Raw genomic sequence first — 54,985 nt, 5'->3', positions numbered from 1 at the left:
CCTGGATTTCCAGAACACGTCCGTCGGGGGCCAGAATTTTGAGTTCATAGCACCAGGCGTCCTTGCCAAGACGCTCCACGTCATCGAACTCAACCTCGATCACTTCTCCCGGCACGGTTTGCGCGACCAACGCCAGAATGTCAGCGATGGGCCGGACCTCACCGCGATTCAGCGCCTGACGCGCCCGCTCATGATCCGGTTCGACATCGTGACTCGCTGCCGATGCCAGCGTCGCCGAACCCAGCCACAGGGTCGCCAGCGCGAACGTCACGCTAATCGTCGTCGATGAAATGTGCATGGCGCATCATGCGGCCTGTTTGCTGACCGATCCCTGAGCGAAGCTGACAGCGTTTAGTCAGGTCTGACCGCGTAACGTGGCGCCTACCTCGCGATCCAGCGCCGTCATCCGACGCCGCACCAATCCGCTTAGGGGAGCCCAATGATGCCGTCATCCGTTGCGTGCTCTTTCCAGCCTCGCCCATCACGAAAATCGGGTCGGGGCCATGCTCACTGGATTCAAACGGAGAAAAGATTGATGAAAACAAGCCTTGTCATCGCACTGGTCGCCGCTGGCGCACTCAGCCTCCCCGCCACACTGCTCGCCGCCGATGCGGCGGCAGGCAAAGCGGGCTGGTCTAAAGAATATCCCCAGTCGGACGGCTCCCCGGCACGCAGTTGTGTCACCTGCCATGGCAAGGATCTGACTCAGCCGGGTCGTCAGGCCAACACCGGCAAGGTGATCGAGCCGCTCGCGCCATCGGTCAATCCCAAGCGGCTGACCGATCAGGCCAAAATCGAAAAATGGCTGCTGCGCAACTGCAAATGGACCCTCGGGCGCGAATGCACGGCCACCGAAAAGGCCGATTTCGTCGCCTATATCAAGACGCAGTAAGCGGGAGAGCGGATCCATGACCCATCGCAAAGGCATCCTCATCCTGCTGGGTCTGGTCACACTTGGCGCGGTTGGCGTCGCCGTCAGCGATGACGGCAACGGGAACGTGAAGCGCGGTGGCTGGTTGACCTCCCGTGCTGATGTCGCCCCGGTCGCCAATGCTACTTACGGCGGGGAATGCGGTTCCTGTCACCTGGCCTATCAGCCTGGACTGCTGCCGGCACAGGCCTGGGCACAGGTCATGGATCCCGCCGCGCTGGGCGATCATTACGGCGACGATGCCTCGCTGGCGGAAACGCTGCGTACCGGGATCCTCGCCTATCTGACGGCCCATGCCGCTGATCAGGCCAGCGAGGTCCGTTCCCGCGCCTTTGCCGTTGGCTTTGATGCCAAGGCGGGAACCGGGCTGCCGCGCATCACCGAGACGCGCTATTTCAAACGCAAGCATGACCGGGTGCCGACATCGCTGGTGGCCGGCAACCCCGATGTCGGCAGTTTCAGCCAATGCCCGGCCTGCCATCGCGGTGCCGCCAAAGGGATCTACAACGACAGTCAGATCGATATCCCCGGCCACGGCCCTTGGGGGGATTGAGTTCGGCGGTGCTGATGCATCGCCTGCTGCCCATCATGAAAACTCACACAACGGGAAACCATACCAATGAACCATCACCAAAAAATGCTCTCCATCCTGGCCGTTGGCCTCTTCACTCTGGGGGCCGCTGGCATGGCCTTTGGCGATGATGATGACGATGATGACCGGCGCGGCAATCGCAGCGAGCGGTCACAGCCCCATGCCGATTTCGCCCCGGTGACCAATGCGGCCTATGGCGAGGAATGCGGTTCCTGCCACATGGCCTATCAACCGGGTCTGCTGCCGGCCCGTGCCTGGGCGGCGGTCATGTCGCCCGAGGGACTCAGCAATCACTACGGCGACGACGCCTCATTAACGGATGCACTCCGCAACGAGATCAGCGCCTATCTGACCGCCAATGCGGCTGACCAGACGGGCGGAAAACGGGCGCGGAAATTTGCCGAGTCGCACACCGGGGCCAACGGTGGCCTCCCGCGCATCAGCGAGAACCCTTACTTCGTGAAAGAGCATGACGAGATCCCATTGCGTCTGATCAAGGACAATCCCGACGTGGGGAGTCTGAGCAAATGCAATGCCTGTCATCGCAAAGCGGCTGAGGGCGATTACAGCGAGCAGCAGATCAACATCCCCGGCCACGGCCCCTGGACGGATTGAGCCGCCGTGGATGACGACCAGCGTTTTGAGGCCGGCAAGCAGCGATTGGTTGCCGGCATCAACGCTGATTTGATCGCGTGAAACCGCATGCAGATTGGGACAAGCATCATGAGCACGACGACCTTTGCCATCCTGATCAGTGGCTTGATCCTGCTCCAGGTAGCCGGTTTCGCGGCCTTCGGATTCTATCGTCAACAGATCCGCTATCGTGCGCTGGAACGCCCGGAACCGGATTTCGTCCCACCATCGGCCTTGGCCGGCGTCACAGCGTCCCCCGCGCCCGCCATGACCACCAAGACAGCGGCTTGGCCCGGTGACCGGGAGTTCGTAGTCCAGCGCCGGGTGATCGAAGACGGCAACGCCAGCGTCTGCTCCTTCTATCTGGCACCGACCGATGGCGCACCGCTCCCACTCTATCAGCCGGGTCAATATCTCACCTTCAGGCTGGAGATCCCCGATCCGGCAGGCGGTGCGCCAACCAGCGTCGTGCGCTGTTACTCGCTCTCCGACCGCCCACGAGCGGACATGTACCGGGTATCGATCAAACGGGTGCCGGCACCGCCCGGCAAGCCGGAGGTTCCGCCGGGCATCGCCTCGAACTATTTCCACGATCACATCCAGGAAGGCGCGCGGCTATCGGTGCGCGCCCCGTCCGGGCATTTTCATCTGGACGCAGAAAGCGAGTTGCCGATCGTGCTGATTGCCGGCGGCATCGGTCTTACCCCGCTGCTCAGTATCCTCAACACGCTGGCCCATCGGGCCGATCCGCGCGAGGTCTGGCTCTTCTATGGCGTGCGCAACCGGGGCGAGCACATCATGAAGGCGCATCTGGAGAGTTTGCGCGACACGCATCCGGAACTGCATCTGCATGTCTGTTACGCCGAGCCATCCGCTGCGGATCGCCCCGGCATCGACTACCAGCATCAGGGCTGGATCGATATCCGGCTGCTCCAGAAAGCGCTTCATTTCGGACGTTACGATTTCTATGTCTGCGGCCCACCGGCGATGATGGAAACGCTGGTTCCTGCCCTCAGTGAGTCGGGTGTCGCGGATGAGAACATCCATTACGAGTCGTTCGGTCCCGCCTCGCTGACCAAGCGTCGGGGGCCTGTCTCAACGACGGTGAGCGACCCGGTCGCGGTGCGTTTCAGCCAGTCGGGCAAGACCATCCAGTGGGACGCGACCAGCGAATCCTTACTTGAGCTGGCAGAGGACCAGGGTATCCGGGTCGATTCAGGCTGCCGTGCTGGCAGTTGCGGCAGTTGTCAGACGCGCATCGAGTCCGGCGAGGTGACTTACCAACAGACGCCGGACGCGGACGTGAAGCCGGGCCATTGTCTGCTCTGTATCGCGACCCCGGCCACCGACCTGACTCTGGCCCTGTAGAGACTGCCATGAAACGCTCAATCGCTCGCAAAGAAGTGTTGCCTTTCCTGTTCCTGTTCGGGTCGCTGCTGGTCGCGACCGCGATTGCCGACGCCCTGCTGCATCTGCTGGATCTGGTGTGGGTCGGACGCTATCTGGGCATCCCCGGCACGATCCTGATTCTGCTTTCTTTCTTCTATTCGATGCGCAAGCGCAAGCTGATTCAATTTGGCAAGCCGAAAACGCTGCTGCGTCTGCATGAGGTGCTGACCTGGCTGGGGGTGCTGATGATCCTGGTCCACGCCGGAATCCATGTCTATACCATCCTGCCCTGGCTGGCCCTGGTGGCGATGCTGGTGACATTGGCCAGCGGGATGACGGGTCAGTATCTGCTGGATCGGTCGCGACGCGACTTGAGCGCGAAACGTGACCTCTACGCCGGGCAGGGCCTGAACACAACGTCGGTCGATCAGGAACTCTTCTGGGATGCGGTCACGGTGGATCTGATGAAGCAATGGCGGGCCGTGCATTTCCCGATCACGCTTGCCTTCGGGGTGCTCGGACTGACGCACATCCTCAGTATCTTCCTGTTCTGGCAGTGGTCATGAGCAAAAAACCCATCTTCTACATCGTCGCCGCGAATCTGGCGCTGCTGGTGCTGATCACCTTTCTGTATCCGCAATGGATGGTCGCGCCCGGTCCGCCGATTGAAGCCCATGCGGCCCTTGAAACCGATTGCTTCGCCTGTCACACGCCTTTCATCGGCAGCCGTCCGGCGAAGTGCGTTCAATGTCACCAGCCGGCGGAGATCGGTCTGGTCACCACCAAGGGGCTGGCGATTGCCAACGAGCGAAAACTGGTGCCCTTCCATCAGGATCTGATCGAACAGGACTGCGTCGCCTGCCACAGCGACCACAAGGGCGTGCAGGCCTTCCGCCCCATCGGCCAGTTCTCGCATGAGCTGTTGCAGGTCAAGACGCGCGACCAGTGCAACGGATGCCACCGCAACCCTGGAGACAGTCTGCACCGGGAGATGGTTGCCCAATGCAGTGAGTGTCACTCATCACAAAGCTGGCTGCCGGCCACCCTCGATCATGATCAGTTCTTCCGCTTCGATCAGGCTCACCAGACCACCTGCGCCACCTGTCACATGGACCAGGATTATAGCCGCTATACCTGCTATGGCTGTCATGAGCACTCGCGCTCGAAGATCCGCGAAGCGCATGTGGAGGAAGGGATCTTCAATTACGAGAACTGTGTCGAGTGTCACCGCAGCAGCGAGGCCGAGGAAGGCGAACAGGGGCGAGCGGGCGACAATACGGGACGAGAGCGTGAAGGGCTGGCGCCGAGCCGGATGCGTCAGGACCGTGGGGAGGAGCAGAGTCGCGACCGGCATGGCGAACACGGCGATGGCGATGACGATTAAACCGTGCCCGGTGCGGTATGTGATGTTTGGGGATTGGGTCGGCCTTGGCAGAATCGATGACTGTTGGCGCTGGCGCGGTTTAAGCTATTCAATAATATGAAATTAAAACCGCGTCCCCGCTAAGATCGTGGATGCGCCAAACGTCGAACTCACTCGAAACTCAGTCTCTCGCTCTGGACGCGGTTTCGCTGATCGTTCGCTGACAACGTCATCTAAGGTTCCGTCAGTGGCCGCCGGTTAAGCTGTACCCAAGTCGCGATTGAACGCGGCCAATTATCGCTTCCCAAGACAGCCACTGGAGCATCGACCCATGTTCACGCATTCACTTCTTTCCCGCACGCCCCGCAATCGTTTCCGTCACACGCCGCGGCGCCAGGCCGGTTTCGTCCGGTTCTCTGTGAGCGCCGCCAAACGGATCGCGGGTCGTCGGTCGGTGCGGACTGAAGCCAGCGCGCCGAGCGCGATAGAGCTGGGGCTCAATATCGAGGAAGCCATTCGCTACTTCGTCGAGGCGCAGCCCGGCCAGCTTTACCGAGGCGGGGCATGAGAACGGAGTTGATCCGCTCATGCCGATCAAGCGTTTGACCCTGTGGGATTGCGGGAATCAACACAGATCGATATGACGAACGCTTGAGTGAGGCCCGCGATGAGTACTTGCTTGACACGATTGGTGGCAATTTCATGCGGCTTGTCATTCCAAGCCGTCCGTTCTGTTGACCCTGTCGATACTCAGGGGATGGGCGACCTGGATCAGGCTATGGCGCGGCTCAAACAGATTCCGGGCTATCAGCCGCTGTTTGCCGCCGCCTTCCCCGACGAGACGACTCCCCTGTCAGCCGACAATGCGGCCAAAGCGATCGCCGCCTTCGAGCGCACCCTTATCACTCCCAACTCACCCTATGACCGCTATGTCAAGGGCGATGCAGCGGCCTTGACTGAACAGCAGGTTCGCGGCATGAACAGCTTCGCCGAGTTAGGCTGCACCGCTTGTCACGCCGGCCCCAATTTCAGTGGACCAACCTTACCGGTTGGAACCGGCTTTTTCATGAAATTCCCCACTTATCCGGGTAGCGCCTACGACACCCAGTACGGACTCCTGGAAGACCAGGGGCGCTACATGGTGACCAAGGACCAGAAGGACAAACATCTGTGGCGCGTCCCGACCCTGCGCAACATCGCGCTGACGGCCCCCTACTTCAATCACGGCGGCGTCCCGACCTTGGATCAGGCGGTGCGCGTCATGGCCAAGGCGCAATTGAACAAAGAGGTCAGTGATCCCCAGGTCGCGGACATCGTCGCCTTTCTCAACGGACTGACCGGCGAATTCCCGGAGATGAGCCTGCCACGTCTGCCGGGAACGCCCGAGATGAGCGTCATTCCGCCGATCGATCCGCATCTGAAGCAGAATCCGCACCGCTGAAACAACCCAGGAGGGAGAGGGTGTGCGTCATCTCCGTGCGCCACGGTCTGCGCCAGCGCCAAATCTGACCAATGGCTGATCGGGATGCACAGCGTTCGGTCAGGTGCTCGGCGTTAGGCTGTCTCCCTTGATGGTGACCTAACCGGCTCACTCCCTGCACGATCCACGCGACTGCGAGACTCGCCGATGACGACCAAGACGTCTGTTCAGCCCCCTCACCTCCCGTCTGCAACGACGAGTGACCGTCTCCGTGTCTGGGATCCGCTGGTACGTACCTTTCATTGGACGCTCGCCACTGCCTTTACGATCGCTTTCCTGGTCGAAGATGAGCTGCTCGGGGTGCATATCTGGGTGGGTTATCTGGCCCTGGCCCTGATTGCCATTCGCGTGGTCTGGGGCGTGATCGGCACCCGCTATGCCCGCTTCAGCGATTTCGTGCGCGGGCCACGTCAGGTTCTAGCCTATCTGAAGGAGGATCTAGCCTGCCGTGCCCCACGCTATGTCGGGCACAACCCGGCCGGAGGCGCCATGATTCTGGCGCTGCTGTTGTCGGTTGCGATGACGGGCTTGACCGGTTGGGCGCTCACTAACGGCGGGGAAGACTGGGAAGAGATCCATGAATTCTTCGCCTATCTCTCCCTCGGGTTGGTGATCGTGCATGTCGCCGGTGTGCTCTTTGTCTTTTTTCATTTCCGCCGTCTGGCCTAACCCACGCTTCGAGGGGCTTCGTCGAATCATGCAGGAGATCACGCATGTTTGATTTGGGTCTCGCGTTCTTTGCGGGCGTACTCTTTGCTGAAGGGATCCGCTATGGGGTTGAAGCGACAAACACCAATGAATTCTGTACTTCCTGTCATTCGATGCAGATTAGCTTGAAGGAATATGAGGAGTCGCTGCACTTCAAAAATGTCATTGGCATTCAGACGAACTGCGCTGACTGTCATATTCCCAAATCGCACATCTCAGCCATAACCGCGAAGGTCTTTGCTGTGCAGGAACTGATGGCGGAGATGTATGGAACCATCGATACTCCAGAAAAATTCGAGGCTCGCCGCTGGACACTCGCTAATCAGGTCTGGGCAAAAATGAAAGCGAGCGACTCACAAGAATGTCGTATTTGCCACAGTATTTTAAACATGGTTCTGTCGGAACAGTTTTCTTTAGCGGCACGTCGTCACGCGACCGCAAAGGAGGATGGGAAAACTTGTATTGATTGCCACAAAGGCGTTGTTCATCGTAAACCGAAGAAGTCAAATGCGAATTGAGTTTGGCCCTGGGTAGCTGTCAAGATGCCACAGCTGCACGAATCTGGCGCTCAGGACGTGGCCCGATGGTGGCTGCCGCGATAGCATTCGCTGCTTGCGTGTGTTGCCGAACAGACCGGGTGTCACTGCCGGGCTATGTTGCGAACTGTCGCCGATGATTCGGACGACCGGGATGTTCCTTCTGAATGTGATGCGCTGAACGGAGATGACCATGAATTACACCGAACGCGATACTTATGGCATGTACACAGGCATGGATAAAAGCCATCTCAGCGCCCATGTCGGGCCAGGTCCCGAGCTGATGGGCGCCGATACCCTCATTGGTAACGATGTCTACAGTCCCCAGGACGACAAACTGGGGGACATTAAGGAGATCATGTTGGATATGCAAAAAGGCAGCGTAGCCTATGCGGTACTGTCCTTCGGCGGCTTTCTTGGCATGGGAGAAAAGCTCTTTGCCGTGCCTTGGAGTGCCTTGACGCTCGATACCGAAAACAAACGCTTCGTGCTAAACGTGGAAAAGGATAGCCTCAAAAATGCCCCAGGATTCGACAAGGACCAGTGGCCCAACATGTCTGATCCGACCTGGATGAAAGATATCCATGCCTACTATGGGACGGCGCCGATCTCGCAGGCACCGCACTAAACCGCGCCCAGCGCGATATGCGGTGTTCTTGGATTGGATCGGTGTTTGCTGAATCCATGATTGTCGGAGCTGGCGCGGTTTAAGATATTAAAAAATATAAAATTTTAAACCGCGCCCCCACCAATGGCTGTGGATGCGCCAAACATCGAACTTACTCGAAACTCAGCATCTCGCTCTGGACGCGGTTTAGATGCGGTTTAGTTCAACGAGGAAAAACCATGATGACTTCACGAGAAACGCTATTACAGGAACTCAACAAGGACCTGGAATGGGAGTATGCGTCGGCCATCCAGTATGTACAGCACGCGGCAACCATCACGGGTTCCAGGTTCGACTCGATCCAGAAGGAACTGCTCATCCATGCCCAGGAGGAGATGGAGCACGCAGTGATGCTCAGCGACCAGATCACCTTTCTCGGCGGGGTTCCGTCACTTGAAGTGGAAAAACGCGAAACCTCATTCAGCAGCGTGGACATGCTTCAGCAGGATCTGACAGGCGAGGATCAGGCCATTACCCGTTACCGGGAGCGCATCGCCCAAGCCGAGGAACTCCGGGAATATGGTCTGCGGCGCGTGCTGGAGAATATCCTGATTCAGGAAGAAGAGCACAAACGTGACCTCGACACTGTGCTCTCCGACACATGAGGAATTCGGTTCTGAACAGGCCGATGCGCCTGATGGCGCTGTTTTTGTCCCCGATGCGGAGGCGCAGATGCTGGAAAACATCCAAGTTCACTGCCCTTACTGCGGCGAAGACTTCGATACCGTCCTGGACTGTTCTGCGGGCAGTCAGCACTACATTGAGGACTGCGCCGTCTGCTGCCACCCCATTGAATTTCAGGCTGAGGTGGACGGCGATGGCAACCTGATCACCTTGACGACACGCCGCGAGGACGACTGAAGATCAGCCGACCTGGGTGCTGATCTGGATCGGGTCGGGTCGTCTTTGAGACAACGTCAAGCAGCGTCCAGGGACGTGAAAAAACGGAATTGATTACGCCCTGCCATTTTCGCACGATACATCGCCTGATCGGCTTTTTTGATCACATCTTCAGGCGTGCTGGCATCCTGCGGAGACAGCGCGATCCCAATGCTGGCAGAAATCCGAACGCTGTGATCGAGAATATAAAACGGGCTTGCCAGCGCCGTCAAAATTTTGCCAGCAACCAGTTCGATCGACTGAATGTCGATCGAATCATCCAAAATAATACAGAACTCGTCACCGGCTAAGCGTGCCACAGGATCGTAATCCCGAACACACAAGCGCAGGCGATCCGCGACGATCTGTAATAACCGATCCCCCGTCTCGTGACCAAATCGATCATTCGCCTCTTTGAACGCATCGAGGTCGATAAACAACAGCGCGGTGCGTGAACCGTTCCGCGACGCATGCTTCATCTGCTGTTCCAGACGATCGAGAAACAAGCGTCGATTGGGCAAGTCGGTTAACGGATCATGATTGGCGGCATGCCAGATTCGATCCTCCCGCTGCTTGCGCTCGGTCATGTTGCGCGCCATCCCGAAAACGGCTTCGACGGCGCCTTCCTGGTTTATGACCGGCACCAGGAGGTAGTCGAAAAATTCAATCTGCCCAGACGGATTTTGATGATTGATCTCTCCGCGCAATTCTGTTTTGGCGCGGATGACGTGCTCAATCTGGCTCTGAATCTCGGCGCCATTTCGCGGGTCAATGTCGATAAATTTTTTTCCAACGATCTGGCTCGATGGCAGCGAGAATAATTCACTCATCGCTTTGTTGACATACGCAAACCGCGTATCGAGCGCGAAGGTAAAGCAGAGATCCGGCAAAGACGACAGGATCGAATCGAACACGCGCGCCCGCTGTTCTTTTCTAAACGTATAACTGGATACGGATTGACTGATGGATTGATCGATTGCTTCGTTAAACCGAATGATATCCTCGATCTCTACGTCCGATACCGCTGTATCGAGAAGCGATTTTTGCCACCGTCGTATCACACTGGCGCGGAGTGCTCGATATTCAGCGACCGTCTCATTCAGGCTGAAGCCTAACGCCAATCGCTCCTTGCCATGCGTAATGGATGCATGGCCTTTCGCGTCCATAAAATCAGAATTCCCCTTCGACTTTTGCTTTTCCGCCCATTCTGTCTGCGGCTCGGTGAGATCGACGGCAATCGCTTTGAGTATCTCTTTGACATGATCGCGTAACGCAATTTTATCCATCCTTTGGTTTGGCTCAAGCAAGGATGCGGCGAACGTCTCCCACTCTTGAAGAATGACTTCGAGATCGTCGAGGATAAAATCGGATAGACGCATCGCTATTTTTCTCGTGGTGTGTGGGAATCGCTAGCAATAGAGACAATTTTCAGCGCAATCTCTTCTGGTGAGAGAACGAAATCGATACACCCGCTTGCGATGGCGCTCTCTGGCATCCCTGGCTGCGTGGCGGTTTCGAGCGTCTGCGCGATGGTGATTCCTCCCACGTCCTTGATCCCGCAGAGTGCCGCCGCACCATCACCATCGTAGCCAGAGACGATGACGGCGATCAGCTTGCCATCCCAATACCGGGTGAGTGAACGCAGAAAGACCGTGATCACATCAGGCCATCCCCTCGGCTTTGAGATCGGCTTGAGACGAAACTCGTCATCGCAAATGTGCAAATCCCGCTGTGCCGGGATGATGAATACATGGTTTGGCTGAATCAGCAGGCGTTCCGTGATCAGCTCAACCGGCATCGTGGTGTGATTCGGGAGAATCTCGTGAAGGCGGGTGTCGACGGTTCTCAGGTGATTCACGATGACGATTGCCGCCCCTGTGTCGCTCGGCAGATGCCGGAGCAACCGGATATAGGCATCGAGACCGCCAGCCGACCCGCCCACGCAAACAATCGGAAAATCGGTTTCAAAACGCTTGGTTTTCATAGGCATCAAAGGGCCGCTCCCACCACTCGCAAGGCGTCCATGCCGCAGCTAAACCGCGCCTGGCGCGGTATGCGATGTTTTTTGGATTGGATCAGCATTGGCAAAATCAACGACTGCCGGAGCGGGCGCGGTTTAAACGATTAAAAAATATAAAATTTTAAACCGCGTCTCCACTGAGGCCGAGACAATCTCTAAGGCTAAACACAAAATGAAAATTACACGTTTCGCTCTGGACGCGGTTTAAGCGAGGAACGCCAGCAGATCCGCATTGACGTGGTCCTTGTGGGTGGAGCAGAGCCCATGCGGTGCGCCGGAATAGATCGTCAGCGTGGAGCCCTTGACGATCTGGGAGGCGAGCAGGGCCGAGGCGCCGATCGGCACGATCTGGTCATCGTCGCCGTGGATGAACAGGGTCGGCACATCAATCCGCTTGAGGTCGTCCGTGAAATCCGTCTCGGAGAACGCCTTGATACAGTCGAGGACGCCGTTGAGACCGGCCTGCATTCCCTGGAGCCAGAAGGCGTCACGCTGGCCTTGCGAGACGTCGGGCCGCTTAGTGCCGAAGAATGGCGTGGTGAGATCCTGGAAGAACTGCGAGCGGTCGGCGAGGACATTGGCGCGGATCTCGTCGAAGACCGCGAGCGGCAGGCCACCGGGATTGGCCGGGGTCTTCAGCATCAGTGGCGGCACCGCGCCTATCAGCACGACTTTGGCCAGACGCTGGGTACCGTGACGGCCGATATAACGGGCGACTTCGCCGCCACCGGCGGAGAAGCCGACCAACACCGCATCCTTCAGATCGAGCGTCTCGATCAGAACCGCGAGGTCGTCGGCATAGGTGTCCATGTCGTTGCCGTTCCAGGGCTGACTCGATCGGCCATGGCCGCGACGGTCATGGGCGATGCAGCGATAGCCGTTGGCGGCCAGGAACCGCATCTGATCCTCCCAGCTATCCGCATTGAGGGGCCAGCCGTGGCTGAAGACCACGGGCGGTCCAGCGCCCCAGTCCTTGTAATGGATCTGCGTCTTGTCGGCGGTCGTGAACGTGGGCATTTGGAAGCACTCCGTTTCTGGTGGATTGTCTGGTTACGCGCGTGGTTGCTGCCGGTGGTTCAGCGCAGTGCCGCCACCCGCCAGATCGCATTGCCCACATCGTCCGCGGCGAACCGCGCGGGCAGCGTGGTGCTGGCCGACGATGCCAGGCCGAGCGAGCCGGAGCCACCAGCGGCCAGCCCTTGGCGGGCGCGATGTTCACGGTGGGAATGAGTGCCGGCTGCGGCGGGCAGTTTGGCGATATCACCGCAGGCGGTCAGTGCCAGCGCCGCCACGCCAAGCCAGGGGGCGCGCCATTGCCAGCGCGCCATCCCGACCGACGCGGAGCACTGCCCCATTACAGGCGTCCGAGCAACAGCAGCACCAGCAGGATGAGTACCACCAGCCCTAGCCCGCCAGCGGGGTAGTAGCCCCAGCTCTTGCTGTGCGGCCAGGTTGGAATGACGCCGATCAGCATCAGGATCAGCACGACAAACAGAATGCTACCCAGGCTCATGGTCTTCTCCTCAAGGTTGCGAGTGGGCCGGTCTATTTCTCTGGAGCCGAGGGCGCGGGTGCCGCGCCTTCACCCGACTTGCCGGTTTCGCCCTTCGCGCCTTGATCGCCGGTGGCGCCCTGCGGGCCAGCCGGTCCAGGCACGGCGGTGGGAACATTAACGACGGTGGGTTTGTCGCAAGCGGTCAGGTTCAGCGCGGCTAGCGTGACAAGCAGCGCGGACATCAGTACTGAACGATTCATGGGCATTCTCCGGATTTGGATGATTGTGGCGCGGGTATCGAACCCTCCGCGAACGGACTAAGCGTCTTTGCGAGTCGCAGTCGGCTCTCAATCATCCTAGATTCCATGGCAGGCACAGGTCGGTTCGCTGGCGAACACAGCGGCAAGATTTCTGCGGACGAAGCAGGCGATCAGGAAGATCTGATTGCCAGGTTTTCATCGCGCCATCGCCCGCCGCTCTGTGAAGCGCATCCAACCTGTCATCTTGACTCCTCATTTCTGCGGTATTGAGCCAACACCGTTCAGGGGCGTGCAAAGGCCAAGAGGGTTGCTATGGCCATGTTGACTGACGTCTTCGTTACAACGGTCAGGATGCCTTTCGAAGCCACCGTCTCGTGAAGCAGCGTTTCACCGCTGAGGTCACGAAGCCGGAGCTTTATGATCAGAGAACCGGGGTTACGACATCCGGTTTACCAAATCTGACTGATCGCCGACAGACTCGCGATCTCCTGCTCGACCCGCTCGCTGATCTGTTCCTCCAACCCCTGTCTGGCCTGCTCCGATTGAGCGCTGACCTTATCCGCTACCTGACCCTTGAGGTCATCACGCAGGCGGGCGATCTTGGTGTCCGAGAGTGCGCGCGCGATCAGCCAGACCGGGGCGCCTTCCCACTGCTCGGCCCGGTGTTTGGCCTCGTCCATCCCGTAGCGCATCGCCAGGAAGGCGGCAATCAGGCCGACCAGAGCGCCGATCAGCAATCCGTGGGGGCCGGACATGACGAGCGCAGTGCCAGCGCCGCCGCTGATGGCTGCAACCAGGACGGTCACGATGGTCGTGGACAGCGCCAGGACGATGCCCGCGATTTCGCGATAGACATCCAGGTCCGCGAGCCTCAATCCCTCGGCCATGTCCACCGGCGTTCCGGCATGGGTGAGCCCCTGGTCGACGGTGAGCCGGTGTTGCCGGTACCAGTCCTGCATCAGCTCGGTGGTGTCGGCGGCAACGCCGATGAGCACCCTGGCGAGCTGGGTCGTCACGATCGCTTCGATTTGCGGCCGGAACGCACTGGCGTCCGCCGCGATCCAGGACTTGAGATCGGCGACCGATCCACCCTCCTGGCGAAAGCGGCGCAGAATGGGTTCGATGCGCCCGTCGAACAGACCGACCGCCACCAGCTCGGCGATGCGGTTCGCCGCTTCATCCATCCGCCGCTCGATCAGGGGGGCGATGCGGGTGCCGATGAACGTCGGCAGCTCGCGTCGCAGGTCGATCTGGGTTGCCGCGAGGCGTCGCTGGAGCGCCGGAACGATGGCGAGCCCCTGGGACACGGTCACGTAGGGTCGGTCGCTATGCACCAGACGTGGCGACCGTTCGATCTGTTCCAGTTCTTCCGTGACGATGTCGGCGACGAAGGGCCAGGCGCTGCTGCCCCCGGTCAGGATCACGCAGGCCAGATCCTGGTGGCGCACCTGTTCATGGGCCAGCCCCTGACGCAGGGTCTGGCGAAACCAGTCGAGCAGATCGAGCCCCTGTGTGAATGAATCCAGATGCGCGCCGGCCAGCGGGTTCATCGCGCGCAGATACTGCGCAAAGGTCTCCGATGGCCGGTAGCGGCGTGCCCGCGCCAGGAAGGCATCCCAGGTCGCCTCATGGATGCGTCCATAGTCGCCCACGCTCTTGCGATAGACCGTCGTGGGGTCGAGCGCCATGGCGAGTGAGAATTTCTCCTTCACCTCGCGGCAGCGCACCGCCAGCACGAAGAATTCGGCCTGCTCGCGGCGCATGGTCGCGACGGCCTCTGGATTCTGCTCGATGAACCACTGGTAGAAGAGGTCGTCGAACAGGCGTCCGCCCAAGTGCATGTCGCCCCAGGAGTGCCGGATCTCGCCCCGCACGACGAGCGCGAAGTCGCAGGTTCCGCCACCGAAATCGACCACCAGCGCGCCCCTGAGCGCTTCGATCGGCGTGATGTCCTTGCGCTGGAGATGGAAATAGAGCGCGCCTTTGGGCTCGTCCACCGTCTTGACCTCGCCGAAGCCCGCCTCCTCGGCAATCTCGCGCAGCGCATTCCGATAGGTCTCGGACGCCTCGCTCGGCACCCCGAAGATGACCTGACGCTGCAAGGGCGCGATGTCCTTGTTCTGGCGTCGGGCGAGCGCCAGCAGACCGACCAGAAAATCACGCGCATAGAGGCGCGCCTCGGCGCTGCTGACCAGATCCGGTTTGAACTGGGCGCGGATGCGGTAGTCGTCGTGCTCGGCGCTGGCCTCGCCGAACTCCTCCAGCGCCACATGGCCGATGAGCGGCTCCTTGTCGTCGCGGTAGAGGATGGCCGTGGCGATGCCGTCGCGACCGTCACCGAAATCCACGCCGACCGGATCTTCCCTGTCGCCTGGACACTTGGTGACGTAGGTGTTGGAGGTGCCGAAATCGATGGCCAGGACCGGCTTGGGCTCCGCTGGCATGGGAACGGTGCTATCGCTGTTTGCGGACACGGCCTTTCTCCAGTATGCGGCCATTCTGGATCACCGGCTCGTCCTCGACGATGACGGTGTCACCGTCCTCGATCAGACCGAACGGACGATACTGTTGCTCCAATTCCGGGCTCCAGCGCAGGCGTGAGTGCTCCGCGTGGTCGGACTGTCCGAAGTGTGGAGGCGTCGACAGGCCATCCAGACCCATCCGGCGTGCTTCCAATAAGAGGGCCTCGGCGGCGATCGGCAGACTTGTGGCATCGGAACGGTGAAGATCCTGGATCGCCCGCGCGAGACCGGCGTCCAGCACCGCCTCGCTGGAGTTCGTCACCGGCCTGGCGGACAGACAGCAGAGCAGGACCGAGGAGACATCGACCCACTGGCGGATCAGATCGCGGACCAAGTCGCGATAGGCGCGGGCATCGTATTGGGCGCCGCCACGGGTGAAGGCCAGCAGGGAGACCACGCCCGCGTAGACCAGGATGCGCCGCAGCAGCCCGACGCCGGCGAGCCGTCCCCAGAGTGCGCCGAGCCCGAGCGAGGCGGCGCCCAGCAGGTCCGCCGTCCAGGCCACGCCAAGCAGGGTCTTGAGCACGCCTCGCAGGGCCTTGCTCTCGGTGAGCCGGCCGACCGCGTACATGGCCAGCGCTGCGCCGCCGGGACCACCGATCAGCATCCCCAGGCCACGCACACCCAGGGCCAGGTTCAGCACGCCACCCAGCACGATCATGCCGAGCAGGCTACCGATGGCGGCGGCGATGGCCAGTCGCGGGGCGGACAGGCCGGGTCCGGAGACGGGGAGAGGGAGATTCCACTCGGGGTTGAGACTCAGCCAGCGGCTGCGCAACGCCTCGCGGGCACCGGCATCGGCCGGCGCGGAGGGCAAGGAAGACAGCACCGCGTCCGCCGTCAGCGCGACAAAGACCTCATCGCGGGCACTTGCGGTAGCCTGATCCACCCGCGCCCGATCAGGGGGCGCAGTCGATCCGAGGACGGCAAGGAAGCGCGCCGTGCCCTGCTCGACGATCCGCTCGCGCAGGGTCTGGCTTCCCGACATCCAGACGCGGATCGACTCTTCGAGAATGATGGACATGGTGGTTTCTCTTTGCCAGGGCTTGACCCGTAACCTGTTGACTCAAGTGGTCCAATCCAAACCCGGCGACGACGGCAGAGGGATGGACCATGAGCAGCCTCAAGACGTTGAGCTCGAAAGACTATCGCGCGAGGCGATACCTTGAATCGGTACGCCATCGCACATAGCCGGAAATCAGTTGCTGCATCCGGCGCAGACCCACCAGGGAAACGCTGCCGAGTCGCAGCCGAGTTGACAAACAACGTTTAGAGTCTAATATGCCATCTATATGGATGGTAAACGGATTCCTTTTGGATGGTAGGCGACCTGTATGAGCGTTCATGACATTCGTCCGAAAGTCAGTGAAACCGAGAAAATCACGATCAATCTGGGACTCGTCGACCTCGGACAGATCGACCTTCTGGTACAGGAAGGTTTTTACTCGAATCGAACCGATCTGATCCGCACCGCGATCCGCAATCAGTTGACCACGCATGCCGACGTGGTCCGCCAGACCATCTCCCGCAGGAGTCTGGTGCTTGGACTTCAGCACTATTCACGCGCCGATCTGGAGGCCGTGCAGAGGGCGGGTCAGACACTCCAGATCCAGGTGTTGGGCCTCGCCAGCATTGGCTCCGATGTGTCGCCGGAACTGGCGCTGGCGACGATCGAATCGCTGGTTGTCCTGGGCGCCCTGCATGCCAGTCCTGCGGTCAAGAGCGCCCTCGCCGGGCGCATCCGATAAGGTGAACCCATGATGATGAATGAAACCATGCTGGCTGGAATGCGCGCCGCCATGTCCCGGCTGCAAACAGAGGGGCCAGGCGCCGCGACCGAGACGATTCAGCAAAGGCTGCGGGGTCGGATGCCGGCAGGCACATGGCCCGGCAACGCCGCGACGGCGTACAGGGTGCGCGCCACCGATCCGCCACCGTTTGGCACAGCGGTCAATCCTGGTGGCGTGGTCAACGGGTTTGTGCCGGACTTGCTGGCGAGGCTGGGTATTGACGCGCCGCTGAATGGGCTGCGATTCGAGCGACCGGTTTTCGCGCCGCCGGTCGATGCGCAGGCGGATGGCGATGCGCCTGCGCCGGGACAATTTCTGGCTGGCTCCTTCACCAATCCTGCCGGTACCCGCGCCTACAAGCTCTATGTCCCAACCGCTTATCAGGGGCAGCCACTGCCACTGGTCGTCATGCTGCATGGCTGTATGCAAAATCCGGATGATTTCGCCGTCGGCACCCGGCTGAATGCGATTGCGGAGGAGCAATCCTGTCTAGTGCTCTATCCAGCCCAGTCCCAGTCGGCCAACGGCTCGAAATGCTGGAACTGGTTCAATACGGTTGATCAGCAACGTGGTCAAGGCGAGGCATCCCTGATCGCGGGCATGACCCAGGAGGTCGTCACGACCTATCACATCGATCCGTCGCGGGTTTATATCGCCGGCCTCTCGGCAGGCGGTGCGATGGCTCTCATCATGGGCACGACCTATCCCGAGTTGTACGCGGCGGTCGGCATCCACTCCGGTGTGCCCTATGCCGCAGCGAATGATCTGCCGTCGGCCTTGGCCGCCATGAAAGGCACCGCCACCCTGGACGCCAACGCACGCCAGCAAGCGGTCCCGATCATCGTGTTCCACGGTGACCGCGACACGACCGTGCATCCGCGCAATAGCGATCTCATCATGAGCCAGTCCGTGGCGTCGCCGGCAAGGGCGCAGACGAAGACCGGGCTGGCCGATGACGGTCACCACGCTTATACGCAAAGGGTGCACGAGGATTCCGACGGCAGGATCGTGGCCGAGCACTGGCTGGTGCATGGCGCGGGTCACGCCTGGAGCGGCGGTAGCCAGCGCGGCAGTTTTACCGATGGCAAGGGCCCTGATGCCTCGCAGGAAATGATGCGCTTTTTTGCGATGCACTCGAAGCCGGCGAGCAGGGTGTCATGACGGCAGGTTTTTTCACCAGCCGGGATCAGTCCGGCGCGGGGCCTACTCCAGCTTCTCGTCTTCCTGTTTGGCGAGCGCCATCGCTTCCGGCTCCAATTCTTCCGCACTGCAATTGAAGCGAATGAACACGCCCCAGGCCGCCAGCAGGACCGCCGCGACGAGGCCCACGGAGGCGGCATAGGGTAACTGCTCCGGCGCGTCATGGCCCACGCGGAACACGAGCACCAGCGTTTCGATCGAGAGCGATACCACCAGCACGACCATGAAGCGAGACAGGAACCGCCGCACGCGCGTCGGGGCGCTCATGTGCGCTTCGCGCTGAACCTCTTCCTCCAGGAGGGTTTGACCCAACTCCAGCGCGGCGACGGCGACGGTCAGAAAGGCGATGCTCTCCAACACGCCATTCAGGCGCCGGAGGAGCGACAGGGCGCGGTCCAGTTGCAGGCTGTGCCAGAGTTGCAGGGTCGCGAGCACGATGAGGACGACGGCACAGATCACGAACAGCAGGCTGATGATGAAGTGACCGAGCTGGAAGATCTTGTGCCAGAATTTCATCCTGTGATCGCTGACCTGATAAAGGGTACCGAACCGCCACACCGTGCGACGAATCAGCTCGCATGATGCACTGAGAGTGGCAGCTATTCCGTTCGGTCGCGCACACAGTCTACCGGTTCACCTCTGGACGCTGTCGCACGGACGCATCAGAAAAGGGTTTCGCCGCAGAGGTCGTGCCGAGGCTACCCTCGACGGCTGCTCAACCAACGCTCGACCTTGGGCACCAGCGAGAGGATCAGCAAGGCGAGCAGGGTGCAGAGGATGGCCGATGACTCGCGCCCCAGGCCGGCGGCGAGGCCGATGGCGGCGGTCAGCCAGATGCCGGCGGCCGTGGTCAAACCCCGCACATGCTCTTCATCGGCGCCCTTGATGATTGTTCCCGCCCCCAGAAAGCCGACCCCGGCGATCACGCCCTGGATCACGCGGCTCATCTCCACCTCCGCGATCCCGGCCTGTTGCGGAATGAGCACGAACAGGGCCGCGCCGATGGCGACCAGCATGTGGGTGCGCACCCCTGCCGACTTGCGCTGCTGTTCGCGCTCGTAGCCGAGCAGCCCCCCGAGCAGCGCCGCGATCAGTAGACGCACGGTGATCCGGGCCGCCTCGGCGGCGTTCGGAAGATCGGAGAAATCCGCCACCAGGGTATCGATCACCGCCTGCCACCAATCGCCCATGATCCATCCTCATCCGCTTCGCCAGGACGCGCATCAACCCTGCCGGCTGTCACCCATCTGCCGGCAGTACCGCTGGAGATCCTCCGGCACGTCGGCGGGACAGACGCCGCATTCGCGGTTTCCCGGCACCGCATAGTCGATGAAGGTCGGATAGGCCAGATCCAGCTCGTTCATGAGCGCGACGAAGGCCGCGAGCGAGCGGTCGCCGCCGAGGCGCGGGTTGCGCGCCTTCTCCTGCCCGATGCTCGACACCCGTCGTCCCTCGTAATCATGGGCCGGATACACCAGGGTTTCATCGGGCAGCGAGAACAGCGTTTCGCGCACGCTGCGATAGAGCGTGGGTGCATCGCCATTCTGGAAGTCGGTGCGCCCGCAGCCGTCGATCAGGAGCGCATCGCCGGTCAGGACGCGGTCGCCGACGCGATAGGCGTGATGGCCGTCGGTGTGTCCGGGGGTAAAGAGCGGGTCGATCTGGATGCCGCCGACCGCCAGCGGCACGCCTTCGCGCACCGGCTCGTCGGTACAAGGCAAGGCGTCGATGGCGGGATGCGCGATCCGGCTCCCGGACTCGCGTTTGAGGGTGATCGCCGCCGTGATGTGATCGGCGTGGATGTGGGTGTCGAGTGTGTAGACCAGCCTCAGCCCAAGCTCGGCGATGACCGCGAGATCGCGCTGCCAGGTCGGCAGCACCGGATCGATCAGGATCGCCTCACCGGTCTCCTCGCAGCCGAGCAGATAGGTGTAGGTGCTGGAAATCGGTTCGCACAGTTGTTTGAACAGCATGTCATGCTCCGGTCAGTGTCCCTGTCGTAGCCGCCTGCGATCTGAGTGTCCGCAAGACGCGCTGCTGAATATCTACAGCGTGATCGAAATGGCAGTTTTCATCTGTTCGGTATCGTACCGATCCCGCTCGGCCATATGCGTATTTTTCCCGTCGTTATTGTTCGATTCATTGATTTGGTGAAACGCACGAACCATGGCGAGCCCCCTGGACTTGACCTGCATCAAGGCGTCAAACGCCGTGCGCGCGTCCAATGAACCAACCATTGCAGTACGTATTTCGAAACGCACGCACCCGTTGCGCCGGCTCGGACTGATCCCTTGCAGCACAATCATCGCTCAATGCGGCGGCGATTCCCTCTCACGGTGGTGCGACGGCGAACCCGTCGCCCTGGAGTATCCTGGCCATGACCAAGCACCCGTCCCGCGAGTCGTCGGAGCAGCCGTCCGCGCAGGACGACCTCGCCGAGATCGCGCTCACCGACGATGACATCCTGGAGGCGATGCGCGAGATCCCCGGCTATCTCGACATCACCACGATGGATTTCCGCGCCGTCTACCGTCTGGCCCATCGTCACGCGATCGACCGGCTGTTCAGCGGGATCGCCGCTGTCGCCTGGCTCAATCAGTGGTTCTTCGTCGGGACCGATCTGACGCTCGCCATCGGCTCGCTCGGCGCCTCGGCGGTGCTGGTTTTTGGCGCGGTACGCAGCCCGCTCGCCCAACCGCGCAATCTCATCGGCGGGCATGTGCTCTCGGCGCTGGTGGGTGTAACCTGCTGGCAGTGGCTGGGCGACGAGCCCTGGCTGGCACAGTCGGTCGCAGTCGCCACCGCCATCGCCCTCATGCATCTGACCCGCACCCTGCACCCGCCCGGCGGGGCGACCGCGCTCATCGCCGTCATTGGCTCGGAGCAAGTGCATGCCATGGGCTATCTCTTCGTGCTGCTCCCGGCCACGCTGGGTCCGCTGGTGCTGCTGATCGTAGCGCTGCTGTTCAACAATCTCCCCGCCGCGCGGCGCTATCCCGAGTTCTGGCTGTGATCCCAGCGAACGCGCCCTGGCGGTGATCCGCATCCTCAACCGCATGGCACGTCAGTATCAGACCGCCGTCATCGTGGTGACGCATGACGAGAAGATCATCCCGACCTTCCAGCGCATCTATCACATCCGCGACGGACGCACACACAAGGAGGCTGGGGAGGGACGGGGGTTGGAGTGCGTGTAAAGCTCCGGACGATGGGGGTAGCGTTACAGATTTGTGCGTAGCCCCCGGCAGACTTTTTAAAAACCCCTCGTATCACCAACAGCGCAGTCCTCACCAACAGCGCCAGGAAGAGCAGTCCGAAAACACGAAAGGCATCGCGCGGATGAAGTCCCGCCAGCCGCCACGGCCTCCCATAATGTGCGATACCGTACCGATCCCGGCGGGCGCGGGTGACATGCTATGTCTATCATGACTTGGAGTCCGTTCCTATGCCGCTTGGTCTCATCGATCTCCCCTGGTGGGGGTATGTGCTGGTCATCCTTGGCTTGACCCACGTCACCATCGCCTCCGTCACCATCTTCCTGCACCGGCATCAGGCGCACCACGCCCTGGATCTGCACCCGCTCGCCAGCCATTTCTTCCGCGCCTGGCTGTGGCTCACCACGGGAACCATCACGCGCGAATGGGTCGCCATCCATCGTAAGCATCATGCCAAGTGCGAGACCCCGGATGATCCGCACAGCCCGCAGATCTACGGCCTCAACAAGGTTCTGTTCGACGGGGTCGATCTTTATCGCCGCGAGGCCGCGGTGACGGAGACGCTGGAGCACTACGGGCACGGCGTGCCCAACGATGCGCTCGAACGCCACCTCTATGCGCGGCACAGCCGGCTTGGCATCGCTCTCTTGCTGATCATCGATCTGGTCCTGTTCGGTTCCATCGGGCTTACCGTCTGGGCGGTTCAGATGATGTGGATCCCATTCTTCGCCGCCGGGGTCATCAATGGCCTCGGCCATTACTGGGGCTACCGCCGTTTCGCGCCCAATGACGCCTCCAGGAACATCGTGCCCTGGGGCATCCTGGTCGGCGGCGAGGAGCTACACAACAACCACCATGCCTACGCCACCTCGGCGAAGCTATCGAATGAATGGTGGGAGATCGACATCGGCTGGCTGTATATCCGCCTTCTGGAGTCGCTCGGGCTCGCCAAGGTCCGGCGGGTGGCGCCCAAGTTGCGCTTCGACCCGACCAAGCGGCACTGCGACGCTGGCACTTTGCAGGCCATCGTCACCCATCGCTATGCTGTACTGGCCAGGTTCGCCCGCAGCCTGACGCCAACGGCCCGGCAAGAGGTTCGCCAACGGCAGGTTGCCGCAACCCTCGGGCTACGCGAGAAGAGGACACTGCGAGCGATCCAAAACGGGCTGCAGCGGGGCGCTGAGAATCTGCCCGAGACAGAGCGCGTCATCCTGGAGCAGGCGCTCGCGGCCAGCCCGCTCCTGACCACCTTCTACGCGATGCGCCAGGAGCTGGTCGCCCTATGGAGCCGCTCCAACGCCACGCGCGAACAGTTGGTCGAGCAGTTGGAAAGCTGGCTCCAGCAAGCCGAGACGAGCGGCGTCATCGCCCTGCAGCAATTCTCCAAGAGACTCTGCGGCTACGGTTGATCCTCCTATCGGCCAGGGCGCACGCCCGGTAGTCGCGCACCAGATCTTCCCGCGCGGCGGGCCGCACCGCGCCGCTTGACCGGCATCAAGGCCGGCAGGCGGCGCGGTCGCTAGCCTGCGCTCAAGCTTCGCTTCAACCGCCAACCGGCCCAGATCCGCATGACCCTCACCGCCCGTCTCAACGCCATTCCCGTCCTCGCGCTCGGATTCCGTCCCTTCTTTCTTGCCGCCGGTCTGTCGGCGATCCTCTCCGTCGCTGTCTGGCTGGCGATCCTGAGCGGTCTCTGGCCCCAGCCGGGCCATCTCGCTGGCACCGTCTGGCATGCGCACGAGATGCTGTTCGGGTATCTCGGCGCCGTGATCGCCGGCTTCCTGCTCACCGCCGCGCGTAACTGGACCGGAATGCCGACCGCGACCGGCGCCCGGCTGGCCGCACTGGTCGGCCTCTGGCTGGCCGGTCGGCTCGCGCCCTGGCTCGGGCTGCCGTCGCTGCTGGTCGTCCTGCTCGATCTTGCCTTCTTTCCGGCGCTGGCGCTCGCACTCTGGCGCCCGCTCTGGCAGGATCCCAATCCGTTCAACCGGGTCTTTCTGCTGGTCTTCGCCGGTATGACAGCGGCCAGCGCGATGGTCCATCTGGATGCGCTCGGCCTGCTCGTCGGCGGCGCCACGCGCGGTCATCGTCTGATGCTGGATCTGGTGGTGCTGGTGATACTGATGGTCTCCGGGCGGGTCATGCCCTTCTTCATCAAGAGCGTCCTCCCCAACGCGCGGCCCCGGGCGTTTCCGCTCCTGGAGCCACTGCTCTTTGTCGCCGCCGCCGGGCTCCTGATCAGCGATTTCGTCCAGCCGTTCGGTCAACTCGCGGGTGGCCTGGCGCTGACCCTGGGTCTGCTGCAACTGGCGCGGCTGATCGGCTGGCACGACCGGCGGATCTGGACCACGCCCATGCTGTCCGTACTCTACGCCGGTCTGCTCTGGCTCGCGCTCGGTCTGATCCTGGACGGGCTGCCGGCCTTCACCGGCATGACGCCGCGCGCGGCCCTGCACGCCCTGACCGTGGGCGCGATCGGGGTGGTGACACTGGGCATGATGGCGCGGGTGGCGGTGGGTCATACGGGACGGACGATGCAGGCGGCGCCTTTGACGCTGCTTGCCTTCGTCCTCATCAATCTCGCGGCGGTGCTGCGCGGACTCGCGCCGCTGCTCGCCCCCGCCGGTTATCAGACCTGGCTGATGGCCGGCGGGCTGTGCTGGATCCTGGCCTTCGGGCTCTTTCTCTGGGTGCATGCCCCCATGCTATCGAGCGCGCGACCGGATGGCGGGCCGGGTTGAGCATGCCCCCGTGGCCCAGCTCGTCCCGTTGTCCATCAATCCGTATTTGAGGTCGCCTGCAACCTGAGTGTCTCTACGCCTCCAGGGGGCGCTCCAGAACGACGCGGAAGGCGTCGGCGCGGCGACTGAGAAAGGCTTGGGCCGAGCCCCAGAGATAGAGCCGGAAACGACGGTAGAGCGTCTCACCCCAGCGGGCGATGAAGCTGGGCTTGTCATACTTGTTCCGGGTCGCGCGGGCGTCGAGATAGAGGCGTCCGCCCGGTTTCAGTAGTCGCTGGATCTGCCGCAGCACTGCCGGATAATCGGGAAGATGTTCCATCACGACGATCTTCACGGCCGGCTCGTCATCGCCAAAGCGATAGGTCCGACCTCCCCACAGGCGAATTTCCAACGGGATCTTGACCTGATCGCCGAAGACACGCTTCTGAATCAGCCGAGAAAGTCGGTCGGGCGCTGAAGCCCCGACAACGGTCGCCAATTGGCTCATCGATAAGTACCTCCGCATGCGCGTGTTAGGACTCACCTGACACCTGTGGTCAAACGCAGACCTTGCCTCAGTCGCCAGGCGTGCTTCGTCAAAGCATCATTCATTGACAGCCTGATCGAAACAGTTATTGCCGTCCGGTCGCTATCGTACAAAGAAAGAATTCTGCCACCTCAATGGGCCGGACCCGACCGGAGGCGACGGCGAGTCACTCGGCGCTCCTTTCGACCGACTTGGTCCAAATCAGGGAAGGGGGCCGGGCGGGATATCCTCGAAGCTGTCACCGTTGGCGGCGATCGCGAACTGCCCGCCGTCCTTGGGGTCAGGGCTGAGATAGCCGACACCGAGTCAGCCCGTGGCCAGGAGTGCGGGAACCGTTGAATCGACAGAGCCCCGGTCCAGGAACTCTTTGCTCAAGGTGTAGGCGCGCACGACGATGGTGTCCCCGGCTTCACCCGGGAGGTGGAGCGCAGCACGGAGGTCGCAAGCCGAACCGACAGTATGTGGAACATGGCCATCTCCTCCGCAATTGACGACAACAGATACGCGAGCGTGCCACCGGTCACATGATCTGGACTCGGTGGCACAGAACAACCGGTCTCGTGTTAGCTGTCTTTCTGAATATTCCCATGAAGATCGCCAACGCCCGCCTGGACCTTGCCAGCTTTCTTCTGATTATTTCCTTTTCGCTCTAATTCCTGATTGCCGATAGCCTGACCGGCTGATTCATTCATGTTACCTTTTTCGCTCGTCTCCTCGAATCGGGAGTGCTCGCTGTTCTCTCGGTTCAAAAACGGCACCATTCTTTCCATCACGCCATCTCTGAGTGACCAGGCATGACGCAATGCCGCAAAAATATGCATGGACAGAAGCAAGACGAGCGCCATCGCGCCGAGGAAATGCATGCCCTTCAATGAGTATTGGAGGATTTCATTCTCACCGATCAGGGCGGGAAGCTGAGCGTTGAAGAAAGGAACCGGATGGCCATGCGAACTCACGAGAAAATAGCCGACGATGGGCATGGCGATGAGCAGCCCATAGAGACCATAGTGCGTGGCATGTGCCAGCGCCTTTTCACTGGGCGTCAGCGTATCGGGCAGCTTGGGGACGGCGTGCTTGCGACGCCAATATAGCCGATAGAGCATCAATACAAGAATCACGAATCCGATTCCGGCGTGAATCGGCAGCGTCTTTTCCCATTGCGGGTCGTCCGGAGTCATGCGCCAGAGATTGAATCCAATATTGAGCTGGATCACTACCGCCAGAACAACTACCCAATGCAGTGTCTGCTGAACAATGCCCCATTGGCTTTCAGTATTTTCAACCTGCATGTCATCATCTCCTCTTTGCGGATTTAGCATCAGCCCCGACAGGGCATCTTTCAAGTCAAAGATCGGGTACGAATGAATAAGGGCTCTGACCCCTTTTGGCCGTGACGGCATTAGGCCGTGACCGAACTAACGCATGAAGATTGCGATCAGGATGATGATCGGAATCGGTATGCCGAGAAAGAACAGAAGGATGGATCGCATGCTGACCTCCAGTTAAAACCATGCAACAGGCGCGGCGGTTGCGCGCCGCGGCTGGAAAGGTTGCACCAATGCTTACTCGTCACGCTGACGGCCGCCGTAGATCGCGAGCAGACTGGCGAGGAACGCGCCAGACAGCAGCGAGATGAACAGCCAGATGGTTGCGGTGGCAGCCGCCTTGCGGGCCTGCTCTGCCAAGACGCGTGCATTCGTCTCCAATTCCTTGGTCTGGTTCTGGAGTTGAGCAAAGGTATCCGCCACGCGAGTCTGTGCATCGTCCTGGGTCAGGCCCGTCTGCTCGGCCACCGTTGCTCCAACATAGCGGACATCCACCGCCGGCAAGCTGCCCTGGAGCAGGCCCTTGGTAAAGACGCGAGAAATTTCTGCGGTCACCGCAGCACTCGGTGTATAGCGCTGCCCGTCTGTGGTGTTGGTCCGGTAGAGTGCATCAATGTAATAGGCCAGCGGGTCGCTTGTGCCCCCGCCGTTCGCACGTACTCCCGTCAATTCGGCCCCTGGCGCGGCGTCGACAACCTCTGCGCCTGCCTTTATCCCGTTATTGACCACAGACCCGATCATGGTGGTCAGGACGGCGGCGGTGACCAGAGCCGATACGGCCCAGGCGAGAAAGCCGTGGGCGGTATCGCGGAACCAGACCTCATCTCTCGGCACGCCATACCAGCGGGTGCGAAAGCGCCCGGCAATATAGCCGCCCATGCCCGAGGCGGCGATCGTGCTGAAGACCAGCCAGGCGATGGTGGCGACACCAACGGTGCCAGCCGTCATATCCCCGTTCAGCCAGAGCGGGATGGAAGACAGGCCAAGGCCAGCCCCCAGGATCATCAGGATCATCCACAGCGAAGCGGCCGTCGCAGCGCCTGCGAAGACAGCGCCCCAGGCCACGGCACTGAGATTGGACTGATCCTGATCCGCACGCACATCGGCAATGAGCGGGGCGTCTGGGATTTCGTTAGTGGAAAGTGGATGGACATAAGACATGTGTTATTACCGGTAAGTGGTGGGAAGTTGCACCATGCGCCGATGGTGGTGATCGTTCTGTACGGTAGCCCACAGGCACCTGGCCTTTTTCATTGGGCGGGCCTGGCAAGGCCATGTGTTCGACGGGCTGATCGAAGAAGGCAGATCCTTGGCGCGCATCCTCTTCGAGGTTGGCGTCAGGCGCGTTGGTTGATGCCCGACTGGAGGCGGGGCTTCGAGAGTGCCGTTCTCGCGGGAGAACGCGACCTCAATGGAGCGGTCCAGGAGTTCCTGCGGGATTCAGTTCAAGGCAGAGCGGGTCGTGCGCCGGTGCGCCGAGGCACACCGGGTTCGATCGCTGTCATGACGGTCACGGCTCCGCCTGCTCGCTCAGGATGTAGACGCTGACCCCGGACGCGAGCAGCCACCAGAACACCATCCAGATCCAGGCGTTGGTCACGAGCGCTTCGACACCGTAGGTCGCGCCGGTCAAGATCAGGAAGAGGGTTGCCGTGATCAGACTTAAGATGAGAGGCATGATGAGTGTTTCCTTTTAAATCGCGCCCAGTACGGTATGCGATGTTTTTGGGTTGAACCGACCTTGGTCGCATCGACGACTGTCGACGCTGGTGCGATTTAAAGCATTAAAAAATAATGTCTAAACCGTGTCTCCACTGAGGTCGGTGATATCCCAAAGCTAAACACAAACTGAAAATTACACATATCGCTCTGGATGCGGTTTAGACGCGGTTTAGCGTCCGTCCGGGGAGTGCCCAGCCAACTCAGAACCCTGCCGTTTCTGCCTGGGTTCGTGCTCCAGGCAGAACGACCTGATGTTACTTGGCGCCCTTGACGACCAGCGCGCTGGTGACCGATTTCACGTGTTTGACGCCCTCCGCGACTTCTTTGGCCCGGTCGATGCTTTGCTGTGAATCCACCTCGCCACTGAGGTAGACCACCCCATCCGTGGTGGTCACATGGATCTGCAAGACTTTCAGCATTGGATCACCCAGGATCTCGGCCTTGACCTTGGTGGTGATCGCGGAGTCGTCCATATAGCTTCCGGTTTTTTCGGTCCGTTCGCCGGCCGATTCCTTGGCCTCGTCCATTGTCGTTCCCGTCTTTTCAACCGTCTGATCGATTGATTTCCCTGCATCCTCGGCGGTTGCCGCCTGTGCGAATCCAGCCATTGCCAACATCAAGGCTGGGAAGGCGACGATCGCAAGCCGTTTGTGAAATAGAGTCATCTTCAATCTCCTGTGGTGTTGCGTGTTTGACCATCAGAAAGTCCCGATCATGATGGGCAATCGATGGTCGATGATGGGCTTTACCCAGTCTTTGACGTTCCCCATGAAAGGCTTCCAGTGACCTCGCACTGGCGGCCTGTTCATCCCTTCAAGCCAGGGTCCGCACCCTTTTCTCGCGCTCCCACTGGCGGGTCTTGGCCGCCGCGAGAAAGGCGGCGACGTCATCGCCGGCGACCACGCCCGCATCGGGTCGAAGGCCAGCGGTCTGCAGGAGCGTCTGCCCGCCGCGATCGAGCGCCAATGCCTTGAGGTGCCCGAATGCGTCGCGCACGAAATCGATGGCCGCCGACTCACTCGACAGCCGTCGGGCGCCCTCCTCCGAGAGCAAGATCGCCACGGCGTCGAACAGTACCGAGGGCGTCCCCGCAAGCTGACCGTCGACCGCCAGCAGTACGCCATCGGCAAGCCTGGCGGCGCCGACCTTGGGCGCGACGATCTTGACGCTCGCGCCGGCCCCGAGCACGGCGGCTCTCAACGCCTCGACCGTGCCGCCGTCGGAGCCATCCGCCACCAGGATGCCGATCACTCGTCCGGCGAGGGTGTCCTTCATCTTGCCGATGATCCGTAACGCGGGCGAAGGCGGAAGATCCTGCACCGGCCGCGCCGCCGTCGGGGCACCTGGAAGTGAATCGAGCCCCAGTCCGTCGGCCACGCGCCGGGCCAGGTCCTCATCGATGTGGCGCAAGTGGCCGACCATCGCCTGCGGTATGTGCGCGTGCTCCACCTTCGACAGCTCGAAGACCAGCGCCGAGGCGATGTGGGCCTGCTCATGGTCGGTCTGGCTGCGGTAGAACTGGCGCGCCTGGCTGTAGTGGTCGGCGAAGCGTTCAGCACGGATCCGGCCCTTGTCGCCGCTCTCGGGTAGCGCCGCAGTGCGAAAGCCGACGTCGGGTGACTCGCGCGGCGAGTCCGGCGCCAGCGAACTGGGTTCGTAGGCGACCCGCCCTTGGGGCCGCGCCATCTGCATGTGGCCGTCGCGCTGCTGATTGGCGAAGGGGCATTGAGGCGCGTTGACCGGAATCTGGTGGAAGTTGGGCGAACCCAGGCGCGAGAGTTGGGTGTCCAGGTACGAGAACAGGCGGCCCTGCAGCAAGGGATCGTTCGAGAAATCGATGCCGGACACGATATGCGAGGGGCAGAACGCGACCTGCTCGGTGTCGGCGAAGAAGTTGTCTGGCCAGCGATCCAGCACCAGACGCCCGATCACCTGTAGCGGCACCAGTTCTTCCGGAATCAGTTTGGTCGCGTCCAGATGGTCGAAGGGAAAGCCATCGGCTTCTTCCTGGGTGAATAACTGCACGGCGAACTCCCATTCCGCCGGGCGACCGCTGGTCAGGGATTCGAACAGGTCGCGGCGGTGAAAGTCCGGATCGGCACCGGCGATCTTGACGGCCTCGTCCCAGAGCGTCGATTGCAGGCCGAGCGCGGGGCGCCAGTGGAACTTCACGAAGGTCGACTCGCCGGACGCGTTGATCAGGCGGAAGCTGTGGATACCGAAGCCCTCGATCATGCGCAGCGAACGCGGCAGCGTGCGGTCGGACATGATCCACATCACCATGTGCATGGCTTTGGGGGTCAGGGAGATGTAGTCCCAGAAGGTATCGTGGGCGGACGCCGCTTGCGGAAAGGCGCGGTCGGGTTCCATCTTGACGGCATGGATGAGGTCCGGAAACTTGATCGCATCCTGGATGAAGAACACCGGGATGTTGTTGCCGACCAGATCCCAATTGCCTTGCTGGGTGTAGAACTTGATGGCGAAGCCGCGCACGTCGCGCGGGGTATCCGACGAGCCGGAGCCGCCGGCCACGGTCGAGATGCGTGCGAATAGGGGTGTTTTCGTCCCGACTTCGGTCAGTACCTGGGCCGTCGTGTAGGGCGCGAGCGACTGGGTCAACTCGAAGTAGCCGTGTGCCCCAGTGCCGCGCGCATGCACGATGCGCTCGGGGATGCGCTCATGATCGAAGTGGGTGATCTTCTCGCGCAGGATGAAGTCTTCCAGCAACGCTGGGCCACGCGGGTTGGCCCGGAGCGAATTCTGGTTGTCGGAAACGGGCAAACCCTGGTTGGTCGTCAGTGGCGGGTGGTCGCCCTGCACCGGCTGATGCAGCTCACCGCCGGCGCCCACCGGGTGCGCGCCCTGGTGCGCTGGCTCCGCCGAATCGTTTGTTGACATTGGCTTACTCATGTTCGGACTCCTGGAGGTGTCACCGGGATCGCCGTCATTCAGCCGTCAGCGACGCTGCGCAGCGAATGCAGCGAAGGGCCCATAGCAGCCTCATCCAAGGCGAGCCAGCGCCTGGATGAGGCCGTGGCAAACCCGCGTTAGTGACGCGGTGCGTCCACAACGGTTTCCGTACCGTAATAGGCGTGAATGTCCTTCTCCCACGTCGGATCGCCCATGTCGGGCCACTGGTCCTTGTCAAATCCCGGGGCGTTTTCCAGACGTTCCTTTTCCACATTGAGCACGAAGCGCTTGTTCTCGGTATCGAGTGTCAAGGCGGTCCAGGGCACCGCGAAGAGTTTCTCTCCCATACTGAGAAAACCACCGAAGGACAGGACCGCATAAGCGACCGTACCGCTGCGCATGTCCAACATGATCTCTTTGATATCACCAAGCTTTTCGTCGCTTTGGTTATAGACATCATTGCCTACAAGGGTATCGACCCCCATCAGCTCGGGGCCAGGTCCAGCACTGGCTCCTGCATGGGATTCGCCCTTGTACATGCCATAGGTATCGCGTTCGGTGTAGTTCATGTTGGTCTCCAACAAAACATCATTTGAATGAGAAAAAGGCACATCGTTGAATTCATCAACACCCGCTGACAACCGCCAGCAGATGTGCCTCCTTAAGTCGCGGGAGAGCAACTTTTAATCATGACGCGTTACGCTCGGCGGGAGCGTTCCGCGACAAGCTCTTCTTTACGCGACGCCATCTGGGCGCCAATTTCCATCATGTCCAGCTTCGTGGCCGCCGCCCTGGGAAACATGGCATCCTGCTGTTCCTTGACATGATGTTTCACATACTCGGACAGCAGCCTGATCCTCGCGTCGAAGTGGTCGCCATCCCGCTTCAGTCCCTTCACGTCCGCGATCAAATCTTTGAGCGTGGCATGCTCGCTGATCGCCCTCGGCACCAGTCGCTTATCCTTGAGGATCTCATTCAAGGCTGGGTAGAAGATTTCCTCTTCGACCTGCGCATGAATCGTGAGATCCGCGCAGATCAGGACCACCAGGCTATTTTTCCTGGACTGGACGTATATTTTCTCGTATTCGTCAAAACGATCACTGACGATCTTGTGGTCACGGTGCAATAGAGCGATTGCTTCCTGAGCTTTGGGCGCGGTCGTGGACTTCGTCGATGTCGGATCATCGCCAGTAACTGCGTGGTTCTTGCCTGCATTCTTCTGGGTAGATCCTGTTTGCTCAGGCGACTGATTGCCGACGACCTTGCCTTTGACTTCTTCGATGCGGCCTTCGATTCGTTCTTTAGGCATGAGTGTTTTCAATGATTGTGGTGAGTCGTGACCTGAATATGGAACGATATATTCCATGTCATAGTGGCCTTGTCATCGTGGGTACTCTACAGCCCAGGATCAGCCCGCTCGGTGCGGCAGCACACTATGGTCTTTTTTCTTTCGTGTGTTTCTCGGAAATCGCCGTATCGGAAGCCACCGGCAAGAGGTTTTCCCCTTCCTTCAAGGGTCTTGATTCCCGTGCCTGCTCCTCGATGACGATCGATTCGCTGTACAGACCGGCTTCCGCTTTTGTCGATACGACTTCCATCTCAGCGTGCCGCGATTCGGCGGTGAACCGCTGCTTTGCTGGTGCGGGATCCTGCGCCTCCGTCGATGTCTGGTGGAGCAAGGTGACGGGGATGCCTTGCGGGAAGACCACCTCGCGGGCCTCGTCGGGCATGGAGACGCCGTGGCTCTGAAAGGCGCGCTTCACCAGTCGGATGACCGAAGACCGCACCTTCTGCCAGCTATGCTCGCGCCCGTTCAGCCAAAAGTAGACGCGCAGGCTAACGGTTGCATTGCCGAGGCCGTCCACCAGGACCGAGGGCTCCGGATCCTTCAGGACAGCCGGATGGTCCGCCAGCACCTTGCGTGCAATCTCCTGAGCCTCGGCGATCGCATCGTCGTAGCCGATGCCGACCATAAAGTCCGCGCGCCGGTTGGGACTCGTCGTGAAGTTGCTGACGATGGTCTTGTAAACGGTGGCGTTTGGGATCTGCGCAAGATTGCCATCGAGGGTCATCAGGATGGTGGTGCGCATGTTGAGCTGCTGCACATATCCGGTCACGCCGGAGATCTCGACCAGGTCGCCGGTCTCGAAAGGCTGCTGGATGCTCAGGAAGATGCTGGACAGGAAATTCTCGGTGATGTCGCGGAAGGCGATACCCAGGATCAGGCCGATCAGGCCGGTGCCTCCGACCAGCGTCAGGGCCAGTTGCGTCAGGCCCGAGACCCGCAGAATCAGATAGACGCCACAGAGGACAACGAACCCACCTGCCGCGCGCGCGATCACGTTTTGCAACAGTTTCGTCTGAATCCTTTGACGGAGCAGGGCGCGGACGACCCGTGTCGCCAACAGCGCAGTCCCCACCGACAGGGCCAGGATGAACAATCCGAAAAGCACGAAAGGCATGGCGCGGATGAAGTCGCGCCAGAGCGCTGAGATCCCGCTGGACGCCTGGCGAAAATCCCAGACCGAGGGTTCCGAGACATCAAGCCGGTTGGCAACGGCGACAACATCCTGAGTATTGCGTGCCAGATCGCCAGCCCATTTTTTCAGCTCATCGGACTCCACCTGACCATTGAGAAAGACGACGCCTTCCGCGACCCTGACCTGCGGGTCGGTGAACCAGTCGGTCACGGTTAACACGGTTTGGAGCCTCTGGCGAATCTCTTCGTCTTGCGCGACGGGTGTGACATCAACCTTGTCGGCGACCGGGGAAAGCTCCTCTCTGGTCGGGGCGATCGGTTCCTGCGGCGCGCCTCCCCGGTCCTCCGGTTCCTGCGCCATGACCGAGTCGATGACCGCGCAGCACATGTATCCGAGCAAGACCGCCCAAACACATGGTCTGACATTACGGCAGAGCCATGGTCGCATTTACACCCCCCTCTGATGGGCTGGAAGCCCGTACCTTCGGAAGCCCGACGGATTGCCGTGCGTGCGAGTGATGACGATCATCCGAGCCTGAATGGTGAGTCTATTCGAGGCCGGCCCAACCAACGCCCGACTCTGGGCACCAGCGAGAGGATCAGCAAAGTGAGCAGAGTGCAGAGGATGGCTGATGACTCGCGCCCCAGCCCGGCGGTCATGCCTGATCGTCTGCGCAACGATGCGCAAACCCGGCGCGGGCGCGACAGCCGAACCGCAACGCGGTGTAACATACAGTTTGCATCCTGCACCGAAAGCGGCCTTCCTTCCGTTCGGTCGCGCACACAAGCCACCACTTGACCGCCTGCTCCCTGACCAAGACTGACAGCGTTTGGTCAGGCTTGACCGTTTAGAGTGGCGGTCAACTCGCGATCCTACATCCGACGCCCTGCCAATCCGCTCAGGGAGCCTTCCGATCTTTTCCAGCCTCACCCATCACGAAAACCTGATCGGGGCAAAACCACGATTTCTTCACTTTTACCCAAGCCTTTTGGACCACAATACAGATAGCCTGTGTGCCGAAACGCCAAGACATCCGCGTTTTCGGCACGCCGGATCTGGAGTGAACCGATCTGTCATCACGCACGGAGACAACACGATGAACAACATGACCCGCACCATCAGTCTTGCGCTGGCCGCTGTCTGCTGCACCCTGCCCGCACTTGCGCAGCCGCCCATGAATCAACCAGCGCCCGGTCCGCTGTCCTTTGCCGCCTTCGATCTGGATGGCAACGGCATTGTGACCCCTCAGGAATTCGAGACCGTTCACGGACAGCGCATGGCGGCACGCGCCGCCACCGGCGCGCCGATGCGTGGCGCGGCCAATGCGCCCACCTTCAAGGACTTTGATTTGAATGGCGATGGCCAGTTGACGCCGGGCGAGTTCGCCACCGCGCGTCAGACCATCATGCAAAGCCGTCCAGGCATGGGAATGGGACCAGGAATGGGTCGCGGCATGGGCCGGAACATGCCGACCTTTGCCGAATTCGATCTGAACGGAGATGGGAGCCTGACCGAAAAGGAGTTCAACGAGGCGCGGGCCAACCGCATCAAGGAGCGCTCGCAACAGGGTTATCCGATGCGCAATCTTGCCAACGCCCCGACGTTCAGCGACATTGATCTCAATCGCGACGGCCTGGTCAGCCCGCAGGAATTCGCCACCTCACAGACCCGGCATCAGCAACAGATGATGCCGCCGGTACCACCAGCGCGCTAATCGCAAACGATTATTTTCTTTGTGTCCTTTGCGCCCTTGCGGTTCAAAATGCCGGATTTATGGCAGACAATTCATGAGGTTGGTTTGTGAACGAATCCGAACCGCAGCCCGCCGCGCGCCTGACCGCCGCCGAGACCGGCAACCTGCTGAAGCTGGCAACCTATGCCTCGGTCGCGACGGCACTGGTGCTGATCCTGGCCAAGCTCGTCGCCTGGCTGATGACCGGCTCGGTCAGCGTGCTGGCCTCGCTGGTGGACTCGGCGATGGATGCCGGCGCCTCGCTGATCAATCTCTTTGCGGTGCGCTGGTCGCTGATGCCGCCGGACGCCGAGCATCGTTTCGGCCACGGCAAGGCCGAGGCGCTGGCGGCGCTGGGTCAGGCGACCTTCATCGCCGGCTCGGCGCTCTTTCTCGGTCTCCAGGCGCTCGACCGCCTGATCCATCCGCAGCCGGTGGTCGAGATCGGCGTCGGGCTGTTTGTCATCGGCTTTGCGATGGCCGCGACTCTGGGGTTGCTGGCGATCCAGCATTATGTCATCCGCCGCACCAGCTCCACCGCGATCCGCGCCGACGCGCTTCACTATGGAACGGATCTGGCGACCAACGGCGCGACCCTGCTGGCCCTGACCCTGGCCAGCGCCGGCTGGTCCGGCTTCGACCCGCTGCTGGGGCTGGCCATCGGCGTCTATATCCTCTACAGCGCGGCGCAGATCGGACGCGAGGCCATCCAACTGCTGATGGATCATGAACTCCCCGAACCGCAGCGCCGTCACATCACCGAGCTGGCGCGCGCGGTGCCGATGGTGCGCGGGGTGCATGATCTGCGCACCCGTCAGTCGGGCCAGTCGCTGATCATTCAGCTGCATCTGGAACTCGATGATCAACTGCCGCTGCTCGCCGCCCACCGGATCGCCGATGAAACGGAGGCGCGCATCCGCGAGCACTATCCGAACTCAGACATCCTCATCCATCAGGATCCGGTTGACATGTATGAGCAGCGTCGCGGCAGGGATCAACAGTCGTCAGAATAATGATCTGACGGGAACTGTTCAGGATCAAGCCTGCCAACTGGAATCAAACCAGCCGATCCAGCCGCAGGCGCTGACGCTCGTCGAAGAGCCGACGTGAGCCGATCCAGACGGCGGCGACCGAGCCGAGTCCGGTGCCGGACGCAATCAGAAACATGATGAGCAGTTGATATTTGGCCGCCTCCAGCGGCGGGCTGCCGGCGAGGATCTGACCGGTCATCATGCCCGGCAGACTCACCAGACCGGCGGTGCCCATCGCATTGACGATGGGGATCAGCCCGGCGCGCAGCGCCTCGCGGCGGATGTCGGCAATCGCCTCTTCCCAGGTTCCGCCAGCCAGCAGTCGAGCCTCGATCCGGCCACGGGATTCCCAGGCCTGACGGGTGAGGCTGTCGAGCGCGATGGCCACGCCGCTCATGGTGTTGCCGAGCAGCATGCCGAGCAGCGGGATCAGGTACTGGGGCTGGTACCAGGGATCGACCCCGATGATGACGGTGAGCGCCAGCAGGGTTACGGTGAACGAGGACAGAAACATCGAAAAGGCGCCGATGCCGTACCCCCAGGGGCCGCGATAACGGCGCTTCTGCCGCTGCATCACCTCCAGACCCGCCGCCGACAGCATCACCAGCGCCATAAGCGCGATCAATGGCAGACTGGTCTGCGCAAACAGCACCTTGAGCACCAGCCCCACCAGCATGAGCTGCACCGTGCTGCGCGCCGCCGCGATCAGCACCCGTCGCTCGATCCCGAGACGCAGCCGCCAGGACATGGCAGCCAGCAGCAGTACCAGGATGGACGCAAGGGCCAGATCCCAGGGACCGAGATGAATCAGGGTCATGATTCAGGCTCCAGGTGTCCGTCCTGAATGACGAAGGCGCGTCCGCCGGGCCGCTGATCGAGCCCCCGACTGAGCCGGCTGCGCTGCTCGGGATCGTGACTGACCCAGAGGACGGCGGCCTGGGCGTGCTGACGATAGGTCTCGATCAGGATCTCGGCCCGGTCGCGACTGGCGGGATCGAGATTGGCAGTCGCCTCGTCGAGCAGCAGCGCCTCGGGCTCCTGCGCCAAGAGTCGCACCAGCGCCAGACGCTGACGCTCGCCGGTCGAGAGCCGGCTGATCGACCAGCTCAGGACATCGGGCGCGAAGCCGAGTCGGGCGAGCCAATCGAGGACGAGTGGTGTCGTGGCGGCAGCCGTCCGGGCGCGGGGCAGATGCTCGCCCACCGACTCGGCCCACCAGCAGGATTCAGCCGGCAGCAGACCGACCCGGCGTCGCCAGTCCGGCGGGGTCATGCGCGAGCGGGCCTCGCCGTTCAGCCAGACTTCGCCTGTATTGGGATCCAGATCAGCAATCGCCCGCAGCAGCAGACTTTTGCCCGCACCGGAGGCACCGGAGAGAAAGACCAGCTCGCCGGCCGCTAGGGTCAGATCCACCGGCGCCAGGAGCCGATGGCCGATGCCGTCGAGCCGCAGCCCGGCCATCAGCGGCGCCGGAACACCAGATCATGAACCCGATGCCCGAGCCGCTCGCCGCGCTGCTCGAATTTGGTCAGTGGCCGCGCCGCCGGACGTGGCGCGAACTGGCCCTGACCGGCGGTGTTCTCGAACCAGTCAGGGATCGATTCCAGGGTTTCCAGCATCTGCTCGGCATAGGGTTCCCAATCGGTCGCGGCGTGAAAGATTCCGCCTGACCGGATTGCACGCGCCAGCAGTGGCATCAGCGCCGGGCCGAGGATCCGCCGTTTGTGGTGACGCCGCTTGTGCCAGGGATCGGGAAAGAACAACTGCACCCCATCCAGGGCTGCCGGCTGGATGCCATCACGCAGTACCTCGACGGCATCGTGACGGATCAGACGCAGATTGGTGAGCCCGCGCCGCTCAATCTCCAGCAGCAGATGGCCCACGCCCGGACGATGCACCTCGATACCGAGCCAGTTGCGGGCTGGATCCTGTGCCGCCATTTCGGCCAGCGAGTCGCCGTTGCCGAAGCCGATTTCGAGTACGACCGGGTGATCATTGCCGAACAGGGTCGCCAGATCGAGCGGAACGCCCGGCGTCCAGTCGCAGCCGAACCGGGGCCAGAGTTCACGGAAGGCGCGCTCCTGAGCGAGGGTCAGCCGCCCCTCGCGCAGCACGAAGCTGCGGATGGTGCGACGGGGTGGCGAATCGGTGGAACCGGGCAGAGCAGAGACGTCAGATTCTTTTCTATGCATTGGATGTCAGAACATTGCGGGCATCAGTCGGCATCCTGCGCGCCCGGAGTCACTTTTTCCAGCATCTGCGCAACCGCGCGTTCGGTCAGCGGATTCTGACTGAGCAGACGTGCAGATCCTTTGCGCAGATGTTCGGCCAGACTTGAAGCGGCGAGGGTCATGGCGTTCTCTCCCTGGCGATTGGTGAAGAGATAAACGCGCTTGAACTCGCTGACCCAGCTCAGTCGCAGGGTGTTGCGGGTGCCCCGGAAGCTCTGGAATTCGATCCAGGCGCCCGGCTCCAGCGCCTGCACCAGCCGCAGATGACGATCAGCCGGATCGCCCGCTGGCAGCGGCGACGGCGGCGGCGCTGGCGGCGGGCTCGGCAAAGGACTGGCCTCCGTCATCTCAGGCGGGGCGTCATTGTGCAGTGCCGCCATGTGCAGACGAATGAGTTCGCTGAAGAAATCGTCCCAGGCGCCCTCGCACTCAGCCCGCTCCAGACCGCTGCGGAGTCGCTTGAGCAGATCGGGCAGCAGCGCCAGCAATCGATTACGCTCGGAGGCACCGTTTTTCGGCTCGACACTCCAGATCAGCTCATCCATCAGACGAATCGCCTCAGACCAGTCCGTGCTGGTTTCGCCTGTACGCACGAAGGTCTCGATCAGCACCGGTCGCCAGTTCTGCGACAGGAAATGGGCAATCAGCGGTGGCATCTGACGATGATTGAGGCGCAGATCGACTTCCGCACCAACCCGGCTCGCCGCGACTTCCTGGCGCTCGCGCACGGCGAGCTGATCGACCATCGGGGTGGCCTTGCCCCGCGCGCGATCTTCCTCGTCATGCAGAAATTCCTCGATCTTATCGACCTGGGCCGCAAAGATCTGGGTGTCAGACTCGAACCCATCGACCACCGTCTCGACGATGGCGTGGATCTTGGCGAGCAGACGCGGCTCGTCGTTTTCATTGCGACCGATGCCGGAATTGGCGATAGCGTCGAGCAGACGGCGGGCCGGATGTTTGCGATCCGAGAAAAAACCCTTGTCGAGCAGCGCCACCTTGAGCACCGGGATCTGCAATTTGGCAATCTCGGCGCGCATGGCCGCAGACAGATCCGGATCGTTGAAAATGGCGTCGAACAGCATCGACACGATATCGATGGTCATGGCATCCATGGGATGCGACCAGTTGGCCATCGGCGTAGCGCGGATCTGTTGCAGGACGTTGGTCTGACCGGGATCAATCCGCACCGCGCCCAATCCCGGCAGGGTGCGCGGATCGGTCTGTCCGCGCTGGAGACCGTTGAGCGCATCGACAAGCTGGTTGACACCGACAGCCGCTGGCGGCAGCGTGGCCGGACCAGGAGGCAGCGACGCTCCCGGCTGCCATCCCGTCTGGGCGCCCGGAAACGCCTGTGCGGCCTGGAGCGCGTTCGACGTCTGAATCGCCTGCAACAGACGATTGAAGATGTCTTCATTGACGACGGCGGCTGGAGCTGCACCAGACGGCGTCTGGCCTGATGTCGGCGCCGCCCATTGCGAGGGTGCGGCGCCGGATACGTCCGCATTGCCGGATGCCTGGGACGTGGACAGTGGCTGGTTCGCCGCCAGCGGGATGGTCGGCAAAATACCGGATTGCGCCAGCGATTGATTGAGATCGGCGTAGATTCCGGGAAGCGCGGCAGCGGTTTGCCGCTCGAACGACTGGAGCAGGGCCAGCGCAAGCTGACGGTCGAGATCCATCCCGGTCAGCGCCTGAAGCATGGCGTTGAACAGATGTTCCGGATGCAGCGGGTTGTCATCCTGGCTGATGCGCTGCAAGCGCAGCAGCGCCGCAAAACGGCGGTCGAGCGGAACCAGTTGCTGGGAACAGTTGAAGGCCGCGCGCGTCGAGAGCTTGCCGATGGCGAGATCCTGCTCGAAATCGTCGTTATCGACCAGGCGCAGCTCGTCGGGGCCACGGAGGCTGGGACGCGGACGCCCTGTTGTCAGCGCCGCAACGCTGGCATCGAAACCGGCAACATAGGCGCTGCTGAACTGTTGCAGCAGAGGCTGGGCGCGATTGGCGAGAAAATGCATGGCGGCGAAGCAGATCTGCTGCTGCTCCAGGTTGATCGCCCGGTCAGCCATGCCGATGAACTCGTCGTTTGCCTGCCCGATACGCTGAAGAAAGACCGTCGAGACGCCCTGCACCAGCCGGTCCCGGCACATGGCGAGAAGAGAGGCCGACTCCCCGGACAATTCGGTCGTCGCGGCGTGATCGCGAGCCGCGAAGGGGACGACATTGGAGGTAGTTGTCTCAGCCATGGGGCGGTATCCCGATCGGTCAACCCTGATGAAGTCTAATGCAGATGCCTCCTGGGCCGGGAGATCGGACGACGGTCGCCGGCCATGACGCCCGACCGAGGGGACAGCGCCGCATCCGGCGAGGATGCGGACTTTAGTTCGTTCCGGCTTTTAAGCGAGTTCAACCGGCAGCTTGCCTAATCCCATTTTATCGATTTGGCGTCACCCGGTTTGGGAACCGGATCGCAATTCTGCAATTTAAACCGCGTCCAGATTCTCAGGTGCTGCACCAGGTTTCCAGTGCATGCGAGGCAGCGCCCTGCACGCTGGATGTGCGCCTTATTCGACCGTCACCGATTTGGCAAGGTTGCGTGGCTGGTCCACATCCGTACCCTTGAGCACGGCCACATGATAGGCGAGAAGCTGGAGCGGCACGGTGAAGATCAATGGATCGAGCAGATCGTCGGTCTCGGGCAGACGAATCACGGTCACACCATCGCCCTCCTCCATCGGCACCTGAAAATCGGCGAAGACATAGAGCTGACCGCCACGCGCGCGCACCTCTTCCAGGTTGGACTTGAGCTTCTCCAGCAACGCATTGTTGGGCGCCACCGCGACCACCGGCATGTCCTCGTCGATCAATGCCAGCGGGCCATGCTTGAGCTCGCCCGCCGGATAGGCCTCGGCATGGATGTAGGAGATCTCCTTGAGCTTGAGCGCGCCTTCCATCGCAATGGGATACTGTTCGCCGCGCCCGAGAAAGAGCGTGTGGTGCTTATCGACGAACTGCTCGGCGAGCGTGGCGATGCAATCGTCCAGCGCCAGAACCTCTTCGATCTTGCCCGGCAGCGCACGCAGCAGCGCCACCAGCCGCGCCTCTTCGGTCTCGTCGAGCCGGTTGAAACGGCCCAGGGCCAGGGTCAGCAGCAGCAGGGCAACGAGCTGGGTGGTGAAGGCCTTGGTGGAGGCAACGCCAATCTCAGGGCCGGCATGGGTGAGAAAGACCAGATCGGACTCGCGCACCAGCGAGCTTTCGGGGACGTTGCAGATGGCGAGCGTGGTGTCATAACCGGACGCCTTCGCCAGCCGCAGCGCCGCGAGGGTGTCGGCGGTCTCACCCGACTGGGAGATGGTGACGAAGAGCCCATGCTGAGGCACCACATGAGCGCGGTAGCGGTATTCGCTCGCGACCTCGACCTGACAGGAGAGACCGGCGATGGATTCCAGCCAGTAACGGGCGACCAGCGCGGCATGGAAACTGGTGCCGCAGGCAACGATGGTAACAGCCTGGATACGGCTGAAAAGCTCGCCCGCCTGATTGCCGAAGGTCTCGGGCAGCACCCGATTGCCGGCGAGGCGTCCCTGAAGGGTGTCAGCAATCGCCTGCGGCTGCTCGAAGATCTCCTTGAGCATGAAATGACGATATGGACCGCGCTCGGCGGCGTCAGCGGCAACCGATGAGACCTTGACCGGACGTTCGACCGGGAGACCGTCACGATCCCAGATGCGCACGCTATCAAGCGTCAGTTCGGCGATGTCGCCTTCTTCAAGAAAGATGAAACGATTGGTGACCGGTAGCAGGGCAAAGACATCCGAGGCGATGAAATGCTCGCCGAAGCCGACCCCGATGACCAGCGGACTGCCCTGACGCGCCGCGACCAGATGCTCGGGATCCTGAGCATCGATCACACCCAGCGCATAGGCGCCGCGCAGACGGGCGGTCGCGCGACGCACCGAGTCGATCAGATCGTGACCAGCCGCCAGTTCGTCATAGATGGCATGCACCACCACCTCGGTATCCGTCTCGGAGGTAAAACGGTGTCCGGCGGCGGTCTGTTCGCGACGCAGGACCTCGTGGTTTTCGATGATGCCGTTATGGACCAGGGCGCAGCGGTCGCGGCAGACATGCGGATGCGCGTTGTGGGTCGCGGGTTCGCCGTGGGTCGCCCAGCGGGTATGGGCGATGCCCAGGGTGCCGGGAAGCGGACGGGCGGCAACCTCTTCGCTCAGGCGTGCGACCTTGCCGAGGGTGCGGGTGCGGTGCAGTTGACCCGTCGTGTCGAGCACTGCAATGCCGGCTGAATCATAGCCCCGGTATTCGAGCCGTCGCAGCCCTTCGAGCAGGATGGCAGCAACCGGACGTTGGGCGATGGCGCCGACGATTCCGCACATGATCTATCTCCCGGGTGTTTCAGCCTAAAAAAGCAGTCTGAACCGCAAAGCGCGCAAAGAACGCAAAGGATTTCAGAATTTTATCTACTGTCGGCTTCACCTGATAAATGAAGCACGCAACATCTTTTTCTTCGTGTTCTTTGCGCCTTTGCGGTTCAAACTGCCGGGTCAGTCGTTACGTCGATCATGCGCGGAAAACCGGGCATGAAAGCGGATGTATCCAGCTCGCCGTCTGCCGTCGTTATTTTTTCAAAGGCCGCCGCCACCCCTCGACCGTGACCTGGGGCGCGCGGGTCAGCGTGAGCTGCTCAGGCGGCGCATCGCGCGCAATGATCGAGCCCGCGCCGATGGTGGCGCCAGCCCCGACGTTTACCGGCGCGACCAGGGCGCTGTTGGAGCCAATGAAGGCGCCATCGCCGATCCGGGTCTTGGATTTGTTGACGCCGTCATAGTTGCAGGTGATGGTGCCGGCGCCCACGTTGACGCCCGCCCCGACCTCGGCATCGCCCAGATAGGTCAGATGATTGACCTTGCTGCCCTGCCCCAGACTGGTTTTCTTGATTTCGACAAAATTGCCAACATGGGTGTCGGCGGCCAGACGCGCCTCGGGGCGCAGACGGGCGAAGGGTCCGATGTGTGCGTTCGCGCCCACTTCGGCGCCGTCGATGACGCAGTTGGCCAGGATCTCGGCGCCGGGACCGATGACGCAGTCTTTGAGCAGACAGTTGGGACCGATGCGCACACCGGCGGCCAGTCTGACCTCGCCCTCAATGATGACATTGATGTCGAGACTGACATCGGGTGCGGCATGGAGCACCCCGCGCAGATCAAAGCGCGCGGGATCAGCCAGGGTCACGCCGGCGCGCATGAGCCGCTCGGCAGCATGGCGCTGGTAGATGCGCTCCAGTTCGGCAAGCTGCACCCGGTCATTCACCCCGGTCACTTCAGCAATGCAGGTGGGTTGGGCGGTCGCAATCATCACGCCCTCCCCGGCTGCCAGTGCAGTCACATCGGTCAGATAATATTCGCCCTGGGCGTTGTCGTTGCCGATCCGCGCCAGCCAGCCGTCCAGACAGGCACGATCCGCAATCAGAAAGCCCGTATTGATCTCGCGGATGGCCCGCTCCGCTGGCGTGGCGTCTTTTTCCTCGACGATCCGGGTCACGCAACCATCGGCATCGCGCAGAATGCGGCCATAGCCGGTCGGGTCGGGCAAATCGGCTGTCAGCAGACCCAGGCGAGTGTCCGCACTCACGGCGATCAGACGCTGGAGCGTTTCAGGCTCGATCAGCGGCACATCGCCATAGAGCACCAGCACCCGGTCCATATCGGTCATCGCCGGCATCGCCTGCATGACCGCATGGCCCGTACCCTGCTGCTCGGCCTGCTCGACCCAGCGACAGTCGTAACCGGACAGGGCCGCCTGGACCTGCTCGCCGCCATGCCCGAAGACCACCACCCGACACTCGGCGCCGATGAGGTTCGCGGCGTCGAGGACATGCGCCAGCAGGGGTTTGCCGGCCAGCGGATGGAGCACCTTCGGGAGAGCGGAGCACATCCGCCTGCCGAGACCGGCTGCCAGTATCACGACACCAAGTTTCATCCGACGACTCCCATGGATCTCGTTCTCAGCGCAGCGCACATAAGCAAACGCAAACGCCCCCGTTGTCCGAACCGGGGGCGTCTGTCAGGGTGCCGGGCATCTGGATGCCCGGATGCGTTTGCTTAACCCGCTGTCTTGCGCAGCTTCTCAATCGCACGAAGCTGGGCAACGGCCTCGGCCAGCTCCGACTGGGCCTTGGCGTATTCGAACTCGGCGGTCTGGCCGGCGAGTGCATCTTCGGCCCGACGCTTGGCTTCCATCGCCGCCGCTTCGTCCAGATCGCGGGCGCGAATGGCGGTATCGGCCAGCACCGTCACCAGATTCGGCTGCACCTCCAGCACGCCGCCGGAGACATAAAAATGCTCCTGCTCGCCCTGCTCGTTCTGCACCCGCACGTCACCGGGACGGAGCCGGCTGATGAAGGCGGTATGACGCGGGGCGATACCCACCTCACCCAATTCCGCCGTCGCATAGACCATGGTGGCGGAACCGGAGTGGATGGCGCCCTCGGCGCTGACGATATCGACGCGGATTGTCATTGCCATGGGAAATCCCCCTTAGTTGGCCATCTTCTTGGCCTTCTCGACCGCTTCCTCGATCCCGCCAACCATGTAGAACGCCTGCTCAGGCAGATGATCGTACTCGCCGTTGACGATCGCCTTGAAGTCCTTGATGGTGTCCTTGACGGACACGAACTTGCCCGGCGAGCCGGTGAAGACCTCAGCCACGAAGAAGGGCTGCGACAGGAAACGCTGAATCTTGCGCGCCCGGGACACCGCCAGCTTGTCGTCGTCCGAGAGTTCGTCCATGCCGAGAATGGCGATGATGTCCTTGAGTTCCTTGTAGCGTTGCAGGATGCCCTGCACCGCACGGGCGGTCTCGTAGTGCTCGGGGCCGACCACGTTGGGATCGAGGATACGGCTGGTGGAATCCAGCGGATCCACGGCGGGATAAATGCCCAGCTCGGCGATCTGACGCGAGAGCACCAGGGTTGCGTCCAGATGCGCGAAGGTGGTGGCCGGCGAGGGGTCGGTCAAGTCATCCGCCGGGACGTACACCGCCTGGAAGGAGGTGATGGAGCCGGTGCGGGTGGAGGTGATGCGCTCCTGCAGGGCGCCCATCTCGGAGGCCAGGGTCGGCTGGTAGCCCACGGCGGAAGGCATACGGCCCAGCAGTGCGGACACCTCGGTACCGGCCAGGGTGTAACGGTAGATGTTGTCGATGAAGAGCAGCACGTCGCGCCCTTCTTCGCGGAAGTACTCGGCCATGGTCAGCCCGGTGAGTGCCACGCGCAGACGGTTGCCCGGCGGCTCGTTCATCTGACCATAGACCAATGCCACCTTGTCGAGCACGTTCGACTCCATCATTTCATGATAGAAGTCGTTACCCTCGCGGGTCCGCTCGCCGACGCCCGCGAACACCGAGAAGCCGGAGTGCTCGGCGGCGATGTTACGGATGAGTTCCATCAGGGTGACGGTCTTGCCGACGCCAGCACCGCCGAAGAGACCGACCTTGCCGCCCTTGACGATCGGCATGATGAGGTCGATGACCTTGATGCCGGTCTCCAGGATCTCGGTGCTGGTCGATTGATCTTCCAGCTTGGGCGCGGACCGATGGATCGACCAGCTCTCCTCGGCGCCGATGTCACCCTTTTCGTCGATGGCATTGCCGAGCACATCCATGATGCGGCCCAGGGTCTTCTGACCGACCGGCACCTGAATCGGCGCACCGGTGGCGCCGACCGCGACGCCACGTTGCAGGCCGTCGGTCGAGCCCATGGCGATGGTGCGGACCACACCGTCGCCGAGCTGCTGCTGAACCTCAAGCGTCAAACCCGCCGAGTCGATTTTCAGCGCCTCATAAACCTTGGGCATCGCGCCACGCGGGAACTGCACGTCCACGACGGCGCCGATGATTTCCACCACGTTACCGGAACTCATAGTCTTTTCCTCTTGCCTTGCGGCATCTAGCGATTCTGTCTGGATCTGATCCTGTGCCGCGAACGTCCCGGGCAGGGTCGCCGACGGCGGCTGGCAATGGTCAAACCGCGGCGGCGCCGCTCACGATCTCGGAGATTTCCTGGGTGATCGCGGCCTGGCGAGCCTTGTTGTAGATGAGCTGCAACTCACCGATCAGGTTGCCGGCGTTGTCCGAGGCGGATTTCATCGCGACCATGCGGGCGGCCTGCTCACAGGCACTGTTCTCGACCACGGCCTGATAGACCAGCGATTCGAGATAGCGTGTGAGGAGGGCGTCGAGCACCGTGCGGGCATCCGGCTCGTAGATGTAATCCCAGTGATAGGGCAGCCCGTCATGCTTGCCGCCGACGATGGGAACCAGTTGGCGGATCGTCGGACGCTGCGTCATGGTGTTGACGAATTCGTTGCCCGCGATATAGATCGCGTCGATCTCGCCCGCCTCGAAGGCATCAAGCATGACCTTGACCGTGCCGACCAGATCCTCAATGTGCGGCTTGTCGCCGAGATGGGTCGCCTGTCCGAGCACGGTGCCACCAAAACGCTTGAAAAAACCGAGCGCCTTGGAGCCGATGGTGCAGAAGACGGGTTCAATACCAGCGGCACGCTGCTCCTTGATCTCGATCACCAGACGCCGGAACAGATTGCTGTTCAGGCCGCCGCAGAGACCGCGATCCGAGGACACGATGATATAGCCGACACGCTTGCGTTCACGCTCCACCGCCATGAAGGAGTGGCGATATTCGGGCGTGGCGTTGGACAGATGACTGATGACCTGGAGCATCTTTTCAGCATAGGGCCGGGAGGCGGACATGCGGTCCTGGGCCTTGCGCATTTTAGACGCCGCGACCATCTGCATGGCCTTGGTGATCTTCTGCGTGCTCTTGATGCTCGCGATCTTGGTGCGGATTTCTTTGGCGCCTGCCATTATTCAGCTCCCAGCCTCCAGTGACCGGCCACCAGCCTGTTGTCTGGGGGGATGGAGGTTCGATACGTGTCAATTCGTTAGCTCTCAGCCTCCAGCCGCCAGTCTCCAGAGGAGACTGGCGGCTATTTACCAGAGCTCCCAGCCTCCGGCTGGAGGCTGATCGCTGGCGGCTGTTTACCAGGTATTGTTGGCCTTGAAGTCCTTGATGGCGGCGTGCATACCCTGGGCAATCTCGTCATTGAAATCGCCAGTTGCATCGATCTTCGCCAGCAACTCGGCCCGCGCGGACTTGATGTAGCTTTGCAGTGCATGCTCGAAATCGACGACCTTCTTGACATCCACGTCATCAAGATAGCCTTCGTTGGCGGCAAACAGCGAGATCGCCATCTGACCGACGCTCATCGGCGAATACTGGAACTGCTTCATCAGCTCGGTGACACGCTGGCCGCGCTGCAACTGCTTGCGGGTCGCCTCGTCCAGGTCAGACGCAAACTGCGAGAAGGCCGCCAGTTCGCGGTACTGAGCGAGTGCCAGACGGATACCGCCGCCGAGCTTCTTGATGATCTTGGTCTGGGCCGCGCCGCCGACACGGGACACCGAGAGACCAGCGTTGATGGCCGGACGGATACCCGAGTTGAAGAGGTCGGTTTCGAGGAAGATCTGACCGTCGGTGATGGAAATCACGTTGGTCGGCACGAAGGCGGACACGTCGCCGGCCTGGGTCTCGATGATTGGCAGTGCGGTCAGCGAACCGGTCTTGCCCTTGACCTTGCCGTCGGTGGCCTTCTCGACATAGTCGGCGTTGACGCGCGCGGCGCGCTCCAGCAGACGCGAGTGGAGATAGAAGACGTCGCCCGGATAGGCTTCGCGACCCGGCGGACGGCGCAGCAGCAGCGACACCTGACGATAGGCCCAGGCCTGCTTGGTCAGGTCGTCATAAACGATCAGCGCGTCTTCGCCCTTGTCGCGGAAGTACTCGCCCATGGTGCAGCCGGCATAGGGGGCCAGGAACTGCATGGCGGCGGACTCGGCGGCGGCGGCGGCAACGATGATGGTGTGATCCATCGCGCCATGCTCTTCGAGCTTGCGCACCAGTGAGGCAATGGACGAATTCTTCTGTCCGATCGCGACATAGATGCACTTAACGCCAGTGCCCTTCTGATTGATGATGGCGTCAATGGCGACGGCGGTCTTGCCGGTCTGACGGTCGCCGATGATCAGCTCGCGCTGTCCGCGACCGATCGGCACCATGGCGTCGATGGCCTTGAGACCGGTCTGCACCGGTTGATCGACCGACTTACGGGCGATAACGCCAGGGGCGACCTTTTCGATTGGGGACGTACCAGCGGCCTCGATCGGACCCTTGCCGTCGATGGGGTTGCCCAGTGCATCGACGACGCGGCCCAGCAGACCCTCGCCAACCGGCACTTCGAGCACGCGGCCCGTGCAGCGGACCCAGTCGCCCTCGGACAGATGGGTGTAATCGCCCAGGACGACCGCGCCCACCGAATCGCGCTCCAGATTCAGCGCCAGACCATAGGCATTGCCCGGAAACTCAAGCATTTCATAATACTTGGCATCGGACAGACCGTGGATACGGACGATGCCGTCGGTCAGACTGACGATGGTGCCTTCGGTGCGGGCCTCGGTCTGAAGGTCGAACTTTTCGATCTTCTGCTTGATGAGATCGCTGATCTCGGAAGGATTCAGTTGCATGGCGGTGTCCAGATTCAGAATTGCAAAGCGTGGGCCAGTTGCGTGATCTTGCTGCGGACCGAGTCATCGATGACGAGATCTCCGGTACGAATCTCGATCCCGCCGATCAGGGCGCTGTCCGTCTCGACCGTCAGATCCACCTGACCACCGAAGCGTCGCGCCAGCGCCGCAGCGAGCGTCTGCTGCTGCTCGGCATCGACCTCGAACGCGCTGCGGACCAGGACATGCCGCACGCCCTGGTCGGCGATGCGGCTGACCTCGAAGAGTCGGGCGATCTCCGCCACAGCCGCCAGACGCGCGTTCTGCACAAGCAACTGGAGGAAATTCGCGACCTCAGTCGGCAGGGCATCGCCGCACACGTCCAGGATAATGTCGCGGATACGCGAGCGGGGCACGCTCGGATTGCCGATTTGCGCAGCCAGTTGCGGATCGGATGTCACCGCTGCCAGCAGGTTGAGCGCCTCGGACCAGGCCGCAACCTGTCCGCTTTCCTTGGCGCGCTCGAACGCCGCCTCAGCATAGGGCCGCGCGATGGTGGTGATATCTCCGGCCATGGCTATTTCCCTTTAGAGCTGCTTGGCGAAATCGTTGACAAGCGAACGGTGAGCGTCGAGGTTGATCTCCTTCTGGAGGATCTTCTCGGCGGCAGCCATCGCCAGTGCAGCAACCCGCTCACGCAACTCTTCGCGTGCACGGTTGGTTTCGCGCTCGATTTCGGCCTGCGCCGCCAGCACCAGTCGATCACCCTCGGTACGGGCATCGGTCTTGGCTTCTTCGACGATCTCGGTTGCGCGCTTTTGCGCCTGACCAACGATCTCAGCCGCCGTGACCTTGGCCTCTTTCATCAATTCGAGCGCACGCTGTTCACCCAGCGCCTTTTCCTGATGACCGCGCTCGGCGGCGGCGAGACCCTCGGCGATCTTCGTCTTGCGCTCCGCCAATGCATTGACGATGGGCGGCCAGACGTACTTCATACAGAACCAAACGAAGGCCGCGAAGGCGATCATCTGGGCAAACAGAGTCAAATTGATATTCATAGCGTTGCCTCGTGCCTATGCCTCGTACCGCAGCAGGGTGAAAGGCGGATGGCCTCGACCCCGGCGGAAGCCGGATGGGTGTCAGGCAGCGAACATCAGATAGAGACCCATGGCGATCGCGATGACCGGCAGCGCATCGACCAGACCCATGACGATGAAGAACTGGGTGCGCAGCATCGGAATCAGCTCAGGCTGACGTGCGGCGCCTTCCAGAAAACGCCCACCCAGTACGCCGATACCGACGCCGGCGCCAACCGCGCCGAGACCCAGCATGAGTCCGGCTCCGATGTACTTGATGGCTGCGGCGAATGCTTGTGCGACTTCGAGTTCCATGAGTTCCCCCAGGTTAAGGTGTTGCGACTAATGGCCGATTGAAAGACGGTCGCCGCGGTTGAAAGAAAAAGAATGAATGAACAGAAAAGACAATAAGGTTTCACGCATACGGCACGCATGAAGGAAGGCCGTTTAACCGGCCCCCTTCGCGCGCATCGTCGTCAGTGATGTTCCTGATGGGCCATATCCAGATAGACGATGGTCAGCACCATGAAGATAAAGGCTTGCAGGGTGATGATCAGGATATGGAAGACTGCCCAGACGAATTGCAGCAGACCGCCAGTCAGATTGAGCACGACACCGCCGCCATAGAGCAGCGCGATCAGGATGAAGATCATCTCACCGGCATACATGTTGCCGAAGAGACGCAGTGCGAGCGAAAGGGGCTTTGACAGCAGACTGATGCCTTCGAGCAGCAGGTTGGCGGGCATACCCCATTTGCCGAACGGCTGAAGCGTCAGTTCACCGACGAACCCGCCGACACCCTTCATCTTGACGCTGTAATAGAGCACCATGAAGAAGACCATGAGCGCCATGCCAAAGGTGGCGTTGGGATCGGTCGTCGGCACCACACGCAGGAAGACATGGTGAGGATCGGCGCCGAAGACGGCCAGGAGCTGCCCGAAGAGATAGGGGATCAGATCCACCGGGATCAGATCCATGAGATTCATGAGGAAGACCCAGGCAAAAATAGTCAGTGCGAGCGGGCCAACCAGCGGGTTTTTGGCGGTGAACGAACCGCGCACATTCTCTTCAACGAAATCGACGATCCATTCGACGAAATTCTGCGCCGCGCCCGGCACCCCGGCGGTCACCTTCTCCGCCACACCCCGGAAAAAGATGATAAACAGGACCCCGAGCAGAATCGAAAAGAACATGGTATCGACATTGATCGCCCAGAATCCCATCTCGGCCGCTTCGGCGCTCGAATGCGCGAAACCGAACCCATGCTCGGGATGCACGCCAAGCGTCAGGTTGGTGAGATGGTGCTGGATATATCCCTGGGAGGTGAGCGTTTCAGAAGCAGCCATCAATCATCTCTCACTTCGTGGTTCGGTTGCCAGATTGAGCGGCGATCAGGGTCGGCGCGACCTGGATCACAAAATAGGCGCCAAGCAACGCCGGTATGTTCAGGTTGTCGAGCGTTGCAAAGGCAACGGCGAACAAAACAAGTATCAGGACAATCTTTGCGGTCTCGGCGCCATAGAAACGCAACACCAGTCGCTCCAGCGCCTGGGCGCGATAGTCGCGAAAGACCCAGACCGCAAGCAGTGCATTCGCCAGCAGGCAGACTCCGGCCCCGATCAGGACCGAAAGCGCAACTGAATCACCGAACGGCAGCGCACAGGCGACTGAAACCAAACCGAGGATTGCCTGGATTTTCAGGATCTTTCTGGCTTGGAGCGTGTCCGGCTGTTGCATCAGATCATCGTCATGGGGAGCACACATCGCTCGCCGAGCGCGGAGTATAAGGGGTTGCGGATAGAGGGTCAACGCGGCTTAATACATTTCGCTGCGATCATTTGATGTGCGCGAGAATGCCGTCAAGCTCATCCAGGGTGTTGTAGGCAATCACCAGCTTCCCCGCGCCACGGCGGCCATGCCGGATCTGCACCAGGGCGCCAAGCCGGTCGGTCAGATCGGTTTGCAGACGACGGATATTCGGATCTTCGACGGGCTCGCGCGCCGGCGTCTCATCCGCTTCGTCGGCCTGCTGCAACCGCCGGACGAGCCGCTCGGTCTCGCGCACCGAAAGCCCGGCGGCGACCACCTGTCGGGCGGCGCTGCTCTGTTCGTCTCCTTTGAGACCAAGCAACGCGCGGGCATGGCCCATTTCCAGGCGCGACTGCTCGACGTGCGCCTTGACATCCGGATTGAGGTCCAGGAGTCGCAGCAGATTGGTCACCATGGTGCGCGACTTGCCGACCGCCTCGGCGATCTGCTGATGGGTCAGACCGAACTCGCTGATGAGACGCGCCAGGGCGCCGGCCTCTTCCAGCGGATTGAGATCGGCGCGCTGGATGTTTTCGATCAGACCGATGGCGAGCGCCGTCGGCTCGTCCACCTCGCGCACCACGACCGGTATCTCGGCAAGCCCGGCCTGCTGACAGGCGCGCCAGCGGCGTTCGCCGGCGATGAGTTCATAGCGCGGCCCGCCGGCGGACGGCTCGGGCAACGGACGAACGACAATCGGCTGAATCACGCCCTGAGCAACGATTGAATCGGCCAGTTCGCGCAGTGCGTCAGGGTCGAAATCGCGACGGGGCTGATAGCGTCCCCGCTGGATGTGCTCCAGCGGCAGACGGGTCACGCGCTCGACCGCCGCATCGGGCGCGGGCGGGTCAGACGGGCGATCAGCCGCCCCGTCGAGCACGGCCACGGGAGCAGGCGCGCGCGCCGCGCCCAGCAGGGCGTCCAGGCCGCGGCCCAGACCTTTCTTCTTGATGGCGGGTTTCGGATCGATATCCATCTGCGCTCGGGTCAGGCGACGTGTTGACGTTTATCCTGACGCCGCAGCACCTCGCTGGCGAGCGCCAGATAAGCGGCCGCGCCCTTGGACAGCGGATCATAGAGCAGCACCGGCTGACCGTGACTCGGCGCCTCGGCCAGACGCACATTGCGCGGGACGATGGTGCGGTAGACCTGATCCTTGAAATGGGTGACGAGCTGGGTCGAGACCTGATTGGCCAGATTGTTGCGCGGGTCGTGCATGGTACGCAGGATGCCCTCGATGCAGAGCGTCGGGTTACGGCTCTCACGGATCTGATCGATGGTATCGAGCAGCGAAGACAGCCCCTCCAGCGCGTAATACTCGCACTGAATCGGGATCAGCACACCCTTGGCCGCAACCAGCGCATTGACCGTCAGCATGTTGAGCGAGGGCGGACAATCGATGATGACCAGCTCGTAAGCCCCCGCCGCGCCGGTCAGCACCCGGCTCAGACGCCGTTCGCGGTCGGGCGAGTCGATCAGCCCGATCTCCGCCGCCGTCAGATCCGCATTGGCCGGCAGCAGATCGAATCCGGGCGAAGGCTCCGTGATCCGTTGCAGACAGTCGGCGATGGGGATGTCGGTCAGCAGCAGATCGCAGGTCGTGTGTTCGACCTGATGCTTGTCGATTCCGCACCCCATGGTCGCGTTGCCCTGGGGATCCAGATCCAGCAGCAGCACGCGCCGCTTCATGGACGCCAGCGAGGCTGCCAGATTGACCGCCGTGGTGGTTTTGCCGACTCCGCCCTTTTGATTGGCGATGGCGATGATGTTGACCATGGTCGGCTCAATCACTCCGGATTTCGATCAAATGACGTGGCTCGTCGAGGAAAGGCACATGCAGCCGGTGCACGCTGAAGGCGCTGGACGGGAATCCCGAGTCATCCGGCATTCCGTCCGGCTCGCGGCCTTTCATCAGCAGCAGCCGACCGGGCGGCGCCAGCAACTCGGCATGCGGAATGCTCAGGATGTCAGCGGCCGCGACCGCGCGGCTGACTATGGTACTGAATTTTGTCGCTGGCCGGTATGTCTCGATACGGGCCTGCACCGGCTCGACGTTGCCCAACCCGAGATCCAGCACCGCCTGACGCACAAAACGGATTTTTTTACCGTTGCCGTCGAGCAGCCGGAAATGCCGCTCCGGCGACAGGATCGCCAGCGGCAGACCCGGCAGACCGGCCCCGGTCCCGATGTCCAGAATCTGGTCGCCAAAGAGAAAAGGATGAACCGAGAGACTGTCGAGCAGATGTCTGGCGACCATCTCCAGCGGATCGCGCACGGCGGTCAGGTTGTAAGCCTGATTCCAGCGCACCAGCAGATCGAGAAAGCGGATCAGCCGTTTGTGCTGATCGGCTGCCAGTGCCAGCCCAAGCGCCTCGCCGCCCTGGGACAACCTGTCCTTGATGAGCTGCCAGTCAGACTCGCCAGGATGATTGACGGAATTCTTCACACGAACACTCAGCCGAGAGAAATTGAACGGGATCAATAGGGTTGATCAAGACTAACATGATTTAAACCGCACCCGGCGCGGTATGCGTCAGGTTTTTGGCCTGCGCTGCTCCTAGCGGGATCGACGATTGTCGATGCCGGGCGGTTTAAGCTATACCGAGCTAATACCAATTTTTCGTTGACTCACTCACCGACAATGGCGAAGTTTTCCGTCAGCAACGATCGTAGATCACCACGATATTGGTTCGGGTGACGAAAGAAATTTTCGCAAGCGGCTTTAAAGTCAGCGAACGACTCGAAATAGCGGTTGTAGAGCACTGTCTTTTTGAAATACTTCCAGAACCGCTCGATCAGATTGAGGTTTGGCGCATAGGGAGGGAGAAAGACCAATTGCACGCGTGATGTCTTCAAGTGCTCACGAACCGCCTTGGAGCGATAGTAGCGCGCATTGTCGCAAATCACGTGAATCACCGCCGCGTCTGGATGCCGCTGCGCGATTTGCTGAAGCAGAGCAATGGTCGAGACGGCATTGACGCTGTCGTCGAAACGCACGACGGGTTCGAGGCGCTTGAGATCGATGGCACCGTTGATGTTGACGCGTCGCCGCCCGGTGTTGGAGCGGATCTCACGATCCTCGCCGCGCTTGATCCAGCCCTGGGCGATAACCGGATTGTGCTG

General features: G+C 61.6%; 62 protein-coding genes (1 of these 62 cut by a window edge). 21 read left to right on the top strand and 41 right to left on the bottom strand.

Features of this window, described 5'->3' with window-relative positions; translation table 11 throughout:
- Positions 1-298, bottom strand: partial view of a PepSY domain-containing protein gene (locus EDC35_RS15540; protein WP_132978180.1) — the 5' portion only. Its footprint begins 44 nt before the window's first position; only the first 298 of its 342 coding nucleotides appear in the window; its start codon is at positions 296-298; its stop codon lies beyond the left edge, outside the window.
- Between the two features lie 237 nt (positions 299-535).
- Here EDC35_RS15540 and EDC35_RS15535 point away from each other — a divergent pair, with 237 nt between their 5' ends.
- From EDC35_RS15535 to EDC35_RS15475, 13 genes are all read left to right on the top strand, one after another.
- Complete coding sequence (locus tag EDC35_RS15535) at positions 536-892, top strand: DUF1924 domain-containing protein (RefSeq protein WP_132978179.1); 357 nt, start codon at positions 536-538, stop codon at positions 890-892.
- A gap of 16 nt (positions 893-908) precedes the next feature.
- Complete coding sequence (locus EDC35_RS15530) at positions 909-1,484, top strand: diheme cytochrome c (protein ID WP_132978178.1); 576 nt, start codon at positions 909-911, stop codon at positions 1,482-1,484.
- Positions 1,485-1,550: 66 nt separating this feature from the next.
- Positions 1,551-2,138 carry a diheme cytochrome c gene (locus EDC35_RS15525; RefSeq protein WP_132978177.1) on the top strand — a complete coding sequence of 196 codons (588 nt, stop codon included), beginning with the start codon at positions 1,551-1,553 and terminating at the stop codon, positions 2,136-2,138.
- 108 nt (positions 2,139-2,246) lie between these two features.
- Positions 2,247-3,524, top strand: a complete 1,278-nt coding sequence (locus tag EDC35_RS15520) for a 2Fe-2S iron-sulfur cluster-binding protein (protein WP_132978176.1) — start codon at positions 2,247-2,249, stop codon at positions 3,522-3,524.
- Positions 3,525-3,532: 8 nt separating this feature from the next.
- Positions 3,533-4,111 carry a hypothetical protein gene (locus tag EDC35_RS15515; RefSeq protein WP_132978175.1) on the top strand — a complete coding sequence of 193 codons (579 nt, stop codon included), beginning with the start codon at positions 3,533-3,535 and terminating at the stop codon, positions 4,109-4,111.
- Positions 4,108-4,929: a cytochrome c3 family protein gene (locus tag EDC35_RS15510; RefSeq protein ID WP_132978174.1), complete on the top strand. Its 822-nt coding sequence runs from the start codon at positions 4,108-4,110 to the stop codon at positions 4,927-4,929. The genes EDC35_RS15515 and EDC35_RS15510 overlap by 4 nt, the downstream gene beginning before the upstream one ends.
- 310 nt (positions 4,930-5,239) lie before the next feature.
- The gene (locus EDC35_RS15505; RefSeq protein ID WP_132978173.1) at positions 5,240-5,476 is read left to right on the top strand and encodes a hypothetical protein; all 237 of its coding nucleotides are present in this window, start codon (positions 5,240-5,242) and stop codon (positions 5,474-5,476) included.
- A 99-nt stretch (positions 5,477-5,575) separates the two neighbouring features.
- Complete coding sequence (locus EDC35_RS15500) at positions 5,576-6,349, top strand: cytochrome-c peroxidase (RefSeq protein ID WP_132978172.1); 774 nt, start codon at positions 5,576-5,578, stop codon at positions 6,347-6,349.
- A 186-nt stretch (positions 6,350-6,535) separates the two neighbouring features.
- Positions 6,536-7,057 (top strand): cytochrome b/b6 domain-containing protein, encoded by a 522-nt coding sequence (locus tag EDC35_RS15495; protein WP_132978171.1) that lies wholly within the window; start codon positions 6,536-6,538, stop codon positions 7,055-7,057.
- Positions 7,058-7,101: 44 nt separating this feature from the next.
- A complete protein-coding gene (locus EDC35_RS15490; protein WP_132978170.1) occupies positions 7,102-7,614 on the top strand; it encodes a NapC/NirT family cytochrome c in 513 nt (170 codons plus the stop codon).
- Positions 7,615-7,825: 211 nt separating this feature from the next.
- Positions 7,826-8,260 (top strand): PRC-barrel domain-containing protein, encoded by a 435-nt coding sequence (locus tag EDC35_RS15485; protein WP_132978169.1) that lies wholly within the window; start codon positions 7,826-7,828, stop codon positions 8,258-8,260.
- Positions 8,261-8,478: 218 nt separating this feature from the next.
- On the top strand, positions 8,479-8,904 hold the full coding sequence (locus EDC35_RS15480; protein ID WP_132978168.1) for a ferritin-like domain-containing protein: 426 nt from the start codon (positions 8,479-8,481) through the stop codon (positions 8,902-8,904).
- A complete protein-coding gene (locus EDC35_RS15475; RefSeq protein ID WP_424565299.1) occupies positions 8,873-9,160 on the top strand; it encodes a CPXCG motif-containing cysteine-rich protein in 288 nt (95 codons plus the stop codon). Before EDC35_RS15480 ends, EDC35_RS15475 begins: the two co-directional genes overlap by 32 nt.
- 56 nt (positions 9,161-9,216) lie before the next feature.
- On the opposite strand, the gene EDC35_RS15470 is transcribed toward EDC35_RS15475, so the two are convergent.
- From EDC35_RS15470 to EDC35_RS15435, 8 genes are all read right to left on the bottom strand, one after another.
- A complete protein-coding gene (locus tag EDC35_RS15470) occupies positions 9,217-10,557 on the bottom strand; it encodes a diguanylate cyclase domain-containing protein (RefSeq protein WP_132978167.1) in 1,341 nt (446 codons plus the stop codon).
- Between the two features lie 2 nt (positions 10,558-10,559).
- Complete coding sequence (locus tag EDC35_RS15465) at positions 10,560-11,168, bottom strand: chemotaxis protein CheB (protein WP_243651709.1); 609 nt, start codon at positions 11,166-11,168, stop codon at positions 10,560-10,562.
- A gap of 234 nt (positions 11,169-11,402) precedes the next feature.
- Positions 11,403-12,215, bottom strand: a complete 813-nt coding sequence (locus tag EDC35_RS15460; RefSeq protein ID WP_132978166.1) for an alpha/beta fold hydrolase — start codon at positions 12,213-12,215, stop codon at positions 11,403-11,405.
- Between the two features lie 59 nt (positions 12,216-12,274).
- Positions 12,275-12,526, bottom strand: coding sequence for a hypothetical protein (locus EDC35_RS15455; protein ID WP_132978165.1), 252 nt, complete (start codon positions 12,524-12,526; stop codon positions 12,275-12,277).
- A gap of 26 nt (positions 12,527-12,552) precedes the next feature.
- Entirely contained in the window at positions 12,553-12,711 is a 159-nt protein-coding gene (locus EDC35_RS15450; RefSeq protein WP_132978164.1) for a DUF3309 family protein, read from the bottom strand.
- 32 nt (positions 12,712-12,743) lie between these two features.
- Positions 12,744-12,953 (bottom strand): hypothetical protein, encoded by a 210-nt coding sequence (locus EDC35_RS15445; RefSeq protein WP_132978163.1) that lies wholly within the window; start codon positions 12,951-12,953, stop codon positions 12,744-12,746.
- Between the two features lie 449 nt (positions 12,954-13,402).
- A complete protein-coding gene (locus tag EDC35_RS15440; protein WP_132978162.1) occupies positions 13,403-15,427 on the bottom strand; it encodes an Hsp70 family protein in 2,025 nt (674 codons plus the stop codon).
- Positions 15,408-16,499, bottom strand: a complete 1,092-nt coding sequence (locus EDC35_RS15435; RefSeq protein WP_132978161.1) for a hypothetical protein — start codon at positions 16,497-16,499, stop codon at positions 15,408-15,410. The genes EDC35_RS15440 and EDC35_RS15435 overlap by 20 nt, the downstream gene beginning before the upstream one ends.
- A gap of 310 nt (positions 16,500-16,809) precedes the next feature.
- Between EDC35_RS15435 and EDC35_RS15430 the strand changes: the two genes are divergently transcribed.
- Together EDC35_RS15430 and EDC35_RS15425 are read left to right on the top strand one after the other, a co-directional pair.
- Positions 16,810-17,223: a CopG family transcriptional regulator gene (locus EDC35_RS15430; protein ID WP_132978160.1), complete on the top strand. Its 414-nt coding sequence runs from the start codon at positions 16,810-16,812 to the stop codon at positions 17,221-17,223.
- A gap of 9 nt (positions 17,224-17,232) precedes the next feature.
- Positions 17,233-18,426, top strand: coding sequence for an extracellular catalytic domain type 1 short-chain-length polyhydroxyalkanoate depolymerase (locus EDC35_RS15425; protein WP_132978159.1), 1,194 nt, complete (start codon positions 17,233-17,235; stop codon positions 18,424-18,426).
- Between the two features lie 42 nt (positions 18,427-18,468).
- Here EDC35_RS15425 and EDC35_RS15420 read toward each other — a convergent pair whose 3' ends face one another.
- The 4 genes from EDC35_RS15420 to EDC35_RS15405 form a co-directional block, all read right to left on the bottom strand.
- Positions 18,469-18,981, bottom strand: coding sequence for a hypothetical protein (locus EDC35_RS15420; protein WP_132978158.1), 513 nt, complete (start codon positions 18,979-18,981; stop codon positions 18,469-18,471).
- A gap of 182 nt (positions 18,982-19,163) precedes the next feature.
- Complete coding sequence (locus EDC35_RS15415; protein ID WP_132978157.1) at positions 19,164-19,655, bottom strand: MgtC/SapB family protein; 492 nt, start codon at positions 19,653-19,655, stop codon at positions 19,164-19,166.
- Positions 19,656-19,688: 33 nt separating this feature from the next.
- On the bottom strand, positions 19,689-20,438 hold the full coding sequence (locus EDC35_RS15410) for an MBL fold metallo-hydrolase (RefSeq protein WP_132978156.1): 750 nt from the start codon (positions 20,436-20,438) through the stop codon (positions 19,689-19,691).
- 72 nt (positions 20,439-20,510) lie between these two features.
- Positions 20,511-20,771, bottom strand: a complete 261-nt coding sequence (locus EDC35_RS15405) for a hypothetical protein (protein WP_132978155.1) — start codon at positions 20,769-20,771, stop codon at positions 20,511-20,513.
- A 71-nt stretch (positions 20,772-20,842) separates the two neighbouring features.
- Here EDC35_RS15405 and EDC35_RS15400 point away from each other — a divergent pair, with 71 nt between their 5' ends.
- From EDC35_RS15400 to EDC35_RS15385, 4 genes are all read left to right on the top strand, one after another.
- Entirely contained in the window at positions 20,843-21,478 is a 636-nt protein-coding gene (locus tag EDC35_RS15400; protein WP_243651706.1) for an HPP family protein, read from the top strand.
- 22 nt (positions 21,479-21,500) lie between these two features.
- Positions 21,501-21,662, top strand: coding sequence for a hypothetical protein (locus EDC35_RS15395; protein WP_243651704.1), 162 nt, complete (start codon positions 21,501-21,503; stop codon positions 21,660-21,662).
- 248 nt (positions 21,663-21,910) lie between these two features.
- The gene (locus EDC35_RS15390; protein WP_132978154.1) at positions 21,911-23,089 is read left to right on the top strand and encodes a DesA family fatty acid desaturase; all 1,179 of its coding nucleotides are present in this window, start codon (positions 21,911-21,913) and stop codon (positions 23,087-23,089) included.
- Between the two features lie 159 nt (positions 23,090-23,248).
- A complete protein-coding gene (locus tag EDC35_RS15385) occupies positions 23,249-24,421 on the top strand; it encodes an NnrS family protein (RefSeq protein ID WP_132978153.1) in 1,173 nt (390 codons plus the stop codon).
- A 73-nt stretch (positions 24,422-24,494) separates the two neighbouring features.
- Here the strand turns inward: EDC35_RS15385 and EDC35_RS18695 are convergent, their stop codons facing one another.
- From EDC35_RS18695 to EDC35_RS15340, 9 genes are all read right to left on the bottom strand, one after another.
- On the bottom strand, positions 24,495-24,908 hold the full coding sequence (locus EDC35_RS18695; RefSeq protein WP_207896271.1) for a methyltransferase domain-containing protein: 414 nt from the start codon (positions 24,906-24,908) through the stop codon (positions 24,495-24,497).
- 602 nt (positions 24,909-25,510) lie between these two features.
- Complete coding sequence (locus EDC35_RS15375) at positions 25,511-26,290, bottom strand: cytochrome b (RefSeq protein ID WP_165903454.1); 780 nt, start codon at positions 26,288-26,290, stop codon at positions 25,511-25,513.
- Between the two features lie 219 nt (positions 26,291-26,509).
- Positions 26,510-27,433 carry a hypothetical protein gene (locus tag EDC35_RS15370; RefSeq protein ID WP_207896269.1) on the bottom strand — a complete coding sequence of 308 codons (924 nt, stop codon included), beginning with the start codon at positions 27,431-27,433 and terminating at the stop codon, positions 26,510-26,512.
- Positions 27,434-27,782: 349 nt separating this feature from the next.
- Positions 27,783-27,950 carry a hypothetical protein gene (locus tag EDC35_RS18600; RefSeq protein ID WP_165903453.1) on the bottom strand — a complete coding sequence of 56 codons (168 nt, stop codon included), beginning with the start codon at positions 27,948-27,950 and terminating at the stop codon, positions 27,783-27,785.
- A gap of 298 nt (positions 27,951-28,248) precedes the next feature.
- Positions 28,249-28,659, bottom strand: a complete 411-nt coding sequence (locus EDC35_RS15360) for a BON domain-containing protein (RefSeq protein ID WP_132978150.1) — start codon at positions 28,657-28,659, stop codon at positions 28,249-28,251.
- Between the two features lie 148 nt (positions 28,660-28,807).
- Positions 28,808-30,904: a catalase gene (locus EDC35_RS15355; protein ID WP_132978149.1), complete on the bottom strand. Its 2,097-nt coding sequence runs from the start codon at positions 30,902-30,904 to the stop codon at positions 28,808-28,810.
- 137 nt (positions 30,905-31,041) lie between these two features.
- Positions 31,042-31,473, bottom strand: a complete 432-nt coding sequence (locus EDC35_RS15350; protein WP_132978148.1) for a PRC-barrel domain-containing protein — start codon at positions 31,471-31,473, stop codon at positions 31,042-31,044.
- A gap of 128 nt (positions 31,474-31,601) precedes the next feature.
- Entirely contained in the window at positions 31,602-32,213 is a 612-nt protein-coding gene (locus EDC35_RS15345; protein WP_132978147.1) for a hemerythrin domain-containing protein, read from the bottom strand.
- A gap of 124 nt (positions 32,214-32,337) precedes the next feature.
- The gene (locus tag EDC35_RS15340; protein ID WP_243651702.1) at positions 32,338-33,744 is read right to left on the bottom strand and encodes a mechanosensitive ion channel family protein; all 1,407 of its coding nucleotides are present in this window, start codon (positions 33,742-33,744) and stop codon (positions 32,338-32,340) included.
- Positions 33,745-34,480: 736 nt separating this feature from the next.
- On the opposite strand from EDC35_RS15340, the gene EDC35_RS15330 reads away from it, so the two are divergent.
- Both EDC35_RS15330 and EDC35_RS15325 read left to right on the top strand, forming a co-directional pair.
- Positions 34,481-35,098 (top strand): EF-hand domain-containing protein, encoded by a 618-nt coding sequence (locus tag EDC35_RS15330; RefSeq protein ID WP_132978145.1) that lies wholly within the window; start codon positions 34,481-34,483, stop codon positions 35,096-35,098.
- An 86-nt stretch (positions 35,099-35,184) separates the two neighbouring features.
- Positions 35,185-36,129: a cation diffusion facilitator family transporter gene (locus EDC35_RS15325; RefSeq protein WP_424565298.1), complete on the top strand. Its 945-nt coding sequence runs from the start codon at positions 35,185-35,187 to the stop codon at positions 36,127-36,129.
- Between the two features lie 43 nt (positions 36,130-36,172).
- On the opposite strand, the gene EDC35_RS15320 is transcribed toward EDC35_RS15325, so the two are convergent.
- The 19 genes from EDC35_RS15320 to EDC35_RS15230 form a co-directional block, all read right to left on the bottom strand.
- Complete coding sequence (locus EDC35_RS15320) at positions 36,173-36,964, bottom strand: ABC transporter permease (protein WP_132978144.1); 792 nt, start codon at positions 36,962-36,964, stop codon at positions 36,173-36,175.
- Positions 36,961-37,608, bottom strand: a complete 648-nt coding sequence (locus EDC35_RS15315) for an ABC transporter ATP-binding protein (protein WP_132978143.1) — start codon at positions 37,606-37,608, stop codon at positions 36,961-36,963. Before EDC35_RS15315 ends, EDC35_RS15320 begins: the two co-directional genes overlap by 4 nt.
- A complete protein-coding gene (trmB, locus tag EDC35_RS15310; protein ID WP_132978142.1) occupies positions 37,608-38,339 on the bottom strand; it encodes a tRNA (guanosine(46)-N7)-methyltransferase TrmB in 732 nt (243 codons plus the stop codon). Before trmB ends, EDC35_RS15315 begins: the two co-directional genes overlap by 1 nt.
- A gap of 23 nt (positions 38,340-38,362) precedes the next feature.
- Positions 38,363-40,624 (bottom strand): DUF1631 domain-containing protein, encoded by a 2,262-nt coding sequence (locus EDC35_RS15305; protein WP_132978141.1) that lies wholly within the window; start codon positions 40,622-40,624, stop codon positions 38,363-38,365.
- A gap of 318 nt (positions 40,625-40,942) precedes the next feature.
- Positions 40,943-42,775: a glutamine--fructose-6-phosphate transaminase (isomerizing) gene (gene glmS, locus EDC35_RS15300; RefSeq protein WP_132978140.1), complete on the bottom strand. Its 1,833-nt coding sequence runs from the start codon at positions 42,773-42,775 to the stop codon at positions 40,943-40,945.
- Between the two features lie 241 nt (positions 42,776-43,016).
- Positions 43,017-44,378: a bifunctional UDP-N-acetylglucosamine diphosphorylase/glucosamine-1-phosphate N-acetyltransferase GlmU gene (glmU, locus tag EDC35_RS15295; RefSeq protein ID WP_132978139.1), complete on the bottom strand. Its 1,362-nt coding sequence runs from the start codon at positions 44,376-44,378 to the stop codon at positions 43,017-43,019.
- 122 nt (positions 44,379-44,500) lie between these two features.
- Positions 44,501-44,923, bottom strand: coding sequence for a F0F1 ATP synthase subunit epsilon (locus EDC35_RS15290; protein WP_132978138.1), 423 nt, complete (start codon positions 44,921-44,923; stop codon positions 44,501-44,503).
- Between the two features lie 12 nt (positions 44,924-44,935).
- Entirely contained in the window at positions 44,936-46,318 is a 1,383-nt protein-coding gene (atpD, locus tag EDC35_RS15285; protein WP_132978137.1) for a F0F1 ATP synthase subunit beta, read from the bottom strand.
- A 100-nt stretch (positions 46,319-46,418) separates the two neighbouring features.
- The gene (gene atpG, locus EDC35_RS15280; RefSeq protein WP_132978136.1) at positions 46,419-47,282 is read right to left on the bottom strand and encodes a F0F1 ATP synthase subunit gamma; all 864 of its coding nucleotides are present in this window, start codon (positions 47,280-47,282) and stop codon (positions 46,419-46,421) included.
- A 174-nt stretch (positions 47,283-47,456) separates the two neighbouring features.
- Entirely contained in the window at positions 47,457-48,998 is a 1,542-nt protein-coding gene (gene atpA / locus EDC35_RS15275; protein ID WP_132978135.1) for a F0F1 ATP synthase subunit alpha, read from the bottom strand.
- Between the two features lie 14 nt (positions 48,999-49,012).
- A complete protein-coding gene (locus EDC35_RS15270; RefSeq protein WP_132978134.1) occupies positions 49,013-49,552 on the bottom strand; it encodes a F0F1 ATP synthase subunit delta in 540 nt (179 codons plus the stop codon).
- A gap of 12 nt (positions 49,553-49,564) precedes the next feature.
- The gene (locus tag EDC35_RS15265; RefSeq protein ID WP_132978133.1) at positions 49,565-50,035 is read right to left on the bottom strand and encodes a F0F1 ATP synthase subunit B; all 471 of its coding nucleotides are present in this window, start codon (positions 50,033-50,035) and stop codon (positions 49,565-49,567) included.
- 81 nt (positions 50,036-50,116) lie between these two features.
- The gene (gene atpE / locus EDC35_RS15260) at positions 50,117-50,368 is read right to left on the bottom strand and encodes a F0F1 ATP synthase subunit C (protein ID WP_132978132.1); all 252 of its coding nucleotides are present in this window, start codon (positions 50,366-50,368) and stop codon (positions 50,117-50,119) included.
- Positions 50,369-50,529: 161 nt separating this feature from the next.
- Positions 50,530-51,399, bottom strand: coding sequence for a F0F1 ATP synthase subunit A (gene atpB, locus EDC35_RS15255; RefSeq protein WP_132978131.1), 870 nt, complete (start codon positions 51,397-51,399; stop codon positions 50,530-50,532).
- A 10-nt stretch (positions 51,400-51,409) separates the two neighbouring features.
- Entirely contained in the window at positions 51,410-51,790 is a 381-nt protein-coding gene (locus EDC35_RS15250; RefSeq protein ID WP_132978130.1) for an ATP synthase subunit I, read from the bottom strand.
- A 97-nt stretch (positions 51,791-51,887) separates the two neighbouring features.
- Positions 51,888-52,838, bottom strand: a complete 951-nt coding sequence (locus EDC35_RS15245) for a ParB/RepB/Spo0J family partition protein (protein WP_132978129.1) — start codon at positions 52,836-52,838, stop codon at positions 51,888-51,890.
- An 11-nt stretch (positions 52,839-52,849) separates the two neighbouring features.
- A complete protein-coding gene (locus tag EDC35_RS15240; RefSeq protein ID WP_132978128.1) occupies positions 52,850-53,638 on the bottom strand; it encodes a ParA family protein in 789 nt (262 codons plus the stop codon).
- Positions 53,639-53,645: 7 nt separating this feature from the next.
- On the bottom strand, positions 53,646-54,308 hold the full coding sequence (rsmG, locus tag EDC35_RS15235; protein ID WP_207896267.1) for a 16S rRNA (guanine(527)-N(7))-methyltransferase RsmG: 663 nt from the start codon (positions 54,306-54,308) through the stop codon (positions 53,646-53,648).
- A 182-nt stretch (positions 54,309-54,490) separates the two neighbouring features.
- A partial coding sequence (locus tag EDC35_RS15230; protein ID WP_132978127.1) for an IS630 family transposase occupies positions 54,491-54,985 on the bottom strand: 495 nt, incomplete at its 5' end.

The organism is Thiobaca trueperi, from assembly GCF_004342175.1.
Taxonomy (GTDB): domain Bacteria; phylum Pseudomonadota; class Gammaproteobacteria; order Chromatiales; family Chromatiaceae; genus Thiobaca; species Thiobaca trueperi.
The sequence above is the reverse complement of the archived record's forward strand: the minus strand, read 5'-3'. Positions and strand labels throughout refer to the sequence as shown.

What these genes read in the sequence shown, in the direction of transcription:
- EDC35_RS15345 (WP_132978147.1), bottom strand. Translation starts at nt 32,213, where the DNA reads ATGCCTAAAGAACGAATCGAAGGCCGCATCGAAGAAGTCAAAGGCAAG.
- EDC35_RS15400 (WP_243651706.1), top strand. Translation starts at nt 20,843, where the DNA reads ATGACCAAGCACCCGTCCCGCGAGTCGTCGGAGCAGCCGTCCGCGCAG.
- EDC35_RS15430 (WP_132978160.1), top strand. Translation starts at nt 16,810, where the DNA reads ATGAGCGTTCATGACATTCGTCCGAAAGTCAGTGAAACCGAGAAAATC.
- EDC35_RS15480 (WP_132978168.1), top strand. Translation starts at nt 8,479, where the DNA reads ATGATGACTTCACGAGAAACGCTATTACAGGAACTCAACAAGGACCTG.
- glmS (WP_132978140.1), bottom strand. Translation starts at nt 42,775, where the DNA reads ATGTGCGGAATCGTCGGCGCCATCGCCCAACGTCCGGTTGCTGCCATC.
- atpA (WP_132978135.1), bottom strand. Translation starts at nt 48,998, where the DNA reads ATGCAACTGAATCCTTCCGAGATCAGCGATCTCATCAAGCAGAAGATC.
- EDC35_RS15530 (WP_132978178.1), top strand. Translation starts at nt 909, where the DNA reads ATGACCCATCGCAAAGGCATCCTCATCCTGCTGGGTCTGGTCACACTT.
- EDC35_RS15270 (WP_132978134.1), bottom strand. Translation starts at nt 49,552, where the DNA reads ATGGCCGGAGATATCACCACCATCGCGCGGCCCTATGCTGAGGCGGCG.
- EDC35_RS15435 (WP_132978161.1), bottom strand. Translation starts at nt 16,499, where the DNA reads ATGTCCATCATTCTCGAAGAGTCGATCCGCGTCTGGATGTCGGGAAGC.
- EDC35_RS15330 (WP_132978145.1), top strand. Translation starts at nt 34,481, where the DNA reads ATGAACAACATGACCCGCACCATCAGTCTTGCGCTGGCCGCTGTCTGC.
- EDC35_RS15415 (WP_132978157.1), bottom strand. Translation starts at nt 19,655, where the DNA reads ATGGGCGATTGGTGGCAGGCGGTGATCGATACCCTGGTGGCGGATTTC.
- EDC35_RS15455 (WP_132978165.1), bottom strand. Translation starts at nt 12,526, where the DNA reads ATGGCGCGCTGGCAATGGCGCGCCCCCTGGCTTGGCGTGGCGGCGCTG.
- EDC35_RS15420 (WP_132978158.1), bottom strand. Translation starts at nt 18,981, where the DNA reads ATGAAATTCTGGCACAAGATCTTCCAGCTCGGTCACTTCATCATCAGC.
- EDC35_RS18695 (WP_207896271.1), bottom strand. Translation starts at nt 24,908, where the DNA reads ATGAGCCAATTGGCGACCGTTGTCGGGGCTTCAGCGCCCGACCGACTT.
- EDC35_RS15350 (WP_132978148.1), bottom strand. Translation starts at nt 31,473, where the DNA reads ATGAACTACACCGAACGCGATACCTATGGCATGTACAAGGGCGAATCC.
- EDC35_RS15505 (WP_132978173.1), top strand. Translation starts at nt 5,240, where the DNA reads ATGTTCACGCATTCACTTCTTTCCCGCACGCCCCGCAATCGTTTCCGT.
- glmU (WP_132978139.1), bottom strand. Translation starts at nt 44,378, where the DNA reads ATGAAACTTGGTGTCGTGATACTGGCAGCCGGTCTCGGCAGGCGGATG.
- EDC35_RS15315 (WP_132978143.1), bottom strand. Translation starts at nt 37,608, where the DNA reads ATGGCCGGGCTGCGGCTCGACGGCATCGGCCATCGGCTCCTGGCGCCG.
- atpE (WP_132978132.1), bottom strand. Translation starts at nt 50,368, where the DNA reads ATGGAACTCGAAGTCGCACAAGCATTCGCCGCAGCCATCAAGTACATC.
- EDC35_RS15445 (WP_132978163.1), bottom strand. Translation starts at nt 12,953, where the DNA reads ATGAATCGTTCAGTACTGATGTCCGCGCTGCTTGTCACGCTAGCCGCG.
- EDC35_RS15355 (WP_132978149.1), bottom strand. Translation starts at nt 30,904, where the DNA reads ATGAGTAAGCCAATGTCAACAAACGATTCGGCGGAGCCAGCGCACCAG.
- EDC35_RS15250 (WP_132978130.1), bottom strand. Translation starts at nt 51,790, where the DNA reads ATGCAACAGCCGGACACGCTCCAAGCCAGAAAGATCCTGAAAATCCAG.
- EDC35_RS15340 (WP_243651702.1), bottom strand. Translation starts at nt 33,744, where the DNA reads ATGGCGCAGGAACCGGAGGACCGGGGAGGCGCGCCGCAGGAACCGATC.
- atpD (WP_132978137.1), bottom strand. Translation starts at nt 46,318, where the DNA reads ATGAGTTCCGGTAACGTGGTGGAAATCATCGGCGCCGTCGTGGACGTG.
- EDC35_RS15495 (WP_132978171.1), top strand. Translation starts at nt 6,536, where the DNA reads ATGACGACCAAGACGTCTGTTCAGCCCCCTCACCTCCCGTCTGCAACG.
- EDC35_RS15525 (WP_132978177.1), top strand. Translation starts at nt 1,551, where the DNA reads ATGAACCATCACCAAAAAATGCTCTCCATCCTGGCCGTTGGCCTCTTC.
- EDC35_RS15500 (WP_132978172.1), top strand. Translation starts at nt 5,576, where the DNA reads ATGAGTACTTGCTTGACACGATTGGTGGCAATTTCATGCGGCTTGTCA.
- EDC35_RS15520 (WP_132978176.1), top strand. Translation starts at nt 2,247, where the DNA reads ATGAGCACGACGACCTTTGCCATCCTGATCAGTGGCTTGATCCTGCTC.
- EDC35_RS15265 (WP_132978133.1), bottom strand. Translation starts at nt 50,035, where the DNA reads ATGAATATCAATTTGACTCTGTTTGCCCAGATGATCGCCTTCGCGGCC.
- EDC35_RS15460 (WP_132978166.1), bottom strand. Translation starts at nt 12,215, where the DNA reads ATGCCCACGTTCACGACCGCCGACAAGACGCAGATCCATTACAAGGAC.
- EDC35_RS15485 (WP_132978169.1), top strand. Translation starts at nt 7,826, where the DNA reads ATGAATTACACCGAACGCGATACTTATGGCATGTACACAGGCATGGAT.
- EDC35_RS15320 (WP_132978144.1), bottom strand. Translation starts at nt 36,964, where the DNA reads ATGACCCTGATTCATCTCGGTCCCTGGGATCTGGCCCTTGCGTCCATC.
- EDC35_RS15425 (WP_132978159.1), top strand. Translation starts at nt 17,233, where the DNA reads ATGATGATGAATGAAACCATGCTGGCTGGAATGCGCGCCGCCATGTCC.
- EDC35_RS15535 (WP_132978179.1), top strand. Translation starts at nt 536, where the DNA reads ATGAAAACAAGCCTTGTCATCGCACTGGTCGCCGCTGGCGCACTCAGC.
- EDC35_RS15390 (WP_132978154.1), top strand. Translation starts at nt 21,911, where the DNA reads ATGCCGCTTGGTCTCATCGATCTCCCCTGGTGGGGGTATGTGCTGGTC.
- atpB (WP_132978131.1), bottom strand. Translation starts at nt 51,399, where the DNA reads ATGGCTGCTTCTGAAACGCTCACCTCCCAGGGATATATCCAGCACCAT.
- EDC35_RS15370 (WP_207896269.1), bottom strand. Translation starts at nt 27,433, where the DNA reads ATGTCTTATGTCCATCCACTTTCCACTAACGAAATCCCAGACGCCCCG.
- EDC35_RS15490 (WP_132978170.1), top strand. Translation starts at nt 7,102, where the DNA reads ATGTTTGATTTGGGTCTCGCGTTCTTTGCGGGCGTACTCTTTGCTGAA.
- EDC35_RS15410 (WP_132978156.1), bottom strand. Translation starts at nt 20,438, where the DNA reads ATGCTGTTCAAACAACTGTGCGAACCGATTTCCAGCACCTACACCTAT.
- EDC35_RS15470 (WP_132978167.1), bottom strand. Translation starts at nt 10,557, where the DNA reads ATGCGTCTATCCGATTTTATCCTCGACGATCTCGAAGTCATTCTTCAA.
- EDC35_RS15305 (WP_132978141.1), bottom strand. Translation starts at nt 40,624, where the DNA reads ATGGCTGAGACAACTACCTCCAATGTCGTCCCCTTCGCGGCTCGCGAT.
- EDC35_RS15465 (WP_243651709.1), bottom strand. Translation starts at nt 11,168, where the DNA reads ATGCCTATGAAAACCAAGCGTTTTGAAACCGATTTTCCGATTGTTTGC.
- EDC35_RS15515 (WP_132978175.1), top strand. Translation starts at nt 3,533, where the DNA reads ATGAAACGCTCAATCGCTCGCAAAGAAGTGTTGCCTTTCCTGTTCCTG.
- EDC35_RS15360 (WP_132978150.1), bottom strand. Translation starts at nt 28,659, where the DNA reads ATGACTCTATTTCACAAACGGCTTGCGATCGTCGCCTTCCCAGCCTTG.
- EDC35_RS15405 (WP_132978155.1), bottom strand. Translation starts at nt 20,771, where the DNA reads ATGATTGTGCTGCAAGGGATCAGTCCGAGCCGGCGCAACGGGTGCGTG.
- EDC35_RS15245 (WP_132978129.1), bottom strand. Translation starts at nt 52,838, where the DNA reads ATGGATATCGATCCGAAACCCGCCATCAAGAAGAAAGGTCTGGGCCGC.
- EDC35_RS15240 (WP_132978128.1), bottom strand. Translation starts at nt 53,638, where the DNA reads ATGGTCAACATCATCGCCATCGCCAATCAAAAGGGCGGAGTCGGCAAA.
- trmB (WP_132978142.1), bottom strand. Translation starts at nt 38,339, where the DNA reads ATGCATAGAAAAGAATCTGACGTCTCTGCTCTGCCCGGTTCCACCGAT.
- EDC35_RS15385 (WP_132978153.1), top strand. Translation starts at nt 23,249, where the DNA reads ATGACCCTCACCGCCCGTCTCAACGCCATTCCCGTCCTCGCGCTCGGA.
- EDC35_RS15290 (WP_132978138.1), bottom strand. Translation starts at nt 44,923, where the DNA reads ATGGCAATGACAATCCGCGTCGATATCGTCAGCGCCGAGGGCGCCATC.
- atpG (WP_132978136.1), bottom strand. Translation starts at nt 47,282, where the DNA reads ATGGCAGGCGCCAAAGAAATCCGCACCAAGATCGCGAGCATCAAGAGC.
- EDC35_RS15450 (WP_132978164.1), bottom strand. Translation starts at nt 12,711, where the DNA reads ATGAGCCTGGGTAGCATTCTGTTTGTCGTGCTGATCCTGATGCTGATC.
- EDC35_RS15510 (WP_132978174.1), top strand. Translation starts at nt 4,108, where the DNA reads ATGAGCAAAAAACCCATCTTCTACATCGTCGCCGCGAATCTGGCGCTG.
- EDC35_RS18600 (WP_165903453.1), bottom strand. Translation starts at nt 27,950, where the DNA reads ATGCCTCTCATCTTAAGTCTGATCACGGCAACCCTCTTCCTGATCTTG.